This is a genomic window from Leptospira venezuelensis (genome assembly GCF_002150035.1).
GTDB lineage: Bacteria > Spirochaetota > Leptospiria > Leptospirales > Leptospiraceae > Leptospira_B > Leptospira_B venezuelensis.
This window is the reverse complement of record NZ_NETS01000010.1, coordinates 1,842,019-1,885,623: the sequence shown is the minus strand read 5'-3', so window position 1 is coordinate 1,885,623 and position 43,605 is coordinate 1,842,019. Positions and strand designations below refer to the sequence as shown.

At 39.2% G+C, this 43,605-nt stretch carries 43 protein-coding genes (1 of these 43 only partly in view); 20 read left to right on the top strand and 23 right to left on the bottom strand.

Annotated elements, in window-relative coordinates; genetic code table 11:
- Window positions 1-1,309: 1,309 nt before the first annotated feature.
- Together B1C82_RS16190 and B1C82_RS20855 are read left to right on the top strand one after the other, a co-directional pair.
- The gene (locus B1C82_RS16190; protein ID WP_086448512.1) at window positions 1,310-2,767 is read left to right on the top strand and encodes an APC family permease; all 1,458 of its coding nucleotides are present in this window, start codon (window positions 1,310-1,312) and stop codon (window positions 2,765-2,767) included.
- A gap of 203 nt (window positions 2,768-2,970) precedes the next feature.
- A complete protein-coding gene (locus B1C82_RS20855) occupies window positions 2,971-3,186 on the top strand; it encodes a hypothetical protein (protein ID WP_234008401.1) in 216 nt (71 codons plus the stop codon).
- Window positions 3,187-3,224: 38 nt separating this feature from the next.
- On the opposite strand, the gene B1C82_RS16180 is transcribed toward B1C82_RS20855, so the two are convergent.
- From B1C82_RS16180 to B1C82_RS16170, 3 genes are all read right to left on the bottom strand, one after another.
- Window positions 3,225-4,502, bottom strand: a complete 1,278-nt coding sequence (locus B1C82_RS16180; protein WP_086448510.1) for a phthiocerol/phthiodiolone dimycocerosyl transferase family protein — start codon at window positions 4,500-4,502, stop codon at window positions 3,225-3,227.
- 21 nt (window positions 4,503-4,523) lie between these two features.
- Window positions 4,524-5,591, bottom strand: a complete 1,068-nt coding sequence (locus tag B1C82_RS16175) for a fatty acid desaturase (RefSeq protein WP_199775800.1) — start codon at window positions 5,589-5,591, stop codon at window positions 4,524-4,526.
- Window positions 5,592-5,705: 114 nt separating this feature from the next.
- The gene (locus B1C82_RS16170; RefSeq protein ID WP_086448508.1) at window positions 5,706-6,842 is read right to left on the bottom strand and encodes a helix-turn-helix domain-containing protein; all 1,137 of its coding nucleotides are present in this window, start codon (window positions 6,840-6,842) and stop codon (window positions 5,706-5,708) included.
- A 198-nt stretch (window positions 6,843-7,040) separates the two neighbouring features.
- On the opposite strand from B1C82_RS16170, the gene B1C82_RS16165 reads away from it, so the two are divergent.
- The 3 genes from B1C82_RS16165 (at window position 7,041) to B1C82_RS16155 (ending at window position 10,597) form a co-directional block, all read left to right on the top strand.
- Window positions 7,041-8,339: an Ig-like domain-containing domain gene (locus B1C82_RS16165; protein WP_086448507.1), complete on the top strand. Its 1,299-nt coding sequence runs from the start codon at window positions 7,041-7,043 to the stop codon at window positions 8,337-8,339.
- 149 nt (window positions 8,340-8,488) lie between these two features.
- The gene (locus B1C82_RS16160) at window positions 8,489-9,283 is read left to right on the top strand and encodes a crotonase/enoyl-CoA hydratase family protein (protein ID WP_086448506.1); all 795 of its coding nucleotides are present in this window, start codon (window positions 8,489-8,491) and stop codon (window positions 9,281-9,283) included.
- Between the two features lie 141 nt (window positions 9,284-9,424).
- Window positions 9,425-10,597: an acyl-CoA dehydrogenase family protein gene (locus B1C82_RS16155; RefSeq protein ID WP_086448505.1), complete on the top strand. Its 1,173-nt coding sequence runs from the start codon at window positions 9,425-9,427 to the stop codon at window positions 10,595-10,597.
- Here the strand turns inward: B1C82_RS16155 and B1C82_RS16150 are convergent.
- Together B1C82_RS16150 and B1C82_RS16145 are read right to left on the bottom strand one after the other, a co-directional pair.
- A complete protein-coding gene (locus B1C82_RS16150; RefSeq protein WP_411550339.1) occupies window positions 10,594-11,691 on the bottom strand; it encodes a glycosyl hydrolase family 18 protein in 1,098 nt (365 codons plus the stop codon). The genes B1C82_RS16155 and B1C82_RS16150 overlap by 4 nt on opposite strands.
- Window positions 11,692-11,955: 264 nt before the next feature.
- On the bottom strand, window positions 11,956-12,204 hold the full coding sequence (locus tag B1C82_RS16145; protein ID WP_086448503.1) for a cysteine rich repeat-containing protein: 249 nt from the start codon (window positions 12,202-12,204) through the stop codon (window positions 11,956-11,958).
- 179 nt (window positions 12,205-12,383) lie between these two features.
- Between B1C82_RS16145 and B1C82_RS16140 the strand changes: the two genes are divergently transcribed.
- The 3 genes from B1C82_RS16140 to B1C82_RS16130 all read left to right on the top strand — a co-directional run bounded on the left by B1C82_RS16140 (window position 12,384) and on the right by B1C82_RS16130 (window position 14,447).
- Window positions 12,384-13,208 (top strand): SDR family NAD(P)-dependent oxidoreductase, encoded by an 825-nt coding sequence (locus B1C82_RS16140; protein ID WP_086448502.1) that lies wholly within the window; start codon window positions 12,384-12,386, stop codon window positions 13,206-13,208.
- Between the two features lie 23 nt (window positions 13,209-13,231).
- Window positions 13,232-13,996, top strand: a complete 765-nt coding sequence (locus B1C82_RS16135; RefSeq protein ID WP_086448501.1) for a helix-turn-helix domain-containing protein — start codon at window positions 13,232-13,234, stop codon at window positions 13,994-13,996.
- Window positions 13,997-14,063: 67 nt separating this feature from the next.
- Complete coding sequence (locus B1C82_RS16130) at window positions 14,064-14,447, top strand: VOC family protein (protein WP_086448500.1); 384 nt, start codon at window positions 14,064-14,066, stop codon at window positions 14,445-14,447.
- Here B1C82_RS16130 and B1C82_RS16125 read toward each other — a convergent pair.
- Window positions 14,444-14,818, bottom strand: a complete 375-nt coding sequence (locus B1C82_RS16125) for a hypothetical protein (protein ID WP_086448499.1) — start codon at window positions 14,816-14,818, stop codon at window positions 14,444-14,446. The genes B1C82_RS16130 and B1C82_RS16125 overlap by 4 nt on opposite strands.
- A gap of 122 nt (window positions 14,819-14,940) precedes the next feature.
- On the opposite strand from B1C82_RS16125, the gene bcp reads away from it, so the two are divergent.
- The gene (gene bcp / locus B1C82_RS16120) at window positions 14,941-15,420 is read left to right on the top strand and encodes a thioredoxin-dependent thiol peroxidase (RefSeq protein ID WP_086448498.1); all 480 of its coding nucleotides are present in this window, start codon (window positions 14,941-14,943) and stop codon (window positions 15,418-15,420) included.
- Window positions 15,417-16,910 (top strand): leucyl aminopeptidase, encoded by a 1,494-nt coding sequence (locus tag B1C82_RS16115; RefSeq protein ID WP_086448497.1) that lies wholly within the window; start codon window positions 15,417-15,419, stop codon window positions 16,908-16,910. The genes bcp and B1C82_RS16115 overlap by 4 nt, the downstream gene beginning before the upstream one ends.
- Before the next feature lie 62 nt (window positions 16,911-16,972).
- Here B1C82_RS16115 and B1C82_RS16110 read toward each other — a convergent pair whose 3' ends face one another.
- The gene (locus B1C82_RS16110) at window positions 16,973-17,704 is read right to left on the bottom strand and encodes a matrixin family metalloprotease (protein WP_234008402.1); all 732 of its coding nucleotides are present in this window, start codon (window positions 17,702-17,704) and stop codon (window positions 16,973-16,975) included.
- Window positions 17,705-18,420: 716 nt separating this feature from the next.
- Between B1C82_RS16110 and B1C82_RS16100 the strand changes: the two genes are divergently transcribed.
- Complete coding sequence (locus B1C82_RS16100; RefSeq protein WP_086448495.1) at window positions 18,421-19,050, top strand: lytic transglycosylase domain-containing protein; 630 nt, start codon at window positions 18,421-18,423, stop codon at window positions 19,048-19,050.
- On the opposite strand, the gene B1C82_RS16095 is transcribed toward B1C82_RS16100, so the two are convergent.
- Window positions 19,047-19,913 (bottom strand): MBL fold metallo-hydrolase, encoded by an 867-nt coding sequence (locus tag B1C82_RS16095; RefSeq protein ID WP_086448494.1) that lies wholly within the window; start codon window positions 19,911-19,913, stop codon window positions 19,047-19,049. The two genes, B1C82_RS16100 and B1C82_RS16095, sit on opposite strands and share 4 nt — an antisense overlap.
- Before the next feature lie 16 nt (window positions 19,914-19,929).
- Window positions 19,930-20,769 carry a substrate-binding periplasmic protein gene (locus tag B1C82_RS16090; protein WP_086448493.1) on the bottom strand — a complete coding sequence of 280 codons (840 nt, stop codon included), beginning with the start codon at window positions 20,767-20,769 and terminating at the stop codon, window positions 19,930-19,932.
- Between the two features lie 169 nt (window positions 20,770-20,938).
- On the opposite strand from B1C82_RS16090, the gene B1C82_RS16085 reads away from it, so the two are divergent.
- Genes B1C82_RS16085 through B1C82_RS16070 form a run of 4 tightly spaced genes read left to right on the top strand, consistent with a single transcriptional unit; the run spans window position 20,939 to window position 23,205 of the window.
- Window positions 20,939-21,664, top strand: coding sequence for an LIC10920 family plasminogen-binding lipoprotein (locus tag B1C82_RS16085; protein ID WP_418287983.1), 726 nt, complete (start codon window positions 20,939-20,941; stop codon window positions 21,662-21,664).
- 31 nt (window positions 21,665-21,695) lie between these two features.
- A complete protein-coding gene (locus B1C82_RS16080; protein WP_086448491.1) occupies window positions 21,696-22,331 on the top strand; it encodes a Spy/CpxP family protein refolding chaperone in 636 nt (211 codons plus the stop codon).
- A gap of 2 nt (window positions 22,332-22,333) precedes the next feature.
- Entirely contained in the window at window positions 22,334-22,873 is a 540-nt protein-coding gene (locus tag B1C82_RS16075) for an RNA polymerase sigma factor (protein ID WP_086448490.1), read from the top strand.
- A complete protein-coding gene (locus B1C82_RS16070) occupies window positions 22,870-23,205 on the top strand; it encodes a hypothetical protein (RefSeq protein WP_086448489.1) in 336 nt (111 codons plus the stop codon). Before B1C82_RS16075 ends, B1C82_RS16070 begins: the two co-directional genes overlap by 4 nt.
- Window positions 23,206-23,283: 78 nt before the next feature.
- Here B1C82_RS16070 and B1C82_RS16065 read toward each other — a convergent pair whose 3' ends face one another.
- Window positions 23,284-25,248, bottom strand: coding sequence for an acetoacetate--CoA ligase (locus B1C82_RS16065; protein WP_086448488.1), 1,965 nt, complete (start codon window positions 25,246-25,248; stop codon window positions 23,284-23,286).
- Window positions 25,249-25,360: 112 nt separating this feature from the next.
- On the opposite strand from B1C82_RS16065, the gene B1C82_RS16060 reads away from it, so the two are divergent.
- Window positions 25,361-25,771, top strand: a complete 411-nt coding sequence (locus tag B1C82_RS16060; protein WP_086448487.1) for a hypothetical protein — start codon at window positions 25,361-25,363, stop codon at window positions 25,769-25,771.
- Between the two features lie 134 nt (window positions 25,772-25,905).
- Here the strand turns inward: B1C82_RS16060 and B1C82_RS16055 are convergent, their stop codons facing one another.
- Window positions 25,906-26,307 (bottom strand): 6-carboxytetrahydropterin synthase, encoded by a 402-nt coding sequence (locus B1C82_RS16055; protein WP_086448486.1) that lies wholly within the window; start codon window positions 26,305-26,307, stop codon window positions 25,906-25,908.
- A gap of 66 nt (window positions 26,308-26,373) precedes the next feature.
- On the opposite strand from B1C82_RS16055, the gene B1C82_RS16050 reads away from it, so the two are divergent.
- Window positions 26,374-26,598 carry a DUF1858 domain-containing protein gene (locus tag B1C82_RS16050; protein WP_008593840.1) on the top strand — a complete coding sequence of 75 codons (225 nt, stop codon included), beginning with the start codon at window positions 26,374-26,376 and terminating at the stop codon, window positions 26,596-26,598.
- A gap of 25 nt (window positions 26,599-26,623) precedes the next feature.
- Here B1C82_RS16050 and B1C82_RS16045 read toward each other — a convergent pair whose 3' ends face one another.
- The 8 genes from B1C82_RS16045 to B1C82_RS16010 all read right to left on the bottom strand — a co-directional run bounded on the left by B1C82_RS16045 (window position 26,624) and on the right by B1C82_RS16010 (window position 35,138).
- The gene (locus B1C82_RS16045; protein WP_086448485.1) at window positions 26,624-27,709 is read right to left on the bottom strand and encodes a hypothetical protein; all 1,086 of its coding nucleotides are present in this window, start codon (window positions 27,707-27,709) and stop codon (window positions 26,624-26,626) included.
- Window positions 27,710-27,784: 75 nt separating this feature from the next.
- Entirely contained in the window at window positions 27,785-28,132 is a 348-nt protein-coding gene (locus B1C82_RS16040; protein ID WP_086448484.1) for a DUF4180 domain-containing protein, read from the bottom strand.
- A 12-nt stretch (window positions 28,133-28,144) separates the two neighbouring features.
- On the bottom strand, window positions 28,145-28,936 hold the full coding sequence (locus B1C82_RS16035; protein ID WP_086448483.1) for a hypothetical protein: 792 nt from the start codon (window positions 28,934-28,936) through the stop codon (window positions 28,145-28,147).
- A gap of 63 nt (window positions 28,937-28,999) precedes the next feature.
- The gene (rodA, locus tag B1C82_RS16030; protein ID WP_086448482.1) at window positions 29,000-30,520 is read right to left on the bottom strand and encodes a rod shape-determining protein RodA; all 1,521 of its coding nucleotides are present in this window, start codon (window positions 30,518-30,520) and stop codon (window positions 29,000-29,002) included.
- Window positions 30,517-32,457 (bottom strand): penicillin-binding protein 2, encoded by a 1,941-nt coding sequence (gene mrdA / locus B1C82_RS16025; RefSeq protein WP_086448481.1) that lies wholly within the window; start codon window positions 32,455-32,457, stop codon window positions 30,517-30,519. Before mrdA ends, rodA begins: the two co-directional genes overlap by 4 nt.
- A 1-nt stretch (window position 32,458) precedes the next feature.
- On the bottom strand, window positions 32,459-32,962 hold the full coding sequence (mreD, locus tag B1C82_RS16020; RefSeq protein ID WP_086448480.1) for a rod shape-determining protein MreD: 504 nt from the start codon (window positions 32,960-32,962) through the stop codon (window positions 32,459-32,461).
- Entirely contained in the window at window positions 32,962-34,065 is a 1,104-nt protein-coding gene (gene mreC, locus B1C82_RS16015) for a rod shape-determining protein MreC (protein ID WP_086448479.1), read from the bottom strand. The genes mreD and mreC overlap by 1 nt, the downstream gene beginning before the upstream one ends.
- 50 nt (window positions 34,066-34,115) lie before the next feature.
- Window positions 34,116-35,138: a rod shape-determining protein gene (locus B1C82_RS16010; protein ID WP_008595388.1), complete on the bottom strand. Its 1,023-nt coding sequence runs from the start codon at window positions 35,136-35,138 to the stop codon at window positions 34,116-34,118.
- Window positions 35,139-35,326: 188 nt separating this feature from the next.
- Between B1C82_RS16010 and B1C82_RS16005 the strand changes: the two genes are divergently transcribed.
- The 3 genes from B1C82_RS16005 (at window position 35,327) to B1C82_RS15995 (ending at window position 38,515) form a co-directional block, all read left to right on the top strand.
- The gene (locus tag B1C82_RS16005) at window positions 35,327-36,880 is read left to right on the top strand and encodes a Ppx/GppA phosphatase family protein (protein WP_086448478.1); all 1,554 of its coding nucleotides are present in this window, start codon (window positions 35,327-35,329) and stop codon (window positions 36,878-36,880) included.
- Window positions 36,881-36,989: 109 nt separating this feature from the next.
- Window positions 36,990-37,814, top strand: coding sequence for a hypothetical protein (locus tag B1C82_RS16000; RefSeq protein WP_086448477.1), 825 nt, complete (start codon window positions 36,990-36,992; stop codon window positions 37,812-37,814).
- Between the two features lie 74 nt (window positions 37,815-37,888).
- The gene (locus tag B1C82_RS15995) at window positions 37,889-38,515 is read left to right on the top strand and encodes a hypothetical protein (protein ID WP_234008404.1); all 627 of its coding nucleotides are present in this window, start codon (window positions 37,889-37,891) and stop codon (window positions 38,513-38,515) included.
- Window positions 38,516-38,534: 19 nt separating this feature from the next.
- On the opposite strand, the gene B1C82_RS15990 is transcribed toward B1C82_RS15995, so the two are convergent.
- The 4 genes from B1C82_RS15990 to B1C82_RS15975 all read right to left on the bottom strand — a co-directional run.
- Window positions 38,535-38,789, bottom strand: coding sequence for a hypothetical protein (locus B1C82_RS15990; protein WP_086448476.1), 255 nt, complete (start codon window positions 38,787-38,789; stop codon window positions 38,535-38,537).
- Window positions 38,790-38,856: 67 nt separating this feature from the next.
- Entirely contained in the window at window positions 38,857-41,079 is a 2,223-nt protein-coding gene (locus B1C82_RS15985) for a SpoIIE family protein phosphatase (RefSeq protein WP_086448475.1), read from the bottom strand.
- A 138-nt stretch (window positions 41,080-41,217) separates the two neighbouring features.
- The gene (locus B1C82_RS15980; protein WP_086448474.1) at window positions 41,218-43,311 is read right to left on the bottom strand and encodes an ATP-binding response regulator; all 2,094 of its coding nucleotides are present in this window, start codon (window positions 43,309-43,311) and stop codon (window positions 41,218-41,220) included.
- 58 nt (window positions 43,312-43,369) lie between these two features.
- A protein-coding gene (locus tag B1C82_RS15975) for a response regulator (RefSeq protein ID WP_086448473.1) crosses the window boundary here: on the bottom strand, window positions 43,370-43,605 show its 3' portion. Its footprint extends 142 nt past the window's final position; the window shows 236 of its 378 coding nt (coding positions 143-378); its start codon lies off the right edge, out of view; it ends in the stop codon at window positions 43,370-43,372.

The window sequence follows — 43,605 nt, the reverse complement described above, 5'->3', positions numbered from 1 at the left end:
TCATGGAACAATCTCAGCTAATAAAAAAATTTAATTTCTCATTCGCAGTTATATTCGTTGTAAAAGAACTTTGTTTCTTCCCTAAACTTGCGGTTCGAAGGGCGAATGCCGTTCTATCCGAAAATTTCGGTTACCGACCGAAAAACGGCCAGAAGACCAAAATACGGAATCGACCCGGCCAGTCAAACTGTTTTTAAAGAAATTTTACAAATCTATTTTCTTTAATTTTGCAAATCACCAATTCTAATGCGACATAAGTAGGACATGAATTTAAGGAGATTTCGATACCTCGAAAGGCTTCGGGACATAGATTTAGTTTATTATGATATTTTAATATATCTTATGAGAGAAGATTGAGCGACAGTGTCGCAGAAGGCCGGTAATCATAATTCCGCATAAAAGTCAGATACTGATTGCGAAAGCGACAGAATGTGATAAAGCAGATGGCAGACGAATTCTCCCACGAGCCACTCCCCCCACCCAAAGCTCAGGGTGGGGGCGATCTTCCGAACCTTGTAGGAACTCCAACAAAATTTACATACAAAACATCGCTGCGGCAATATACAGTGTGTTGCTTTTAGTTAAGCTTTCGATGGAAGATTTATACTGAGTTTGTTTGATTGGAAATTTGGCTTCATTTCATTCAACCACCCTCCGGGTTTTTTGCTCCCTATGGGTCGCTGCGGTGCTTTGTCCGTTTTTATGCAACCTGTCCATTACAAATTTGACTTCGCTACGCTTCAGTCACCGACTCGCCTTCGAATAAACTTGGCATGCTCTCGATTACGCCTCCCGGCTATCTCGAGCTTGCTCGCTCTCTACGGATCGCTCGCAAGGTCGTTGCCAATCGAACGACCCATAGGGAGTGAGATTCCCGAAGGGTAGCTGAGCAAAGCGAAGCTAAATTTTTAATCAACAAATTGCACCGTTCGGACACACCAGCTTCCTATGGGTCGCTGCGGCAGGATGCAGCGTGTTGGTTTTAGCTATCACTTCGATTTAGACTTAATGGTTTTGATTATAACGTTTCTCTCGTTTGGCCTTATGGCCACCGACTCGCTTTCGCGGTCGTTGCCTCGCTTCCTATGGGTCGCTGCGGCAGGGATACGAAGGGCTTTAGTCCGGCTTTGCCGGATGAGCGCGAATGCGCGAACCCGAAGTAGCCCGGTCCTCACGAAGTGAGGAGCCGCCCAATTCATTTATAGTAGTTACAACAAGTCATGTAGGAGCTCCTACAATGAGTGATTTAAATGGTTATGAAAATGTCTTGTGAGCGAAAGTAAAGGGGCTATTTTGACCAAAACTCTAAATGAAACTTCGCCGCTCTCTTAATCTTTACGATTCTATTTCTCTTATGTTCAGCTCTATGGTGGGACCGGGGGTTTTTATCACTACGGGTTATATACTGACCCAGACTGCAAATCCAAATTGGGCGCTTCTTTGTTGGATCTTAGGTGGGTTCTTGGCGATTGCTGGTGCAATGAGTTATGCGAAATCGGCAAGTATCTTTCCCTATGCAGGGGGAGATTACGTTTATCTAAAGGAGGCTTACTCTCCTATCATTGCGTTTTCCAGTGGCTGGCTTTCTTTATCTGTAAATTTTTCTGCATCCATTTCTCTTTCCGCGATTGCATTCTCTAAATCATTTTTAACTTTGTTCAACCCAAGTTGGGACATTTACTTTTTAGAGTCCAAGTTTTTAGGGATCACATTTTCATTGGGTGTAGCTCAGATCATAGGGATTTCTACTATCTTATTTTTTACAGTTGTGAACTTTTTTGGGATAGGATTAGCGTCTCGTATCCAGAATTTCTTCACTACATTCAAAATTTTGGGCCTGGTTGCCTTTGTGACCTTGGGTTTCACTATAGGGAACTATAATATTCAGAATTTTGAATCCTTTTCACTTCTCCCTTCTGACCTTAATGAATGGAACCTTTTACTTGCAGGCGCGATCCCAGTCACTTTTTCGTATTTAGGCTGGAATATGATTACCTATGTTGCAGAAGAAGTAAAAGATCCGGAAAAGAATATATACAAAGCAGTGATCGTTTCCTGTATTTTAGTTACCCTTCTTTATGTTCTGATCAATTTTCTATATTTAAGCTCCGCTCCTATTCAGTTTTTGGCGGGAGATGAGAAGATTGGTGTAACCGCTTCCGGATTTTTATTTGGAAATGGTGTAAACATTCTAATCACTGCATTTATTTGCTGGGTATTCCTGGGAGGAATTTCCGCTTATATTATAGGTGGCTCTAGGATCTATTTTGCGATGGCAAGAGATGGATTCTTTTTTCCGAGCATGGCAAAATTACATTCTAAATATCATAGCCCTTATAAATCTTTGATCTTTCAGTTCTTGTATGCTTGTCTCTTCTGTTTCGTAAAGGAAATTGAATCGCTCTTGTATCTGATTACCTGCTCTACTCTATTACTTGCAACCATCACAGCATATACTCCTGTTATTTTCGAAAAAAGACATCTAAAGAATGAATTCAAGATTCCTGGTTATCCATATTCTACTTATTTATACATACTTTCTAATATTCTAATTATTGCGACGTTGCTCTATAATAAAAGCGCAGAGGCTCTTTGGGGTTTTGGCTTTACTCTATCTTCTATTCCGTTGTATTATTATTTTAAACTTTCCAAAAAATCACAGCCGATCCAGATCGATACAACTCCTGAACCTGAACTGGAAGCTAACGGTTTAAGTTTACTTCCTGAAAACGAACCTATTCCAGTAGGCAGCGGAGATCCCGCTTAAGTTTTTCCATTTTGGAACTTTCACCTAAAAATAAACTTAAGCTTCATCGGTATATAGGGATAATTGCCTTAAGCTTTCTTTTTTCTCGTCCGCTTCTAATTCTATTCCAATTTCCGGATATTCAAAATTTTGAATATGTCGCGGCATATGTCGGAAGAGTCGGAGCAATCTTCGGAGTTCTTGCATTCATCAGCGGAGGAGGTTTGGGCAAATATCTAGATGATAAGAAATCAAGAGTCGCAGAAATCCATACTATTATAATGCTCGCAGGTTTGACTATGCAAGTTCCCGTCCTTGCAGAAGTGAAAATTCTTCTGATCCCAAATCTGATTTCTTATTTAGGTTGCGGGCTCTTGATCTGGGGTTGGATCCTGGGCAGAAGAGTTTTTATAAACAGAAAAAGAATCCTTCCATTTTGAACAACCCTTAAGGAGCGAGAAATCCTTTCGCGACAGTTTCAAGAATTCGATAGTATATTCTTTCGGAAAGAATATGCGAACTGAGAAATATCCGTTTCCTTCCAACGATTCTTGTCGTAGTTTATATTGATTGCCATTCTATTTTCATAAGTGGTTACAGTAGTAAAAATAGTTTGGGTCAAAGCTGGATGGACAGTAAAAGAGAGTTCTTTAACTTTTATTTCATCAGATGCCAAAACAGGAATGATTCCCACATTACTCAATAAGCTGGACTGAGGATTTCGGTTCATTAACAATTGGAAAAGTTTTAGCCCATCTTCTTTTTCCAAAAATTGTTCCGAAGGCGGAAGAAGTTCGTAAAATGCCCTCCCCTCCCTTCTGCCGATACGACCCCTTACATCATTCATGATCGTTTTTGCTTTCATATCAAAAGGATCTCTGATATTTACAGGAGTGGTGAATAGAGAAATATAAAGTCCTAATGCCGAATCAGGCACAGGATGGCTTAAATGAGGCCTTAAGTCCGCAGGTGTGGAAAGATATAATACTCCTTCTTGACTTCTTTCAAAAAAATCCGCTAGGGCAGTTACTTGTGAAGCACCTAAGATCCCATGAAAGGAGATCTTTTTTTGTTTAGAAGTTTTTAAGAGAGAATTTACATCTTCTTCTTCCAGATAAAAACTAATGATCTCAGGATCTTGTTCTTCTTTTTTGCGAGAGAACTGCGGAATAGTTAGAGGTTTTTCAGGTTTAGGTCCTCCTTTGTACAACTCTTCCGCAGGATATAATTCCATTAGAGAAGAATATTCTGAATCTTCTTCGATCTCATCCGCTTCCCCTGTACTTGCTCTGAATACATCTAAAAGAAATCTGCAACCTGATCTTCCATCTCCAATACTATGATGGAAGATAACTCCGATAGCAAATTTAGAATCTCCGGATGTATAAAATATAGTTCTGATTAAAGGAGCATCTCCTAATTCGAAAAGTCGAATGGTCTCCTTGGCTAATTTGGATTTCCAATCAGGAGAATAGAGATCTTTTTGGATCGGGATTTTTTTGTCAGACGTTGCAAAGTATAAATGAGAATCTTGTCCGGCTTGTTTTAAGATCTGAACCTTAGCTAACGCATGTTTGTTTTGGATAAGGTCCAGAGCTTTACGTAAACTTTCTTCTGAAAAAGAACCCTCTCCTTCTGCCATTACGCAGAAGTTCATAGAGGAAGCACGGTCATATAACCAGAAATTTGCCTCCGCTTGGTCTAAGGATCGAATGAATTGACCTTGGGGTCTTTCAGATTCTTTTAAATTTTGCATGCCATTTCCGACTTTAAAGTACTAGGCCGGAATCGCAATACCATCCATTTCTTCTTTTTGGTAACGATTCGCCCTTGTCATACTTTCAAAGTCGTTAAAACGAATTCCATATTTTTTTAAGAATGGTTTTACTTTAGGTGCGACTGCTTGTCGTAGATAGAACGGCTGTGTTACCACAAAATGATGTATACCATGAGTGGCTCCAAAATTAAAGCAGAACAAATGTAAAGGTAATATCCACCAAGAATCCAACACTTGGGTCTGTTGGTATAAACTCTTCACATCTCCGTAATAATGCATATTAGAAGATACAATCTGTATAGCGGATTGTCTAAGCCAACAAGGGATCAAATATACTACCGCAGCAGTATTTAAGAAATTATGAATATAGGCTGCAGTTTCAGATTCTTTTATAGTGCTTCCTAATGACCAATTAATCAAAGAGATCATTCCCCAAATCAAAAATGAATACCAAAGAAGAAGGTAAACTAAACGGTAAGGCCCTTTTATAGGCTTTGCCTTTATTTTTGCAAGATAACGTATTGCATCTTTTCTGATCTTAGGTCCTTGCAGAACAACTGCCATGATCGGATCTATCATCACAAGTATGCGTCTGATTCCCCAAGGCATTCCATTGCTAATAAATCTTTCTTCGATATCTTCAATGTTTCCTGAAAGTTTATGATGAAGAAGATGGATCTCTTTTCTAAACCAAGGATTAACGGTATTCGCCCGGAATAACCAGACCATCCAGAATAGAAAGTTTTGCATCTTAGGATTTTCTTTAAAATAAATGCTATGGATCAGGTCATGCTCCATCTCATGAAGAAAGGAAGCTAAGATTCCATTTCCGATAATACAGGCCCAGAATGGAATGATATCCATTACATACAAACTTCCGAGTAGGATCATTCCTAAAGCGGAACCTATAGTAATCCCGAATCCGATCGCATTCTGATATTGTAAAAAAGAGAAACGTTTTCTGAGTTTAGAATCCGAACGGCGAATCCATTTGATAATACGTTTTGTTTTTTCTTTTTCGGTAAATCTATCCGAAATGTTTTTTCGCTCAAGGGCCAAGGAACTCATATCCACTCCGTTGTAACTGATAGGTGGAATTATATCCAGGTTCTCAAATCCGTCGTTCCATTCTATAAACCGATACCGCCAAATCGGTTTCAATTGATAGGATGGGACCGTTATTTACGAATTTTTCTCCCTATATTCGGATGGGGGAACTCCAACTTCTTTCTGAAATGCCCTATGAAAGGAGGTTTTGCTCCTAAATCCCACCTCGTATGCAATATCCAGGATAGAAGAATCCTTATTTTTGGAGAGAAGTTCGCAGGCCTCTCTAATCCGATACTCGTTCACAAATGCCGAAAAATTTTTGCCCATTTCTTGGTTGATCAATTCTGAAAGTTGGTGAGAAGAAAGTCCTAGTTCATCTGCAAGACTTGCCAAACTCAAATCCTCATCCTTGTATAACTTTTCGATTTCCATTCCTTTTAGCAAATTTTCTCTGAGTGTTGCTATATCCATTCCTTGTAATAAGGAGCGGGAATATTTCTGGAAGGTGACTCTTGCGACTTCTTGCAGGTTTTGGAAATAAGCAGGGTATCTTCTACCGATCAAGTAAGAAATACAAAGACTTAAACCCATCATAGATGCGCTTATCAATAGAAAGAGAGGATTTTTATCCATTAGAAAGAATGCACCTACGGAATGGTTTGCGATTGTCGCAAGAATAATATAAAGTAGAACTCTTGCAGTCCATTCTTCTTTCAAAACATTCGGTTTAAATAATATTCTACTTCCTCTCAATAACCCTAAGATATAGGCAGCGAGTATGAGTAATGGGATAAGAAAGACTAGATCTAATGAGGTCCTTGTTTCAGAAAATGTATCGAGACCTTCTCTAATCGTATCTGAATCAGGTATAAAACTTATAAAATACAGAATCCAAATGATCCCAGGAAGGAGGGAATGTTTAAGACTTAAACCTAATGTAGATTTTTCGAATTCCGAATTTTGAATAATTTTATGAATGCCGTATAGGATGGGACCTATGGTACCCAAAACAGGAACATGGAGAAGAACAATTCTCGGAAATGAAGAAGAAAGTCCAAACACATAAAATAAGCATGTGCCTTGTAATAAACCCAAACATACAAACAATAAAGAAAGCAAACGATTGAGGGCTGTTTTCCTTTCTAAAATGTTTTGTCCTATACACAATAAGGCTCCTAGATAAGTTCCGAAGACCGCAAATGAAACTAAAATCCAGAAAACCGGAGATTGAGAGATCTGTTCCGGAAAAAGAATCGGAAGATTAGGCATCCAAGGCTTTATCCACTATCCTTACAGCTTGTCAACCTTCTGTAGGAGCTCCTACAAGCTAAAATCTAAGGAGATTCCGAACAGAGCTTCGTTAAAATTTAAAAACATCACACTTGTAATAGGCCAACATGACATCTGGGTCTTGCGAGAAAGGTCCAAAAAATAGTAATCTTTTCTCATAAAGTGAGAAAGACCCGAATGGATCGCAAGATTATAATTTCTATTCTATTCTGTTACGCAGGATTATTCAATTGCGGAGAAGATCCGAAGGACGATATAAAATTCCTGATCGGAACCGTTTCTAAAGAAGAAGATATTTCTCATATCCCGACCGAACCGGAAAATCCGGATCCAAATCTACCTCTAATCGTTCAGAGTACAGAACCGGCGAATAACGCTTCTTTAGTAAATATTACTTCTTCCATTACTGTAAAATTTAGTGAAGCGGTAGATCCAAATTCAATTATATTAAATACAAATAACTCTGACTGCACTGGATCATCCTTTCAGATCTCAAATGATGGTTTTAATACTTGCTTACAATTAAAGCCGATTTCTGGCTCATTAGACGGAAACAAAACATTTCAATTCAAATCTTCAGATCCACTAAGCGGAGGAGGAACATACAGATTTAGAGTGACTAATGAAATTAAGAACCTATCACTCACAAAATCTTTGCTAAGTTTAGGAGATTATTCATTCAAAACATCTATTCCTGGTAACAAAAGTTTTATTGTAGAATTTCCAGAAAAAATTTCCAGGTTATCCTTTCTTTCATACATAAACTATTCGGATATCGAGATTAAAGTTCGCCCGGTTGAGGAAAATAGGACCATACGACAGATTGTATTAGTAAGCCAATTTAAGGATGAAAACGGTATTACAGTCCAAGCTAAATACAAAGGCCACGGGGATTTGGATAAGATGTATTACTCTGATGATGCGGGGGAAAAAAGTATCACCATGTATCTAAAGGATTTTTCTCCTAAGTTAGATATTCACACTAATTGGACCCCAAAGAAAAAATTAAGGATTGGTGCAAACGTTGTATATAGCGACGGAAGCTTCGGCACTAGCCTAAATTTTGCAGAAATACTCATGGAAGACGAAGCACCAAGCTCATTCGATGCATTCGGATATTCTATTTTACTTTTTATTAATGTAGCTTCCTTTGTTCCATCTGGAACAGATTTACCTAAAAACCAATGGAATTCTTGGATGGAAGCCACCTATCCAGATAATAAAATTTTAAGATCTAATACATCCAATATTAGCAATACAGGATCCGGATTACTGAGCTTCAGTACCCTACGACCAAAATCAGGAGCAAGAGAAACTTTAAAATTTCATTTGGATACTAATGGAGATAAAATTCCTGACTATACTTGGTCTTTTAAAGATTTCGAGATCAATTCGAATGGTTCCGCCATCTACGGAGATGCGATTGGAAAAAGGGAGAATGATACGAATTTACCATCCTCAATAATCGAACTCTGAATTTGTAAGGATTATTATTCAAATTATTTTAGTTGGGAAACGAAATTAGCTCTTTCTAAAAATCAAAAAGTTTGACATCAAATTTAGAAAAACAAAAGACATAGGATCGAATGAGTAGACTATATGGTCCACCTGCCACGGAGGATTTTATGAAATCGTATACTTATATCCAAATTGAAAAGAAAGGTCCTGTGTTTTGTATCGCACTTAACCGCCCGGATGCAAGAAACGCGATGAATACACAAATGATCATGGAGTTAAGTGATGCGCTTACAGTTTACGAAGATGATCCAAATTCCAGATGTGCGGTTCTGTATGCGAATGGTCTTCATTTTACTTTCGGTTTAGAATTGGAAGATGTTGCTAAATCAATCATAGAACAAGGCAGAAATTTTTTCCAAAAGGGAAATATCAATCCTTGGGATACTGGCGGAACCGGTAGAGTTCGCAAAAAACCTTTAATCACTGCAGTTCATGGATTTTGCCTAACCTTAGGGATCGAATTAATGTTAGCCTCCGACATCGCTCTCGCAGCCGAAAAAACAATATTCGCTCAGATGGAAGTGCAAAGAGGAATTTTACCTTTTGGTGGAGCAACGATCCGATTTGTAAGAGCTTCCGGTTGGGGAAATGCAATGAAATATATCCTGACAGGTGATACTTTCGACGTTTCTGAGGCGTATCGGATCGGGATCGTGCAAGAAGTTTTACCTAAAAAAGAATTATTAGCAAGAGCGATACAACTTGCTGAAAAAATTTCCGCACAGGCTCCAAAGGCAATCGATGCAGTCCTCGCAAACGCAAGAAAAGCAATCGAAGTTGGAGATCTGGAAGCAATTGATGATCTAGTACCATTGGTTACCGATTGTTTAAAATCAGAAGACGGCCAAGAAGGAATCCGCTCCTTATTGGAAAAAAGAACTGCGGTCTTTAAGGGGAAATAGTATTTTAAATTTTCTGAATATATCATTTCGGATTAAACCCATATATAACTTTTGTTCCTAACAAACAATATTCGGTCGCAGAGAATTCTACTTGCCTTCGTATATGTTTCTTCAAGTTTAGCAGGATCCGAGGAATCATAAATGGATTTTAGCCTAAGCTCCGATGAACAAGAGTTCACAGAATCATTTCGCAATTTTTGCAAAAAGGAAATTCATCCATTTGCAGAAGAGGCAGATAAAACGAAAGAACTTCCAAGATCCCATTACCTAAAATTAGGAGAAGCAGGTTACCTAGGCCTATTACACGAAGAGGAATTCGGCGGACAGGGTGCAGGTATTTTTTTAAGCACGTTGGCAATGGAGATCATTTCCGAATCTTGCGGTTCAACCTTTTTCAGCGCTGGGGCGTCTGCAGGTTTATTCGGACTTCCTATTAAACATTTCGGGACTGATGAGCAAAAGAAAAAATATTTACCTGATATTATCGCAGGCAAAAAAATCGGCTCCTTAGGTGTTACTGAACCTGATGGTGGTTCAGATGTGTCAGGACTTTCTTCTCTCGCTAAAAAGTCAGGAAAGGATCGTTATCTTCTCTCTGGACAAAAAACATATATTACGAATGCTCCAAATGCAAATTATTGTTTGGTTCTTGCAAGGACCCAAGATGAATCCGGGAAAGAAAAAGGACTCACTCATTTTATTGTAGATCTGAATTCCAAAGGTGTCTCCAGATCTGCTGCGATGGATAAGATGGGATTAAAAGCGTCCCCTACTGGAGCTTTATTCTTTGAAGATGTAGAAGTTCCGGAAGAAAACATCTTGGGCAAACTAGGAAAAGGATTTAGACAAACCATGCAAACCTTCAATGCAGAAAGACTTTCTTTAGCTGCGTATTCTTTAGGAGTTATGAAGGCTTGTTTAGATGAATCTAAATCTTTTTCTGCTTCCCGCAAAAGTTTCGGCAAGTCTATCTATCAGCATCAGGGAGTTGCATTCATGCTCGCAGAAATTTATTCCAAATACGAAGCAGCAAAATGGCTTACTTATAATACCGCCTGGGAAATGGAAAAATTAGAATCGGAAGGAAAACCAACTATGAGTCTTTCCGGAAAATGTGCCGCATGCAAATTATTTGCCACTACTGCAGCGAGAGAAGTCACAAACCTCGCAGTCCAGATACATGGAGGTGCAGGTTATATGGACGAATATAAAGTGTCCCGTCTATACAGAGACACTCGATTGGGAGAAATAGGCGGAGGAACAAGTGAGATCCAAAAACTGATCATCTCCGGAAGTATCATGAAGGAATCTTAATGTACTTCCGAAAGCTCAGGACCTAATTTTTCTTCTAAGTATTTATTGATCTCGGGATCGTTATCTTCGATTAATTGCCAGAAAGAAAATCCTCGGATCTTATACTTATCTAATATTTTCATTTTCTTCTCGAAAGCGCTTCTATTCATGTAGAATGCTACACGATCGCAACCACCCATTCTATACCAAAGAGAAGGATCTGAATACACATGTCCTTGGTGTCTATATAAATAAGGTCTAAGATAAGTCCAATCTGCGGCCTTCGGTTGTGTTTTAAAAATTTCTAATACATCCGTAGGTTCTTCTTTTCTGGGTGCCATTTTTTCTCGGATCCATTTTGCCCTGGAATAATACACTGATTTTGTTTCAGCCTGACAATGTAATGCCCAGTCATATCCGTAGGTCGGAATTGCCATATACAGCTTTTCATTTGGAATACGAGCAACGGCATATTCTAATATTTTATCTATCCACCAATCCGGTGCCTGGGGGCCAGGTCCAGGAAAACCTTGTTTGCGAGGATGTAGTTCGTAGGCCATAATCTTGACCTTGTCTGCTACTTTTCCCAAAAACTCATAGTCATGCGTTAGTTGTCCTCTATAGGCCTCATAAAAGTCCACTTGGATCGGAGCTTTCAGACCTTTACAAGGGTATACAGAAGGTTTTTCTGCGACAGTCTTAGGATGAATTGCTACGGATAGAATTTTTCCTTTTTTATGCAGTTCATCGCGAAGAAGTATTAGAAATTCTTGAAATACTTCTTTCTTTTCACAGGTCATCCCTTCGTAATCTATATCGATTCCGTCATATCCATACGTATCTATTTCTTTCAGAATATTTTGGATATGAAGATCTCTAACTTTGGTGTTTCCATTCAGTCCAATCACATCCGAAACTTTTTCGAAATCATTTTCCCAGCGAAAGATAGTGGGAATGATCAATGTCCGAGGTGACATGAGTCTTAGCCAACGGATCCTTTCATCTATTTCGTCTTTCTTCCAAACGGAAAGTATACGACCGGTATTATTGCGACCACCTTCCAAATTATATAAAAATGGATGGATCTCATCATAAAGATGAATATACTTCATCATCGCATAAAAGTCTTGGGACCAGGTCGAAGCATAAAGTCTTTCGACAGGAGGGGTTGTTTGGGTAGTTTTGTCATTCTTCCTGTCGTTTCCGGAAAAAAAACAACCAGGAAAGAGTGTAAAAATTAAGGATAGAAGGAACGGGTATATAATTTTATTGGAAAACATTTCAAAAGGATTCTAGACGACAAGATCCGGAATCCTACGAAATGAGATAGAAGAATTCTTTCCGAAAAGAACGGATTTAATCCTCTTTATCCTATTAAATTAGGATTTTTTCTGTCCCCATCTTTTATCCAGATGTTCCTTACATTCCGGGGAAAGTTTATCCGAGTTTTCCTTCAAACAATCTCTGATTCGTCCCTGACCTTTCGGGATATCGTTACAGTATTTTTGCCTATCTTCAAAACAAGGGCTTCCTGGTCCTCCCATTCTAGCCTTGCCAGAACCCCCTCCTTGCGCGTAAACCGAAACACCCACTAACATCATACAAAACGGAAGAATTGACCAATGCATAAATCTACCTACCACTATATTGAAAAGAACTTGAAAAACCTTTTTGTCAATGATTCGAATCTTTTCAAAAACATTAATAATCGTTGATATTTCTCAGATACCTTATCCCTAAAATGTGAAGACGAAACGAATTTTAAAGAGAAGATCCTATACAAACTTACGATCTCCAAGGAAATAATATGAAAACCGTAAAGGGAAAGAGAATATTGATCACCGGTGCTGCAATGGGAATGGGAAAAATTTACGCCGAACTTTCCGTGCAAGAAAAGGCATCGGCAATAGTTCTCTGGGACCTAAATTCGGAAGCTCTGAGTCTTACCGCAAAGGAATTAAAATCGGATACTACAAAAATTCTTACAGAAGTTATAGACGTCTCCGATCTCGAAAAGATCCGAAAGGCATCTTCCAGGATCGAATCCGAACTGGGCGGCATTGATATAATCATAAACAACGCAGGTATCGTAAGAGGAAAGTATTTCTGGGAACATGATCCTAAATCCGATATTGAAAAAACAATGTCGGTTAACGTTTTAGGTCCAATGTATTTGACTAGATTTTTACTGCCAAAAATGTTAGCCGACAAATCAAGAGATTTCAGGATCGTAAACATTTCTTCAGCGGCAGGTCTGATCTCGAATCCAAAAATGAGTGTATATTGTGCCTCCAAGTGGGCAGAGACTGGATGGAGCGACTCCTTAAGATTGGAATTACTCCAATCGGGTTTTGGCCATGTAAAGGTAATGACTGTAAATCCTGCCTATATTTCAACGGGAATGTTTGAGGGAGTAAAAGGGATGTTGTTCACTCCGATACTTTCTCCAAAATATGTAACGACAAAAGTCTGGAATGCGATGAAAAAAGGAAAACCGAGGTTACTTTTGCCTTGGACAATTTATCTTTCTAATGCTCTCAAAGGAATACTTCCGATTTCGGTCTTCGACTGGATTGCAGATAAAATTTTCGGAGTTTATAATACGATGGAAAACTTTAAAGGAAGAAGTTAAACCTATCTTAGGTTTAGTAAAAGATGGAATACAGAAATGATTTCAGTCCATTACAGCTCAATTTAGGAATCCAGTATTCTGAAATTGCACCTTGCACTGAACTTATCTCTTGTATTGCATATTATTGGGAATTCAGTTCCAAATTATCTGTTCCAAGCCAATACCAAGTAGTTCCAGATGCCTGCGTGGATCTCATCTTAAATGTTAACTCGCAAGACAATATCTTAATTTCACTCTCCCCTATTTCCTTGGAAAGTTTCCCGATCCAACCTGGAGATCGTTGGTTTGGAATACGATTTCTACCGTCCGGAATTCGCAGGTTCTTTAAGATGGATTTAGGGGAAATCAAGGCTCAAACTTATTCTTTTTCGGAAATATTTCCACAGGAAGCAAAAGAGTTAGAAGATAAATTAAGAATTTCTAATTCTTTCCTGAATCGAATTAAAACTTGCGATCTTTATTTTTCAGAACTTTTTAAGAAGAAGTCTATGGAAACTGACCCAAGGGTCCAAAATTCATTGCACCAGTTATATTCTGACTTCCAAAAGTCTACGGAAAAATTGAGCTTTCAAATTTCTTCCAGACATCTCAGAAGATTATTTTCAGAGAACATAGGACTTTCTCCTAAGGAATTTGCAAAAGTACTGAGATTCCAAACTGCTCTCAAGAATTGGAAAGAAAATGGCCAGTTAGAAACAGGAGAAGGTTTTTATGACCAATCCCATTTTATCAAGGACTGGAAGAAGTTCACTGGTTTGACTCCTTCTTCTTTACGCAAATTCCGCTAATATTTTGTCCGATTTTTACAATCCGATTCTTCTACTTCGGGTTAGATTTAATGCATAGGAGAAACTTATGAAATTAAACCCAGGAATAGTCACAAACAAACTGAAAGAGACTAAGGAATTTTATATAGGGGAATTAGGCTTCCAAATCGTATTCGAGAATGATTGGTATATTCTTCTTTCTACCCCGAATGGAAAACATGAAATTTCATTTTTACTTCCGGATCTTCCAAGTCAGAACCCTGCGTTTCAAAAGGAATATTCAGGATTTGGGATGTATCTCACAATTGAAACCGAAGACGTGGATACTCTGTATTCTGAGCTGAAAAAGAAAAACGTGTTGATCCTTTTGGATCTAAAGGAAGAAGAATGGGGAGATAGACATTTCGCAATCTCTGATCCGAATGGGATCGGAATTGATTTTGTGAGATATACAGCGCCGGTAAATGTCTAGATAGACATTCCGTTTTTCTTGAGTATATCCAATGCAGTTTGTCTTAAGATTGGATGTACAACAAAATCTTCCGGATCCGGAGCCTTTCTTTCAGGTTCTGGATTTTTGAACTTATCGGGTCCGATCCATTGAGAGAGGGCCCATAACATTCTTTGGAAAATTTCGTCTATCCTTCTCTGATAACCCGCTTTTTTATAATAACCGTAAGCAAGGATCGGAAGTTTTTTCTCGAACATGAAATGGTCTCCTAAACGAATGAGCCCGTCCTTGTATTCCGTTTTCAGAAAACATTCCCTGGCCTTTCGAATATCACCTTCATTGAACGCCTGATTTCCCTGACGGATCAGCTCCATTCTTTCTTTAGGATCCATACTTTTAATATCGTCAGGTTTTTAGATTTCGCAAGGCTTTTTAGCACCTTCTTCCCTCCCGAAATCGGAAACAAAACAAAAAATCTTGTATAGAAGCCGAGTTCCCCATCATTTGTCTTTGTATGAGTACTTTAAAAGCGGGGACCAAAGCCCCAAGTTTTACGACCCTGAACCAAGACGGGGAAAAGGTCTCTCTTAAGGATTTGGCCGGGAAAAAAGGTTTGGTATTATATTTTTATCCTAAGGACCAAACCCCAGGTTGCACCACTGAGGCCTGTGATTTTAGAGATAATTTTGCGAGACTGAAAAAGGAAGGCTATAACGTAGTAGGCGTATCCAAAGACTCAGTTAAGTCCCACCAGAAATTTATAGAAAAACAAGAACTCAATTTTACTCTTCTCTCCGACGAGGATGGAAGCATCTGCGAGGCTTACGGAGTCTGGCAGTTGAAAAAGTTTATGGGAAGAGAATTTATGGGGATTCTCAGAACCACCTTCCTAATTGGAACAGATCTGAAAATTTTGAAAGTTTATCCGAAAGTAAGCGTGAAAGGTCACGTTGATGAGATACTAGGCGATATCAAGGCGTTGGGCAAAAAATGAAGATAGAAAAATCAAAAATCAATTTTAGCATCGGAAAGAACACTTCCAAAAATATTTATAAAGTAATCCCGGTTACAAAAGATAATATTCCCAAAGAATTAGAGACCAAATTTTCCGAACAGATTCGTTCGGGTATATTTACAGGAGAATCCGGACAAAGTTTTACAGATGAATCTGAAAGAATTATCTACCTGGGCTTGGGAAATTCAAACAAAGTCAGTATCCGTTCCGTAGCGCAGATCTTCTTAAATATTGGGGAAAAACTACGCAAATGGGATTCGGTAGGATTGGAGATCAAGCTTACTAGATTTTTGACAAAAACTCTTTCTCCTTCTTCTTTAGTTTATCAGATCGCAAATTCAATCGACCTAGGCGCATTTCCAATCAATGTCCTCACCAAGGATTTTAAAGAGAAAAAACTAAAATTCGGAAATGTAAGTTTTGTATTAGAAGATCCTAATGCAGAAAAATCCGCGAAAGCAGGTTTAGATAAATCTAGAGCCGTCAGTAAATACGTGAACGGTGCCAGATATATCGCTCACCTTCCTGCAAATCATTTCACTCCAGAAGAATTTGTTTCTCGCTCCAAAGAGATCGCAAAGGAAGCAGGGCTAAAAATCACAGTAATGGATGAGCCCCAACTTAAAAAAGAAAAGATGGGTGGAATACTCGCGGTTTCCCAAGGTTCGGATAAAAAACCTAAAATGATCGTTTTGGAATATAATCCTCCGAAAGCAAAATCCAAAAAGAAATTGGCTCTCATTGGAAAAGGTCTTACGTTCGATTCAGGCGGCATAAGTATTAAACCTGCTCAAGATATGCACGAAATGAAATACGATATGTGCGGAGCCGCTGCAGTGATCCATGCAATCGGTGCAATTGCAGAATTAGGCATCTCTGTTCCTGTGATAGCTGCGATAGGAGTTGCAGAGAATATGCCGGATGCGGCCGCTCTAAAACCGGGAGACGTTTACACAGCTCATAATGGTCTCACTGTAGAGGTGCAAAACACCGACGCAGAAGGTCGTCTTGTTCTAGGGGATGTTCTTTCCTATGTTGGAAAAAAATACAAACCGGACTATATGATAGACCTTGCCACTTTAACAGGTGCAATCATCATTTCCTTGGGACATGAAGCCGCTGGAGTTATGAGTAATTCCGACAAACTAAGAGGTCTTCTGGACGAAGCTTCCGCTTCTTCAGATGAAAGAACTTGGAATTTGCCTTTATGGGAAGAATACGGTGAAGATCTAAAAAGTGATATAGCTGATTTACGTAATATTGCAGGACGCCCTGGTGGAAGCCTTTCTGCCGCAAAATACCTGGAACGTTTTGTAGATTCGGGTATTGATTGGGCACATATTGATATCGCAGGAACGGCTTGGAGAAAGAAAGCTTCCGGAACCCAAATAGGTAACGGACCAAGTGGATATGGTGTAAGACTGCTTGTAGACTTGGCCGAAAAATTAGAAAAAAACCGGGGAGTTTAATCCCCGGCAATCTTCGATTCGCACCATAGGAAGACTGACCGGTTTTTACCGTTCTGGGGTTATCAGTCTTCCTCTTCCATATTTATATTTCCGAATACCGCAAATGAAGGCACGGTATATTGTTTTAAGTAAGTAAAATCAGATTGTTTTGTATAAAGGTTCGAATCGTCTATGGAACCTGGCGGCAAAGAAGTATCATACAATGCTTGTGCAGCATGCATTTCAGTTCTGCTAGGTTCAAATACACTTCCAGTTAACATAGGGAACATCAGATCTTTAGGATCTTGAGAATGTTGTAATCCAAGACAATGCCCTACTTCGTGTGCAACGGTTGCTATTATATATTCTTTTACATCGATGGTGCTTCCTTCCATCCTCATCGCATCTGCAGTTGCTTTTATCCTGTCCTTAAAAATAAAAATTACACTATTTTCAATTTTTGAAGTTGCGTTGATAGAACAAGCCGCTAGATAAAATGGATTGGAAGAGAATAATTGGCAATCTTTTGCATTCTTTTGAGAAATTCCTTCCACATGACATTTACCGGATTCAGTAAACGCGATTGTGTTTCTCATTCTATCCACTCTGGTTTTAGCAGGATAGACATCAATGCCTAGGCCCCATTTCTGAGCGGCCGCTTTTGTAAGTTGTAGTCCGCCTTTCATTTCTTCTCCATATGATATCCAGAGAAGTTGTTTTTCCTCCCAAGTGAGATCGCTAGAAGGTTCTCCCATTTGAGTACATTGTGAAAATACAATAATGTATAGTACGGACAGAGCTAAAGATACCCTCATTATTTTTCCCCAGAAAATATTCGATTTCAGGTTTTTTGTTTTTAAAAATCGAACGTAGCGAAAACGGATTTAGCTTTTTGTAATGTATCTTTAAATTTTCTCTATCGCGGGATCGATCATCGCGAGGGAGGTTCTTCTTTTTTTTTATTCAGATTTGTCTGTGCAACAAATCTCCCGGTTTTAAATATTATGACGAAGCAGTTACGAAAATTTGCACCAAATATTTTATTTTTCGAAAATTATATTAAATAAATCGAATGTTATATTTATTTCAGTCTGAGAATCGTTTTGAGAAGCGAACGCAAATAAAAATACTCATTTAAGATTAGTAAATTTATTTCCAAACTCCTCCTAAATGTTCTGATCTATATTTTGGAATTTCTTTATATCGAAAGATTTATTTTTCGCATTGAAATTTATTTCCAACCCATTCATCTTGAGAAGGTCTCGCAAGTAACTCAAATATAGATATGTGGAAGAGTAAAAACTAGAGTGAAAGAATGAGTGCGATCATTTCGGAAATAACTCCAAAATAAAAATTGTTTCCGATGCTTCTCTATTAATCCCTTTTCGATTTCTTTAGGGCTAGATTCGCCCCAAAAATCCGAGTTTTTTTCCCAAACCCCAAAAATCGGATGTTTTTTTACTTGGCCCATAGTGCACCGCAAAAAGACTGGTCATATATGGTGCAATGCACCATAAGGGAGGCAAGGAGAATGCTCCAGCCTAAAATCCGAAAAAGATACATATTTATCGCCTCGTTACCATTACTCTACCAATCCCTAGTAGCCCCAATCGCAGGCTCCCTGATTGGAAAGAGCGCAACTGGTAGGAACTCCCTGCCTGAATCCGCCCAAATTAAAGAATACATCCGTTCTGAGAGACCAAGCCTTACTGAATCTGAGCTGGAGCTTCTATCCTTAACCGTAGAAAAGGAATCAGAGAGGATCAATAATAGCGCCTGCGGAGTTTATTGCCAAAAAGGTGAGAAAGCAGGGTTACTTCTCGGAATCATCAAAACGGAGTCTGAATTCTACAGAAAAGCAAGATCCAAGAAAAATGCTCTCGGACTCATGCAGATCATGCCTGGGACAGGATCTTGGATCGCATCTTGGGAAGGAAAACATCTTAAGAAGCAAGACCTACTAGAACCGGAAACAAATATCCATCTTGGTGTCTCTTATCTAAACCATTTGTTGGAAACCCATGAAGGAAATATCCGCATTGCCCTTCTTGCTTATAACGCAGGACCAGGAGCAGTTAAAAAATGGGGAGGAGTTCCTGCCTACGCTGAGAGCGTATTCTCAGGCCAGGAAGAATATTTAGGAAGCAGGGAATCATTCTAACGTTTTTGCATCCATAGAACGCAGGACCTAAGCATCTCACTCATACGCTTCCGATCCGTATGAGTGGGGTGCCCGTGGCCTGGAAGAAGCCACTCGAAATCATAATTTTCCAAGTCATGCATGGACTTGGTTTGTTCTTCCCAAGAATACCAACAAGCACCTCTAAAAGCGATCAGCCTTTCTTTCTTAGGATCGTAAGCTAAATGGTCCCCAGAAAATAGGAATTTATGTTTATATAATAGAGTAGAATGTCCTCTTGTATGACCAGGCCCAGGTATGATCAATAGATCCTCGCTGAGTGAAAATGGCTCTTTTCCCTCGATCACTATCTCTGCGTTTGGAACTGCAGATAAATCTCCTTCGTGGATAATTCTCTGAGTTCCAAAGTCATTATGAAATTTTTCGTGATCAGCCACATCATCTCTATGAGTTAGAAAATGATATTTGATCCCGCCCAGGTTTTTTATTTTTTTGGAAAGAGATGGAATATATCGGGGAGAATCTACAAGTACGTTACCTTCTTTCCTAACAATTAAATAGGAGAAGGCGCCGAATGAATCCTTAGAATGAAAACCACAATGATAAACTTCATCTTGGATCTGTTTTGGAAAAGATAATTTTGCTTCGGTTAGATCGATACGATCTTCAGTTCCTATAGAAGCTGTTGGACAAGCAACTAATGCTTGTAAGGCTTGGAATTTTTCGGATTCCGATTCAGGTTGCTTTTTAACAAAGGAACCGGTTTGGTCTTCTCCAAAAATATCAGATGCTAAGATCCTGCAGGTTTCGCAATCGATACAACTGGAATCTACATAGATCTGTCCGGGAGAATTTTGGGCCTTTCTTTTTGTCAAAGTTGCCATACGAATTAGACTGTTTTTATTTCACCCAATCACTTCTGTTAAAATACTTATCCTCTAAACTTTTTAATTCTCCGGTTCGTTTGAGCTCCGACAGAAAAAATTCAAAATTACGGGAGAAGTAGATATCACCCTTTGGAAGTAAAGCACTCACATGATTTTCCTGAACTGGTTCTATGAGTGCTCTAAAATTGGATAAAATACTTCTCTGTTTAAGAAGTAAACCTTTGATATAAAGAGAATCTCCTACAAAACAATTTGCCTGACCTTCTTTCACGGAATTCCAAGCGCTTTCCATAGAACCATAAGTGAATATTCTGGAATTCGGAAAAATACTTAAAAGATATTCATGGCTGGCGGAAAATGCTCTGACCGAAAAGCTAAGCCCGCTTACGCTTTCCAGATCCTTTACACTTCTGAAATATACCGTCGAGATGATATTTCCTTCTGGAGGAGGAGGAAGTGCATTCTTATTTACCAATGCACCCGTAGAAGAAACTAAATAAGGAGAGCTAAAACTTCCTTTTTTAGATCTTTCTAATGTAGAGCTTAAACCAGAAAATGCAATATCCGCTTCTCCACTTTTGATCGCTTCTGCATAATCCTCGAATTCAGGACGATTCGTGAATGTGTATTTAACACCTAAAAATTCTGCATATTTTTTTCCAAGCTCTGCATCAAATCCCGGAAAACCGTCCTTTGGATCTGAAATATAAAATGGATCGAAGTTGCGATTTCCTGTGACTCTTAATTCTCCCCTTTTCTGGATCTCATCCAGGCGAGAATCTGAAATACCTTCTGCGAATGTGGAAGAAAAGATCAGGAAAGAAAATAGAAGTCCGAATATTCTAAACACCATTCTTTTATATTTTCTTAGCCCTTATGGATCAAGGGAAAAACAAGGACCTATCATACTCGAGTCGATCTGATAAATATAAATTTTTAGCAAGAATCAGGGAACGTTTTTCCTCGTCCGGGTTTACTTATGTATACAAAGAGAATCTGGGAATCTTATTTTGAATCCATTCATCCGGTCCAATTTTCGAAATCCACAAACCTATCTAGCGTTTTTCATATTTTGCTTTTTATCCTGCGAGAATCGAGACGCAGATAAAATAAGTTTAACCGTTTTTGGGGACGGTGTTGCATTCAATATTGATGGAGAATTAGACATGGATAAAACCGCGAGTTGTGGGACTGCGACTCCTTACAGTTCGTCCAGCACAAGTACCACTACTACGACTACAACAAGTACGAGCACGACGAACCTTTATACGGTGATCACAAGATTATACTTTAAAACCGGAGAATATCTCTACCTCAAGTTTTTATACGATGCCACTCAAAACCAAGGCTCGATCGATTCTACTCAAGGTTTTTCTTATTCGGGTGGGATAGGGACCACTGCAGTTGTTTCTAATTACGGTAAAATTTATTGGGGAGGAAGTGGTGTACCTGTTGATACAAGTGTTTCCAGTTCTCAGGCGCTTTCATATCTCACACTGGATTTGGATTTGGTGGGCACTGCAGTCTCAAGCGGAAGTGTAGCTCTTTCTCTCACCCAATGTTATACTGTTGATAATATCAATTGTACATCCGCGACTTCTACCAGTATGTGTTATACCCAGGATGGAGCGACCTGCTATAATACGCAGAATGTTTCGGGTCCTTCTGTAAGTATAAAAGGAGAAGTGAATTGTACAAGTAGTACGGTTTCTTCAGGAAGTTCTTCTAATACTAGTACCACACAATAAAAATAATTCGTCAGAAATAGTAGGTGATCACTTGGATTTTAAAAAATTTAAATTACTCGTTCTTATTTATTTGATCTTAGGATCAGGGAACACTTTATTTGCAGAGCCCCCTCCTCCACCGCCGCCATTCGGCCCGGAACCATTCGACTTCTTTATTCCAGGAGGAGGTCCAGGACCAAAAGAAAGAGAAGATAAAAATTTTGAACGATTCTCCAAGGAACTTTCCTTAACTCCTGAGCAGATCGAAAAAGCAAAAATTGCAAAGGATAAAAGACTGATCATCAGCCGAAGCATGGGAGAAAAGCTGCCTGCTCTTCATGAGTCCTTACGCAAACTATTAGAATCACCAAAAGTAGATCTGGTCGCAGTAAAATCAAAACTTAAAGAGATCAGCGATATACAACTAGAATTAAGATTTCTGCATATACAAGGAAGATTGGAATTCGAATCCATCCTGAATCCGGAACAAAAACAAAAACTGAACCAACTACATAAAGAAAGATTAAATAGACTGAAAGAGAGAAGGGACTTTCCTCCTCATCATCATGGTCCACCTCCTCCACCAGGAGACAGAGACTGTAAGAACCTGTCCATGAATGGCCAGGTTCTTGAAGCCCGAGACCAAATACTTATCAGAGACTTAAGTTTTGGACCGGACTATAAATAAGAATGACGGAACCAGAATTAATCCGGATCATAGAATCCAGCAAGGAGACTGTCCTCAAGTCAATCCGTAGGCATATTATGCCAGGGATGGCTTCTTTAATTGAGGACCTGGTACAAGACACATATTTAAGATATTATCTTAAATTCAAAAACAAACCTTCATTAGAGCCTCAGGACGCAAATCGTTGGTTGTATGTCGCGGCCAGGAATGAATGCAGAAGAGCGATCCGAAAATGGAATCGAGAAGGTATAGCATATTCAAAACTACAGGCAGAGGTAAAAATTTTTGAAAAAAAAGAACCTCAAGATTTAGCCGCGATCGAGCCAGACCCGGATAAACGCAAATGGATGGAATCTCAAATTAATCTCTTGCCTTCTCCATATAAAGAAACTATGATACTTAGGTTGGGCGGTGAAAAAATGGAATCGATCGCCAAAAAATTGGATATCTCCGAAGGAACAGTCAAATCAAGGATCTCAAGAGCAAAAGAATGGTTGTCTAGATTTGCAAATTCGAATCGGAAAGGGAAAGAAGAGAAATGAAAGAAAAACATATCGATTCCGAAATAGAACAAAAACTCGGATCTTTACTCAATGATACTGATCTTGCGAAAAAGATCGCAGGCAAGGTAATCGCAAAGGCGGAAACCCAAAAGGCAATTAACAAAATGTTTGCCTGGCAGGCAGCAATTGCAGCTGTTTTACTTTTAGGATTAGCAGGACTTGCTACTTTTTATATTCGTAGTTTTAAGGAATCAGAAGATAATTACTCCAATTTACAAAACTCTGCTCAATACTTAGCTTCTCCCATTGAAACAGAATATCTCTGGGAAAATACGGATCTCATTATAGAGACTTCTTTTTCAGAAAGGTAGAAGGTTCGAATAATCGAAACTTCTATACTTGAAAAGAGACGAAGAAGGTCCGCAAGAGTTAAAAATCCAGCGTTACAATCAATCAGTTTGTAACTGAGGGATATTTTTATAATATTCTAATGATTCTGGATTGATCAATGCATCTTGATTTGTGACAACTTCTCCTTGGACAGTCTTCTTAACTGCTATCTCTACTTTTTTCATATTTCGAGTATAAGGGATATCCGCGACTTGGATGATCTTAGATGGAACATGACGAGGAGAAACCTTCTCTTTGATTTCTTTTTTTATCTTTGATTCAAATATGGGATCTAAGGATACACCTGGCGACATCTTTAAGAAAAGGATCACTCTTACATCATCCTTCCATTCTTGGCCGATCACGACAGAATCTGCAATTTCAGAAATAGTTTCAAGTAAGCTATATAAATCAGCAGTGCCGATACGAACTCCACCTGGATTCAAGGTTGCATCAGATCTTCCATACACTACCATTCCACCGTTCGGAAGAATTTCCGCAAAGTCACCATGCCTCCAGATATTAGGATACGTATCAAAATAAGCGCCCAGATATTTTATCCCATCCGGATCATTCCAAAATTCTAAGGGCATTGAAGGAAATGGTTTTGTACAGACCAGTTCTCCTTTTTGTCCTTGGACAGGTTTTCCAGAGTCATCAAAAATTTTGACTGCCATTCCAAGCCCTAAAGATTGTAATTCGCCGGAATGCACAGGTAAATTAGGATTTCCTAATGCAAAACATCCATTCAGGTCAGTTCCTCCGGAAATAGAAGAAAGCCTTAGGTCCTTCTTCCAAGATTCATAAACATAATCGAATCCGTATCCTGGTAATGGAGATCCGGTGGAAAGAACTGCCTTCACGGAAGAAAGATCGACGTTAGGCCTGTATTTTTCCTTCTCTAAGCTAAGAATATATTTAGCTCCTACTCCGAATACTTTCACCTTTCTATCTGAAACAAAACGGAACAACACTCCAGGATCAGGATAAAATGGATTTCCATCGAATAGATGTACAGTTGCTCCAATTGAAAGAGAACTTACTAGCCAATTCCACATCATCCATCCGCAAGTGGTATAATAGAAGATCCCATCTCCTTCTCTCAGATCTGTATGTAGCGCAAGTTCTTTCCAGTGATTTAAGAAAACTCCGGAGCCTTGGACCATACATTTAGGAAGTCCAGTTGTTCCGGAAGAATACATGATATAAACAGGATGATTGAAAGATGTTTGGTAAAATTCAGGTTCCTGTCCCAAAAAAGATTTATAAGATTCTTCTAATGAAATAGCGTTTTTCGGAAATCCGTCCGTTACACTTTTCTGATCTTTAGATCCCAAGCTAGGATATTCTGAAACTAAAATCTTTTTCAGATCAGGAAGTTGAGAAGAGATCTCTTGCACAATCGCAGCAAGCGGAAGTGACTTACCTTTAAATTCGTATCGATCTGTGGTGATCAGTATTTTAGGTTTGATCTGGCCGAATCGATCTAAAACTCCTTTGACCCCAAAATCAGGAGAGCAAGATGTCCAGACAGCTCCTATACTCGTAGCGGCTAACATCGCTAAGACTGTATCCGGGACATTTGGCATGAGACCCGCAATCCTATCTCCAGGCACAACACCTTCCGATCTAAAATAGGCAGAGAGTGCTCCGACCTTTTTATACAGTTCAGAATAGGTCTGACTCTTCTCCGCTCCACTTTCTCCTCTGTAAAATAGAGCAATTGTATCGTCTTTTTTCCTAAGTAAGTTTTGGGCGAAGTTCAGTTTTGCTCCCGGAAAGAATTGAGCCTCTCTAAAAGTATTCCCGGGTCGAATGACTTCATAGTAAGTTTTGGAATGGATAACTGGAGCAAATTCCCAAATCAGTCCCCAAAATTTTTCAGGGAATTCCGCAGACCAGGAATGTAACTCTGAATAGTTCAGGAATTTTTTACCGATCTTTTGTTCGGCAAAATTTTGGAATTCTGTAAGTCTTGAGTTTTGAATGAGTTCGGGACTGGGAGTCCAAAGGGTTTGATTCATGTCCGGCCTGTTATCCTCGTTTTTTTCAATCGAAGGTCAACAGTAAATTAGTTGTGAAGTGAAAGCCTTTCCGTAAGATTTGTGAGTCGATAAGAAGTCCGGAGTTTTCCAGTTGTCAGACCTGAATCATCTCAACCTGCCTACAATCCTATTTTTATGCGTAAGTTTGGTCTACGCATTCCACGGTTTTCTACACCAGCTAGTAGTTGGGGGTGCAATCTCAGTATTCCAGCACCCTGATGAAAGGCAGTCCAGAATGATCCTAATGCTTTGGATCGCAACAGGCGGGTTCATGAGTTTTCTGGGACTATTGCCTACAGTCCTTCTTCTTTTATACGGAGCAGACTCGGAACCAGTGAAGGCAGTCCTGTGGACCAACACTTTGGCACTTTGTTTTTTGGCGGTCCACTTCGTTCTTTGCGGAGTAATGAAACTTCCAAGGCCATTACGTGTCGGTTTTTATTTCACGATCTCTTATGCGGTGGCGAATCTAGTTTTTCTTTTTACGTACGGTAAAGTATAAAAAGTTTCGCACAGAGCTCACCGAGCGCACAGAGAGAAAAAAACGATTTGGGCAAGAGGTAGAAATCCAACATTACCCGCCTCAGTGATCTCTGTGGCCTCCGTGCGAAAAATTTAAGAATAAACGCGGGAATCTTACTTCGGCTCATAGTAAGCCAAGTTTTCCGGACCTTCGTGAATCACGATACGATCTACTTTACCTTTTGCCTCAGACACACTGTTCTTTAAGCCATGGTAAAACCAGCGGGCCATATTTTCAGAAGTCGGATTTGTCTTCTTAAAATCAACATGGTCGTTGATCAGAATATGGTCTAACTCAGCTACTAACTCTTTAAGCTTACGTTTAGAGGTCAAAAAGTCGAAACTGATCCCGTCTTCTCCAATATTCTTTTGACCGGAAAGATAAACTTCTACCTTAAAGGAATGGCCGTGGATAGGCTCATCCGAACCATCAGGGAAGTATTTATAGAGATAATGAGAAGATTCGAACCTTTCCTCGATACGAATATAGAATTTGCCGGTTTCTTGAAAAAACATGGAATTGACTTTGGCCTAGGGAGTCTATATACTGGAACTTAAACCAGTACTTAGGAGATTTTCCCCATGTCGGAAGCGGTCAAGCCAAGATTTTTTAAAGAAATGACAGTAGGCGAAGCGATCGGTCTTCATCCTGAAGCAGGATTGGTATTCTCAAGCTATCATTTGGGCGGATGCTCTCATTGTTCCATCAACGAACTTGAAACTATCGAGCAAGTTTGTATGGGCTATGGAGTAGAAGTAGATGTTCTACTTGATAGTTTGAACAATCTACTCGAGGACGGAGAGTAATCTCTCCGCCTTCGGGTCCTGCTACTTAGACACGAAAATATTCTCTGATTTTTTCAGACTCAATTCCCTTCGGACAATCCAACCAATCTAAAAGTTTAGTAAGCGACTTATCTCCTTTTCGACTAAGGGAAAGTTTATTTAAAGCACCTCTGATCCCCCAATACTTCCTATAATCGGGCATTTTTGGTATTGGAAAATCTAAACTGATAAATGAAAGTCCCACTTTAGTATTTCCCAGGTCTGTTCCTTTTCTCATTTTTTCCAAATCTTGCGCAACTGAATCCAGGGTTTTCCTAAACTTAGAAAGTGAAGCCGGATTTTCACGCTCTATCGCTGTTTGATATTCTCCGATCCATTCTCTGATCTTTTTATATTTTTCCCTTGTCTCCATTTCAGAAGGAATGATCTCCGAAAATTTAGAAGCAGATTCGATCACTTCAGCGACTATAGGTGGAAGAACTAACTGGAAATTATTCATCTTTCCCACAGGAGTTAAACTTGTGAACATCTTCATCCTTTCGTTATCGATCCATTCTTTTATTTCCGAATTTATATCAGTATGAGGTTCGAAGAAAGGGACTTGTTCTAATAAGGAAGCACGAATTGGATGAGCTACGTAATGCGCTCCTAGGAAAGAACTGCGTCCCAGATTCCCTGCAGCTCCCCAGACTACTTGACTGAAATACTCATGAGGAGATTGTTTATTCTTTCTATATCCTTCTAAATTTTCTTCCTGATGTTTTTTCATCAGATCGGTAACACATAATAATTCAAGAGCTTTGTTTCTGGAATCGGCAACTTCGGGATTATAGGTGGGAATATCCACCGAAATGAGCAAACTTCCATCCAAGGAATCCAGACTTTCAAAGGAATTCCAACCTGCGGAAAACTTATGGTCATAGAATATTTTTTCCCTTAGAACAAGTTCATTAATCAAATGAAACAGGCTTTCTATCTGGACACAAGCAGTGCAGATCTCTGTCCAATCATATGAATTTGTTTCTTTATTGATTTTTAATATTTTCGAATTCGAAAAATCAGGCCCCTTGGAATATAGATCGAACAGGCTCTCAAATGTCCAATTGTCCCAGAAAGAAGTATTGCATTGCATCGTGAAGGTCTCGGATTTTCTCCGATATCATTAAAATTGCAAATCAAATTACGTTGTTATTATGTTAGGTGGGATTTATTTAAGCATGCGGATCGCTTCTTCTAAAGTCTCCGCAAATATCACTTTGCCGTTTTTGTTACTTTCGTAAATTAAATCTTTAAAACTTTTGGAGGAAATATTCGAATAATCACCAATGATTATAAATCGTTTTTGATAATTTGTGATCTTCTGAAAGATCTCTCCTGCAAATCCTGTTTTCAGGTCGAAAAATCTCTCGGAAAGATGAGAAGAATAAATCACAATCGTATCACTCTTTGCAGAGTATAGTAGATCGAAGAAGGAATCATTATCCTGAATGATATAGTCGTTATCTGTTAGAAATGAGATCGAGCCTTTTTCTGTATCTATTTCCTCTATTTTCATACGATCCGGAAGTCACTCACCTTTTTGTGGAATATAATAATATCGAATTCCCGCCTTACGGAAATAATAGCGGATCTCCGAGGATTGTTTATCAGTAGGTTGTAATCTTCTTTTAAAAGTATCTTCAGGGATACGGAATGTATCTCCTAATGCATCACATCTGAAAAATCTATTCCCTTCCGGGTAACGGATCATGAGTAAGGAGCCAGGTTCTGTCTCCCAGGCCCTACCTTCTCCTTCCCAAGAAAAATAAATAGATCTACTCGGGAAGATTGGATATTTTCTTCCTTCGTAGAGGACCTTATCCTTGTTTCTATGTACGTTTTTGAATATTTTTTTAGGTCCGGATTTTACGATAAAATGAACAGTGCCACATCTGAAAGTGAGAAGTAGAGGAATCCCGCTCAAGGAACCTGGTTCCAATCCTGGGCTGGAAATATTTGCAGTAACTCTATTCGTGTTTTCTGCGATCCGTCCTAATGTAGAACGCATGGACTCGTCCAAAAATTCTACAGTATCGTCTTTGCGGATCTTCTCTAGTTGTCTATAGATACGATCGAATTCTTGTTTTTCATAAGCCTTGTTTCGGACAAAACCATCTAACTGTCTTTTTAGATTGGAAAGTCTAGCTTTGAAGTAAGGAGTATCATTACGAGAGGCAACATCGAACATTTCTTCCCAGACTGTTTCTAATTCTCTGACTTCCGAATCTTGGTCGTAGGTATTCTTCTCTACTTCTTCCAAGATATAACGGAACTTTCTTTTCAGATCGAATAGAAATCTGGAATCTTTTACTCTTTCCATGCCGGCTTAAATAGAATATCGGCATGACTTTTTGCAAAGTCAGCCATTTTACGTATCCGAATTTTAGTTTGCGTGTTTTCTCATCTTAATCGAGAGAATGATCCCGACCGCTGCCATGGACATAAGTAAGTGAGATCCACCATAACTCATGAAGGAAAGTGGGATTCCCGTAACTGGCAGCAATCCGAGCACGATCCCGATATTGATCGCCATATGATAGAATAACATCGCAACGATCCCAGATGCTAGAAGTGATCCGAATCTGTCCTTGCTTTCGTAACTGATCTGCAGCCCTCTAAGTGGAATAGAGAATAAGAAGAAAAGCAAGAACACGGATCCAATGAATCCAGTCTGCTCTGCCCAAGATGCGAAGATGAAGTCTGTACTAGATTCAGGAACATGAGGGATTTTTCCTTCTGTCATCTCCGCGTTTAAAAAACCTTTTCCGACTAATTTTCCGGATCCCACTGCGGGTTTAGAAGCTCTGAGCTGGTATCCGGCATCTTGTTTGAACTCATCTGGATTTAAAAATGCTGTCAATCGGATGACCTGGTTTTCACGAAAAGGAACAGTCTTCATCACGACTACTGCAGAGATCAAACTTATCCCCAAGATCCCAAGAGGAATATAATAAGAACGTAATGTTTTGCTTCCTCTCGCAACTCTAAGCAATATCATTATGATACTGAATATGATGAGTGTAGCGCCTACCCCTATCAATAACCCTTGATTAGAGAGTATCTTAAATATAAAACTTCCTTCTAAATCGATTACTTGATCGAATACTTCTCTCAGTGCTGTAATTGTTTTGGGAGTTAGATTTGCCCCTGCCACTTCTTTTCCATCTAATACCTGCCAGGTTTTTCCACCCAATCGGTTCACTACTGATAGAAGGTCCGTTTTTCCGGTTCTTTGTAAGAATGCAAGAATATCATTTAGTAATGTAAGTTTAGAATATTCTACATACATAGGAAGAACAAGCGAGATTCCTCCGAATGTAATGAAGGAACCAATGTGAAAATAATCAGCTCCTCCCAAGAACAACATTGTGAATAAGATTGGTAAGAAGGAGACTGCTGTCCCGAAGTCAGGTTGTAAAAGTATCAAAGCCATTGGCAATAGTACGATCCCGAATGGAATCACTAGTACCACTAACTTCTTCATTTCTTTTTCTTTTAAGACTAAATACTGACCAAGCAAGATCACTGTTGCGAGTTTTGCAAACTCCGATGCCTGCAATAAGAACGGTCCAATCTTGATCCAAGATCTTGCCCCCCGACTGGAAGGAAGATACCCAATCCATTTAACGAGCGTTAGTGCTAATAATAGAATAGCAAAGCCATAGATGAATAATGCGTAAGCTCCGATCAATTGGTAATTGATCCGAGACACGAACCACATAATCACTAAGCCGCCTAAATAGAATAAGAGCTGTTTAAACCATTTATGGCCCATAAGGCCGATACTAGGATCGTCAAAATTGTATTCTTGAGAGTATAAAGTGAGAACACTACAAATCATCATGATGAGGACAGAGCCGACTAAAAAGTAGTCAATCCTATCTATGGAACGATCCGACATCATTGTAAATTCTCCGGCGCCGCAGGGGCTGTTTCAGGTATCTCAGCAGTTCTTTTGAAACTTCCAGGAGGGAAAGCGGCTCTAAACATTTCTCTTGCTACAGGTGCTGCTCCTGCAGCTCCGCCCACTCCATATTCTACGAATACAGCGACTAATACTTGTTCGCTGACTGGAGCATTTGCAGGTGCATATCCTATAAACCAAGCGTGGTTGGATCCTGAAGATCCTCTTCTTCTTGTTTGGGCAGTTCCTGTTTTTCCTGCAATATCAGGAAGACCAGGCTTATTCAATACGAACGCGGCTGTTCCATTCTTAACAACCAATCTAAGTCCAGTTTTAATTGCCTCGACCGTGGAAGATTGGATCGGAATATCACTCAGCCTCTGAGGATCTGTTCTGTTTATAATTGAGTTATCTAGTGGATCCCTAATTTCGTTTACTATGTACGGCTGATAGATTTGCCCTTTATTCAAAAGTCCCGCATAGAATAATGTCATAGAAAGCGGTGTAACGGACATGAATCCTTGTCCGATAGAAAGGTTGATCGTATCTCCATCAAACCATCTGGTTCCATAAACTCTTTTTTTCCATGCAGGAGAAGGAACCTGACCTGCAATCTCTCCGGGAAGATCCACTTTGGATTTTTGATCCAGCAAGAATAAGCGAGAATAAGTCAAGATAGGATCAGAACCGAGCTTATATCCTAGGTTATAAAAATATACTGAACATGATTTTTGAAGCGCATGAGCTAGGTCATTCGTACCATGCCCTCCCTTCTCCCAACAATAGAATACTTGGTCGGGAACACCAGCGAATGTAGATTTTAAAGTATAACTACCATTACATTGGTAACTAGTTTCAGGAGTATAATCCACCTTGTGCCCACTTTCCAAGGCAGCTAGCGCTACTAACGTTTTATACGTAGAAGCCGGCGGGAATTTAGATTGGATCGCAAGATTTAAAAATCCGCCGTTTGCATCCACTCTCTTATAATGTGCGGTTCTTTCGGATCTACTTTTTCCGGAGAGAACATTCGGATCATAGCTTGGATTAGAAGCCATCGCCAAAATTTCTCCAGTGGAAGGACGCATTGCAATTGCAGTTCCTCTGGCACCTTTTAAAGCCTTATATGCAGCAAGTTGAATATCTTTGTCTATAGTAAGAACTAGGTTGTTTCCAGGAGTAGAATGTTCTACAACCCGTTCTTCTTCAATATTCCCTTCGGAACTTCTTTTCTGGATACGGAATCCGTCTGTTCCTCGAAGACGAGAATCATATTGGAGCTCCAACCCATCCTTCCCAAGCCACTGGTAAGATTTAATTTCGCGGGTAAGAAGGTCCGTTTTACTAGGTTTACCTATATACCCGGTCACATGCGCGAGCGCAGGACCCATCTTATAGATCCGTCTAGGAGAAGGAACTAAGATTACATACTTTGATATATTATCAAAAACTGATATACGTTCTTGTTGAGCCTTGGAGATAGCTTCTAAGAGTACGAACGGTTTTTTAGTTTTAATCTTTTTGGAAAATTTAGGCTCAAGCAAGTCCTCTTCATAATAGGACATTGGAATAGAAAGAGTTCTTGCGAATTCCTGTAAGAAATTCTTAACCTTAGTAGGGTCGTATTTGAGAAGAGAAGTATTTAATACTGCGTCCAAACTGGAGTAATTGGAAACAAGCGCCATTGATGTCTCAGGAGTGAGAAAGTTTCTATCAAACATTTCCCCCCTGGCAGCAGGGATGGTCTCACTTTTTCGAACAAACTTCTCTGCCTTTAATGAGTTATCCGTTCCTTGTATGATCTGAAGATTAAATAGTTGGATTACGAATGCTATTAATGCAAACGCAACTAGCCCGGAAAACATGTAGAGCCTAAGCCTGAAACTACGTTCGAGCCTAAACTCCGTGGCTGAAGAAGATCCTCCTCCCCCCAACATTTTAGCCTTCCGCCTGCTCCAATCTGTATAATTTTCCCAAGATCCAAAAGAATATAGGAGCGATTGCTGCGTTAAAGATAGAGGTACTGATGATGGAATAGTTTAAATTTTCATGAAAGAATAATCGGAATAACCCATCAGATGCGATCCTGGAAATCAAAGTAACAACCAGAGAATACAACATTATAGAAATCTGATTTTCATGATACGCAGGTCTTGCGAACTTTCCTACAATATATCCCATGACACAAAATGCAAGAGAGTGAAGTCCTATTTTGTAGGTAACTACATTCCCTACAATCTCTCCACCCAAACCTGAATCCGAAAGCAATCCGCCGAAAAATCCGATCCAGATCCCAGCCATTGTTCCCCTACGGAGAGCAAAGAACAAAACGAAGATCACCATAAAGTCAGGTTTAAATCCGGAAATCTCGAATAGATTTGTTCCATTCAAGAAATGTGAGATCAAAATCCCGGCGCCAATGACTATATATTCTAAAATCATCAGTTTGTTTCCTCGTCGGAGAATCCGGATCCATTACCTTCCGGCTTTGGAGGTTTAGGAGTTTCTACAGGTTTGTTTCCAACAGGAGTTGGAACCTTAGGCTCTCTTTCTTCTTTAGGATAATTTAATTCACCAAAATAAGGATTTTCAATATTGATATTTTGTCCTTCCGGCCAAGTCTCCGCCCATTTTTCAGGAAGTTTCATTAGAATAGTAACAGACTCTAACATATCGAAACGAACAAAAGGTTTCAAGAATGCAGTTTTAAAACTTCCGTTGCGCGGACCTTCTTCCGTAATTATACCCACAGGAATTCCTGGTGGGAACATTCCGGAAGAACCTGAACTATATACTGGTTTTCCAATCTTACTTAAAGACTCAGTGTATTGGATCATCTCGCTTGGACCCATTGGATAATCTCCAAAAATCCTTGGATCGATAATGATACCACTATCTATATAATTCATTAATGCTTCCATTCCTCTTCCGGAGTTTCCAGAAAGAGTAGCCCAAAGATTACTTTCCGGAATGGAAACACCCATATTATAATTGGAATTGATGATAGGTTGAACTACCGCGGATCCACCTGTGACCGCGATCACCTTTCCAACTAGAGCTTCTATAATTTCACCTTTTTGATTCACCGCCCTCGCAGTGACAGGCATATAAGGTTTGATCCCTGCTTCGGAACCTTTGTCTATAATTATAGTACGATAGATTGAATTCAAACGAACGGAAAGAACTTCCGCTTTAACTGTAGAATATTTTTGTTTAGTATTAAAACGTAATTCTCTTCTGAGACTTTCGTTTTCTCTGCTGACTCTTTCCAGATCTTGGGGAAGAAGTTTATAATCATCTATTGCAGCAACGCAGGCATCTCTTTCCTGACGAACCGCTTCAAAAGATTCTAATTTAGTATAAGCCCCTTTAAAAAAGGAACCCACTCCGTCGATCGAACCGGAGACAGAATCTCCTACTCTCTGAAAACTTGCTATCCCTCTAACTAAAACATTACTCTTAAAAGTCAGGGACAGAAGAGAGAATACAATACAGAATAAAAGGGAAACAGTTTCCTTACTTTTATTAACTTGAAGCCAAAGCATAAAAAATTCCGTATCGGACGCTGAGCATCAACCGGAGACCGAGATCCGAATTAACGGATCCCTGGTTTCAGATACTTAACTTCGTCCAAGAATTTTCCGGTTCCAAGTACCACACAAGTCAGAGGGTTTTCCGCTCTGAACACAGGCACACCGGTTTCTTTAGAAAGATAAGTTTCTAATCCGCGAAGAAGACATCCTCCTCCAGTGAGAACGATCCCTCTTTCTACGATATCCGAAGCAAGTTCAGGAGGAGTTCTTTCCAGAACTCTTTTGATTCCGTCTAAAATTTCGTCGGTTGGTTCTTTAAGAGCCTTACGGATCTCGTTGGATTCTAATTCAAGAGTACGAGGTAATCCGGAAATTGCATCTCTACCTTTTACTTCCATGGTCTCGGTTTTTTTCTCAGGGTAAGCGTTACCGATAGTAAGTTTGATATCTTCTGCGGTTCTTTCCCCAACAACCAGGTTGTATTGGTTTCTTAAATATTTGATGATTGCATCGTCGAATTCGTCACCACCGGTTCTGATGGACTCAGCGATCACCATACCACCAAGAGAGATCACAGCGATCTCAGTAGTTCCACCACCGATATCCACGATCATGTTACCTGCAGGTTCGTTGATCGGAATATTTGCACCGATCGCAGCAGCCAATGCCTCATCGATCAGGAAGATCTCACGTGCACCTGCTTGTTCTGCGGATTCACGAACCGCACGTCTTTCCACCTCAGTGATACCGGAAGGAACTCCAATCACGATCCTTGGTTTTACGAAAGTAGTTCTATTATGAACTTTTGCAATGAAGTAGCGGATCATTTTTTCGACTGTTTCGAAGTCCGCGATCACCCCGTCTTTCATAGGGCGAATAGCTACGATCTCGCCGGGAGTACGTCCCAACATTCTCTTAGCTTCCTGGCCTACTGCGAGCACTTTGCCCGTAGCTGCGTGGACCGCTACTACGGAAGGCTCGGAAAGAACGATACCTTGCCCTTTTACATGGACGAGAGTGTTTGCGGTTCCGAGGTCGATTCCCATATCGTTGGAAAATAATCCGTATAGCTTATCGAATATCATTTCTATCCTTTGCTGCCAGAAGGCTGGTTGATCTTATTTATTATCTGCAACATCCGCGAAAATCTCTAGGATTTTACGGGCGCGATCCAATTCAATATTTCCTGCCCGATCCTTACCGGCAATTCCAAAACAAAAAAAACGAAAAACAAATTGGAACCCATCGCTACCTCCATAATATTGGGGAACTTATGGTCCGGGAAAACACCCTAGCTGCCATCGATCTAGGCACAAACTCCTTTCACATGATTATCGTCCGGGTCCGTGAAAACGGGACCTTTGAAGCTATCGCCAGAGAGAAGGAGAACGTTCGTCTCGGAAGCGGTTTGGAAGAAGGAGGAGAGATCGATCCTCCCGCATTTAGGCGTGCAATCGAGTGTTTGAAGCGTTTTAAGATGCTTGCGGATAACTCAAAGGCAGAGATCAGAGCAGTCGCCACATCTGCAATGAGAGAAGCTTCCAATCGTGCAGAATTCCAGGCAGCCGCCTTAAAAGAAGCAGGCATTAAAATCGATGTGATCAGCGGATACGAAGAAGCCCGACTCATCTATTTCGGCGTCCTACAAGGACTTCCAGTATTCGATAAAAAAGTACTACTTGTGGATATAGGCGGAGGAAGCACCGAAGTTTTAGTGGGTTATAGAGGAGACATTCTATTCTCCAAAAGTTTCAAATTGGGAGCAATCCGACTCACCGAAAAATTCCTAAAATCAGAGACCTTGGATTCTTCTCAGATACGAAAATGTAAACTCTATGTGGAAGAGATCATTCTTCCTTTTAGAAAAATCATCCGAGATCTGAAACCGGAAATGATCATCGGTTCATCCGGAACAGTCCAGGCCACTGCAGGCATTATCCGCGCATTCGAGGGGGATCTAGAAGAAAGGCCACTCAACCATTATACATTCCAATCCGCTGAATTCAAAAAAGCTAGGAATATGATCCTAGAGGCGGACACTTCCAAAAAGAGAAGCAAGATACCCGGCTTCGATTCCAAACGTTCCGATATCATCGTAGGTGGAATGCTCATCTTAGATGAATTATTCCAATTATTGGATCTTCCGAATATGACCGTATCTGAGTTCGCCCTTAGAGAAGGAATTATCTATGATACTATCCGAAAATGGGAACATTTCCAGGACTTGGAACATTCCAGACATCTGGACGATATCCGCCAAAAATCTATCCTAAATCTTCTAGTTTCTTACACAAGGGACCAAGAATACGCCCGGCATGTGGCCAAACTGTCTCTGGACATATTCGATCAACTTCAGTCCATACATCGTTTAGGAAAAGAAGAAAGAGAATATTTAGAAGCTTCTTCTTTGCTCCATGAAGTGGGACTATTTATTTCACATTCTGCCTATCATAAACATAGTTATTATCTGATCCGAAACTCGGAAGCAATGCTTGGTTTTACTTGGGGAGAAATAGAGATAATCGCACTCACAGCTAGATACCATCGTAAAAGCGCTCCTAAATCTAAACATAGGGAATTTCAAAGGGTCGGCCCAAGAGAACAGGAAACAGTCGAAAAACTTTCCGCAATTTTAAGGATCGCAAGTGCATGCAATCGGAACAGACAAGGACTGATCGAAACAGTTAAATGCCAGGTTCGAAAAAATCAGGCAATCTTTACCTTAACTACAAATCAGAATTATGATAAAAGCCTGGAACTTTGGGCCTGCGAAGAACAAGCAGATGCATTCGAGTCCGCTTATGGAATGGTACCTTTATTTCAGTGAATAGGTTTAGATCTTTCGGCTATTAACTCAAATAACGAATAACCTAAAAATCAAAATATCAATTCTATGTTCATTGACTAATCAGAAAACATTTGAGCATTTTATAAAAATGGAAGACCCAATTACTCCAAACGTGAAAGATGAAATATTTAAAAATTTATTAAAACCATTTAGTGAACGATTTCAACATCCTGTTCTTTCTTGGTTTATAATTATTTCCGTATATGTTCATACTGGAGATATTCTAAAACTCTTCCTTTATCTAAATGATCAATATATCCCTAAAGGCAATGAAACAATAATTGAAGAAATTGGAAAAAACTTCAGTATTTCTTCTATAATAGGAATCTTCTTAATATCGATCCTCATAGGAAGCATTTGGCCAATTTTTGATGCAGTTTTCGGCAAATGGATAGCATTCGTTCAACGAAAAAGAGAAAATTGGATTAAAAAAGAGATTGGGAAAATTTATGAAAATAACATTAAATCTCTAACCGATTCATTAGAGGGAATTGTTGGCATAGTAGAAGGCGATAATCAAAGAAAATTTTTAACTGAATTTGATTCAAACGAATCTCAAAGGATTCTAATCCTCAGACGATTAAGCACGATATCTGTCGGAGATTACGTGAAGTACAATTTCGAAGATGGTTTAATATATCCGTATCAATCCGATAGAGATGGTCATCTCGGATTGGTAGTAAGAACATTACCAAATAATCTTTGCATTGTCTTAACAAAAGGGAGAATAAAAAACTCTGATCTAAATGCGAAATTTCCGAAAAATGGTAAATATAGGAAAGTTAATGAGGATTGGCAAATTGTTTCAGAAAGGGATCCTTATCATATAAGAAAAGAAGGAGATTATATTGCGGTCGACAATACTCATATAAATTTCAATTTCGCAATAAAAGATCGTTTTAACATTCCATAGAACTCTCCAAATAACATATCCACTTGAGCTCATTTAATCTACGCCTTCTTTACTCAAAAAGTTACATTGCCATATTGATAACTTTTCTAAACTGTTTTACAGTCTTTCCATACAAACAAGAAACCATCGATTCTCGTTTATTAGATAAAAAAGAAGAAGGGATACTTTCCAAGAAAGGGAAAATTGACTACGAATTCCAAAACTTCGAATTGGTATTAAAAATAGAAGGTGCTTCCTTCCAAGAAACGTTAGAAAAAAAGAAAACCTTAGAAACTAAGATCGTACATTACGATTATAAGAAGACAGACGGATACAGACAACTGGACAATGATGACAAACCCTGGAACAGATACATACTCGGAATGTTTGCTGATATAGGAGCTCTTTTCGAATGGACTACAATCCCATTTCGAACCATTTCCAGAAAAAAAGAAGAAGTAACACTTTCGGAGAATATTATAAAATCCGAAAAGATTCGAGACTTTGATCCGAAGGAACTACAACTCATCTTACGAGCTGAAAATACGGAATTCGTAAATCAAATCCTACAATCAAATACCATCCGGATCAAACTTTCAGAGATACAAAAATATTTCCCTAAGACAAATTCAATCGAGGCTTTACTCTATCACAAAGAAGAAAGGATAGAATATAAAACCATCTCTATAGGAGAAGAGATCCGTAAGCTGAAATTAAAATAATATTGCCTCAAGATCCTAATTATGGCTCTTTTCCTTTATTACAAACATCATCCATATTTTTCAATCCACCTAAACAAAACGCATAATAATGCTCTTCGTCAGCTGGAGTCATGCCAGTAGGTTTATTTGCACAGAGAACATAAACTGTAAGCTTTGAGCCTAAACAGTAATCCGGCGGACTCACAGGTTTGAACATGTTAAAAGGAACAACATCACATCCGCTCAGAATACTCAAAAATAAGAATATAAGCAGAGACCGTTTTATATATTGCATAATCCCAAACTTCCAATTAATAACCCCGACAAATTAAGCACTAAAAATTTAAAGTCAAGATATTATCTCATCTCAATATTCTTCTGTCCTCACTGGACTCTGAAATTTGAGCCGTTTTCTCTATTAAAAATTCTGAAAGTTTTTTAGCTCTCGGATGTTCTGGAGAAATAGCGGTTGCTTCTGCTAAAAGCTGGAAGGATCTTTCCAATCTACTTTTAGATGCATACATTTCTGCAAGATGCAGAAGATTATCCGAATCTACAGGATTTCTCATCCGATATCTTTCTCCTAAGTCGATAGACAATACAATCTTACCGGACTTGCGAAGAAGTTTACTTACAGTAAAAAGAAATTCCGTATCCGTAGGACGTCTCTGCACATACTTCAGGCCAAGCTCTCCCGCCTTTGCATATTTTTTACCGGAAGAATATTCTAATGCAAGCCTTCTACATTCCTGAAGAGAAACTGTCTTTTGGTTTCCATTCTTCTTTTCAGGATCCGACTCTTTGAGTAAAATTTCAGAAGATGTTAAACTTTTCTTAGGCGCTTCTATCCGAAGAAGAGAAAGATCGTCTGTTATCTCTCCTTCTTGCAAGATCAATTCATAAGTAAGGTCCAGATCTCCTTTTGCTCTTCCTACAATTTCTAAAAACCTGGAATCATCTGGATCAATCTCAGATTTAATCAAAAGATCATCTCTTCCATCCGATCCGGAGAATAAAACGTCTCCAGATCTTAATTGAAATACCTCAATATGAACATTACGCCCAATACCGGAATGCCCTATTTTAAAATATTTCTCCTTAGGCTCCAAGAACATAGTAGTCTCATCTCGATACAAAACAGGAGAAGGATGCTCGCAATTTATATAATATAGAACCCCTCTGGACTCATCCAATAATCCTAAAAAACCGGACGCCATTAACGAACCGTCGAACGCTTCGAAAACTTTTTGTAATTCTATAAACCAGTTCTTTAACCACCTCTCAGGCCAAACATTTCGGTATAAAGCCGGAGTTCTTTCAATCATGGATCTGGAAATAGAACCCAAGATGATAGCCCCCACTGCACCTTGTAAGGATTTACCCATAGCGTCCGCGTTCACAAATGCGATATATGGTTTACCTCTTAGACGAATAGAATGTGCCAGAGAAATGTCTCCACCAATCTGCCTTTCTTTCTGTTTATAATTAAATTTTTTCTTCTGAACAGTCAAAGACCGAAAAGAATATTCAGAATCCTGCAACTGAATGGAATGAAGAGGTTCTGTAAGAAGAGAAGTTAGAAAATAATCTCCGTCCTGACTGAGTTTCAGTTTATGGATCTCATCCAGACTTTTTCCAAGCTCATCTGCAGTTTCCTTTAACTGTTTGGTCCTTTCTTCTACCTTGGATTCCAAACCTTCATTCAAGGATTGAATCTCTTCATAAAGACCTCTTAATCTTTCTACAACTTTACCAATTCTTTGTTCTTGTTTACCGAACTCATCCAAGGAAGAAGGAGAGATTTTAAGACCAAAATTACCTTCTCCTACTTCTTCTAAAAATCCTGTTACGGAAGATAGTCTGGATCGTATCGCCTCAGTAACTATCCAAGCAGTAAATATCAAAGGAACGGAAAATAAGAGTGCCATGATTGCTAAGTGCAGAAGAGGATTTTCCAGACGAATACGTCCATCCACAGTTGCATATAACATGTAACCTAAAAGACTGAATGGCATAGAGATCATTGCCATAACTACTACGAGCAATCGTTTGGAATAAGGAAAAAATAATCTGGTCTTAGCCTCAACTTCTCTGAACTTATTCCTACTCAAAGCGGGCCGAACAGAGTATTCAGTAATAAACAAATAACTAATAAACGAAATAGGAATGATCCCCAAATACAGCGCAGGAATAGTTGCGATCAGATTAGGTCTGTACCCCACGATCAAATAAACGATTAGATGAGCAAGAAGCACTCCGAAAAACCAACGGCCTACAATAACGAATGACTCATAGATAGGCTGAGTAATATAAATGGATTTTGCAGAAGAAAGAAGGTTTGGATCGATAGAACTTCTATCTTCTAAATAAGATGCTTTTTTTAATCTTATATACCTAAGATAGAAGGCACCTAAAAGCATTGCTGTAGCGGCTATCGTAGCAGCCACTCCCATGGATAGATATTCTTCTAAAGAATACAAAGAACCCGTAACCGCAGAAAAATATACAGCAAAGGGTACAGGAACAGTATGGGTAAATAGCTCAAGCCTCCAGGTTAGGACCGGCAAAAGACGTGCATGGCTCATTTTCGTTTCTCTTTTTCACTTAAATTAAAACCAACACTGTAGCGATCGCTACACGGATCAATATTTTATTTCTTATATAAGATAAAATTAAGTGAGATATTCCTATTAGGAAAAGCACCCAACAGAGCTAGATAAACTTTACTTTTGATCCAAAGCCGAACGAATGCAGGAAAGTATCTCAGTGCCCAAATAAGGCTTTTGGATAAAATAACTCACACCAAAATCTTTTAAGGAAAGTTTTAATTCGGGATCCATAAACCCACTTGCAAGAAGGATTTTGACAGAACTATGAATGGCTCTGATCCTCTTGATTACTTCTCCTCCTCCAAACTTAGGTAGGCCTGAATCAGTAAGCACCAATTGGATTTCAGAATGTCGAAGCAGGAATTTTTCTACACCATCTTCTCCATCTATAGCCAAATGCACTTTATATCCTTTAGAACTTAACAGATCTGCCAACATGTTTCGGAGAAGCTCTTCATCTTCGATTACAAGTATACCTTCATTGCCCCCCAAAGATTCCGATTCAGAATGATTAGGTTGTATTGTAACTTTCGGCTTTTCGTTAGGCACAGGTAAGTAAACAAAGAAAGTAGTGCCTTTGCCCAATTCAGAATCTACTTCGATCCAACCTTTGTGATTATCGATTACACTATATGCCAATGCAAGCCCAAGACCCGTCCCTTTTCCAATATCCTTAGTAGTAAAGAACGGTTCAAAAATTCTTTGTCTGGTTTTTTCACTCATCCCACTGCCTGAGTCAGAGATCCGAAGTATTACATATTTTTCTGCGAAGCTCTTGGAATATCCCATCTTTATATTTTCAGAAGCAGTTAGAGTTGTCTCTATTGTCAAAACCCCACCATCTTGCATGGCATCTCGAGCATTCACACATAGATTTAATAAAACTTGATGGATTTGGTTTGCATCCACCTGGACCATAGGAAGATTTTCTTGGAAATATGTGAAAAGCCTGATATTTTTAGGGAAAGTTTGAGAAATTAATTTACTGATCTCTAATATGATATCGTTTAATTGAGTAAGCTCCAGATTAAACTCTGCCTTTCTGGCAAAAGTAAGAAGTTGCCTAACCAAGGAGGCTCCTCTCTGAGTAGCTATATGTAATGCGGAAATATGTTGTGAAAACTTTTCAGGATTATTTCGATTACTTTCTATTACTGAGGTATGCCCCATGATGATAGAAAGTATATTATTAAAATCGTGAGCAATCCCACTCGCTAACGTTCCCAAACTTTCCAGTTTTTGGGCTTGAATCAGCTGTTGCTCCAGTTCTACTCTCTTTTTCTCAGCATCTTTTAATTGAGTTTCTTTCAGTTTAAATTCTGTGATATCTTCGGCAATCCCAGCAACTCTGATTGTATCCCCTTTTTCATTTTTAACAGGAAATGCTTTATCCCGGATCCATCTGATCTCCCCGTCAGGACGAACGATCCTGTATTCTTCTCTATATTCTCCTGCCACCTGCCTTGTTCTAGCACTATCCATCACTCTATCCCTATCATCCGGATGGATAGATTCAATCCAAGAGATTGGATTTTCCAAAAGACTTTGCCTAGTTCTTCCCCAAATTTGTTCGTACCCCTGACTGATATAAACGATCTCATTTTTAGAAAGACTGGTCATCCAAAACACTTCATGGATCGCATCTGTAAGTTCTCTGAATAGCTTTTCGCCTTCTCTATTTAACCTTTCAGCCCTAATTCTTTCTTCTATTTCATAACCTAACTCTTCACTTCTTTTTAGAAGTTCGAAATTTTTCTCCTCTAACTTCTCTACTAATCTATGATTGTACTGTCGAAGTGGTCCGGAATCCATCACCAATTTTTTGATGTTACGCTCAGCTCTAGGTTGACCGATCAACTTAGCGACAGTTTCCTCCAGAATTTTAATGCCCGCTGGCTTTTTCAAAAATGCGTCCGCACCAAGATCGAAAGAAAGTTTTTCATCTGAGTCAGAAGTATAAGTAGCAGTATATATTATAATAGGAATATGTTTGAATTTCTCATTCTGTCTTACCTGGGAACAGAATTGGTATCCATCCATTTGAGGCATTAGGATATCAGAAATAATCAGATCTACTTCAGTATTCTCTAAAATCTCTAAGGCCTCGATGCCGTTAGAAGCTGTATAGATTTGCCTAGATCCATTTTCCAGCTGAGCTGAAATTAATTTCCGGTTTTGGTAACTGTCGTCTACGACTAGAATCAGCATAAAATTTGAGTCAGATAAAAGACTCTATATTGATAGGGGACGAAAAAATTCTTTTGGATCATGGGTTTAATCCCTTGATAAAACCGTTAATTTGATCGGTAAATTTTCTAGTATCGATTGGTTTTGTAATATAGCCATCGCAACCTACGCTGTAAGCTTTTTGAGCATCTCCCTTCATTGCAAAAGCGGTGACGGCTATGATTGGTATATTTTTCGTATCCTCTCTTTCCTTTAACTGTCTAGTAAGCGTAAGTCCATCTATTCCAGGTAATTCTATGTCCATGAGGATCAGAT

Excerpts from the sequence above, each read along its gene's own strand:
- B1C82_RS16145 (WP_086448503.1), bottom strand. The coding sequence starts at position 12,204 with ATGCATTGGTCAATTCTTCCGTTTTGTATGATGTTAGTGGGTGTTTCG.
- B1C82_RS16175 (WP_199775800.1), bottom strand. The coding sequence starts at position 5,591 with ATGAGTTCCTTGGCCCTTGAGCGAAAAAACATTTCGGATAGATTTACC.
- mreD (WP_086448480.1), bottom strand. The coding sequence starts at position 32,962 with ATGATTTTAGAATATATAGTCATTGGCGCCGGGATTTTGATCTCACAT.
- mrdA (WP_086448481.1), bottom strand. The coding sequence starts at position 32,457 with ATGTTGGGGGGAGGAGGATCTTCTTCAGCCACGGAGTTTAGGCTCGAA.
- B1C82_RS15985 (WP_086448475.1), bottom strand. The coding sequence starts at position 41,079 with ATGAGCCATGCACGTCTTTTGCCGGTCCTAACCTGGAGGCTTGAGCTA.
- B1C82_RS16075 (WP_086448490.1), top strand. The coding sequence starts at position 22,334 with ATGACGGAACCAGAATTAATCCGGATCATAGAATCCAGCAAGGAGACT.
- B1C82_RS16070 (WP_086448489.1), top strand. The coding sequence starts at position 22,870 with ATGAAAGAAAAACATATCGATTCCGAAATAGAACAAAAACTCGGATCT.
- B1C82_RS16155 (WP_086448505.1), top strand. The coding sequence starts at position 9,425 with ATGGATTTTAGCCTAAGCTCCGATGAACAAGAGTTCACAGAATCATTT.
- B1C82_RS16110 (WP_234008402.1), bottom strand. The coding sequence starts at position 17,704 with ATGAGGGTATCTTTAGCTCTGTCCGTACTATACATTATTGTATTTTCA.
- B1C82_RS15980 (WP_086448474.1), bottom strand. The coding sequence starts at position 43,311 with ATGCTGATTCTAGTCGTAGACGACAGTTACCAAAACCGGAAATTAATT.
- mreC (WP_086448479.1), bottom strand. The coding sequence starts at position 34,065 with ATGCTTTGGCTTCAAGTTAATAAAAGTAAGGAAACTGTTTCCCTTTTA.
- B1C82_RS16180 (WP_086448510.1), bottom strand. The coding sequence starts at position 4,502 with ATGCAAAATTTAAAAGAATCTGAAAGACCCCAAGGTCAATTCATTCGA.
- B1C82_RS16045 (WP_086448485.1), bottom strand. The coding sequence starts at position 27,709 with ATGCAATGCAATACTTCTTTCTGGGACAATTGGACATTTGAGAGCCTG.
- B1C82_RS16090 (WP_086448493.1), bottom strand. The coding sequence starts at position 20,769 with ATGGTGTTTAGAATATTCGGACTTCTATTTTCTTTCCTGATCTTTTCT.
- B1C82_RS16160 (WP_086448506.1), top strand. The coding sequence starts at position 8,489 with ATGAAATCGTATACTTATATCCAAATTGAAAAGAAAGGTCCTGTGTTT.
- rodA (WP_086448482.1), bottom strand. The coding sequence starts at position 30,520 with ATGATGTCGGATCGTTCCATAGATAGGATTGACTACTTTTTAGTCGGC.
- B1C82_RS16010 (WP_008595388.1), bottom strand. The coding sequence starts at position 35,138 with ATGATATTCGATAAGCTATACGGATTATTTTCCAACGATATGGGAATC.
- B1C82_RS16095 (WP_086448494.1), bottom strand. The coding sequence starts at position 19,913 with ATGGCAACTTTGACAAAAAGAAAGGCCCAAAATTCTCCCGGACAGATC.
- B1C82_RS16000 (WP_086448477.1), top strand. The coding sequence starts at position 36,990 with ATGGAAGACCCAATTACTCCAAACGTGAAAGATGAAATATTTAAAAAT.
- B1C82_RS16065 (WP_086448488.1), bottom strand. The coding sequence starts at position 25,248 with ATGAATCAAACCCTTTGGACTCCCAGTCCCGAACTCATTCAAAACTCA.
- B1C82_RS15990 (WP_086448476.1), bottom strand. The coding sequence starts at position 38,789 with ATGCAATATATAAAACGGTCTCTGCTTATATTCTTATTTTTGAGTATT.
- B1C82_RS16050 (WP_008593840.1), top strand. The coding sequence starts at position 26,374 with ATGTCGGAAGCGGTCAAGCCAAGATTTTTTAAAGAAATGACAGTAGGC.
- B1C82_RS16165 (WP_086448507.1), top strand. The coding sequence starts at position 7,041 with ATGGATCGCAAGATTATAATTTCTATTCTATTCTGTTACGCAGGATTA.
- B1C82_RS16140 (WP_086448502.1), top strand. The coding sequence starts at position 12,384 with ATGAAAACCGTAAAGGGAAAGAGAATATTGATCACCGGTGCTGCAATG.
- B1C82_RS16190 (WP_086448512.1), top strand. The coding sequence starts at position 1,310 with ATGAAACTTCGCCGCTCTCTTAATCTTTACGATTCTATTTCTCTTATG.
- B1C82_RS16170 (WP_086448508.1), bottom strand. The coding sequence starts at position 6,842 with ATGCCTAATCTTCCGATTCTTTTTCCGGAACAGATCTCTCAATCTCCG.
- B1C82_RS16125 (WP_086448499.1), bottom strand. The coding sequence starts at position 14,818 with ATGGATCCTAAAGAAAGAATGGAGCTGATCCGTCAGGGAAATCAGGCG.
- B1C82_RS16150 (WP_411550339.1), bottom strand. The coding sequence starts at position 11,691 with ATGATGAAGTATATTCATCTTTATGATGAGATCCATCCATTTTTATAT.
- bcp (WP_086448498.1), top strand. The coding sequence starts at position 14,941 with ATGAGTACTTTAAAAGCGGGGACCAAAGCCCCAAGTTTTACGACCCTG.
- B1C82_RS16035 (WP_086448483.1), bottom strand. The coding sequence starts at position 28,936 with ATGGAAAGAGTAAAAGATTCCAGATTTCTATTCGATCTGAAAAGAAAG.
- B1C82_RS16115 (WP_086448497.1), top strand. The coding sequence starts at position 15,417 with ATGAAGATAGAAAAATCAAAAATCAATTTTAGCATCGGAAAGAACACT.
- B1C82_RS16130 (WP_086448500.1), top strand. The coding sequence starts at position 14,064 with ATGAAATTAAACCCAGGAATAGTCACAAACAAACTGAAAGAGACTAAG.
- B1C82_RS16040 (WP_086448484.1), bottom strand. The coding sequence starts at position 28,132 with ATGAAAATAGAGGAAATAGATACAGAAAAAGGCTCGATCTCATTTCTA.
- B1C82_RS16100 (WP_086448495.1), top strand. The coding sequence starts at position 18,421 with ATGCTCCAGCCTAAAATCCGAAAAAGATACATATTTATCGCCTCGTTA.
- B1C82_RS16055 (WP_086448486.1), bottom strand. The coding sequence starts at position 26,307 with ATGTTTTTTCAAGAAACCGGCAAATTCTATATTCGTATCGAGGAAAGG.
- B1C82_RS16135 (WP_086448501.1), top strand. The coding sequence starts at position 13,232 with ATGGAATACAGAAATGATTTCAGTCCATTACAGCTCAATTTAGGAATC.
- B1C82_RS16005 (WP_086448478.1), top strand. The coding sequence starts at position 35,327 with ATGGTCCGGGAAAACACCCTAGCTGCCATCGATCTAGGCACAAACTCC.